This is a genomic window from Mycolicibacterium septicum DSM 44393 (genome assembly GCF_000455325.1).
GTDB classification, from domain to species: Bacteria; Actinomycetota; Actinomycetes; order Mycobacteriales; family Mycobacteriaceae; genus Mycobacterium; species Mycobacterium septicum.
Genome location: NZ_HG322951.1, coordinates 401516 through 459186, shown reverse-complemented (window position 1 = coordinate 459186; position 57671 = coordinate 401516). Strand labels below are relative to the sequence as shown.

Annotated in this window: 55 protein-coding genes and 2 tRNA genes (1 of these 57 cut by a window edge); 18 read left to right on the top strand and 39 right to left on the bottom strand. The window is 67.2% G+C overall.

Annotated elements, in window-relative coordinates:
* A protein-coding gene (locus TX88_RS02250; protein WP_044514350.1) for an aminodeoxychorismate/anthranilate synthase component II crosses the window boundary here: on the bottom strand, window positions 1-608 show its 5' portion. The gene continues 67 nt to the left of window position 1, outside the view; the window shows 608 of its 675 coding nt (coding positions 1-608); its start codon is at window positions 606-608; its stop codon lies off the left edge, out of view.
* 31 nt (window positions 609-639) lie between these two features.
* The gene (locus TX88_RS02245; protein ID WP_044514347.1) at window positions 640-1389 is read right to left on the bottom strand and encodes a DUF881 domain-containing protein; all 750 of its coding nucleotides are present in this window, start codon (window positions 1387-1389) and stop codon (window positions 640-642) included.
* Window positions 1390-1483: 94 nt separating this feature from the next.
* Between TX88_RS02245 and crgA the strand changes: the two genes are divergently transcribed.
* Together crgA and TX88_RS02235 are read left to right on the top strand one after the other, a co-directional pair.
* A complete protein-coding gene (gene crgA, locus TX88_RS02240; protein ID WP_044514345.1) occupies window positions 1484-1768 on the top strand; it encodes a cell division protein CrgA in 285 nt (94 codons plus the stop codon).
* 155 nt (window positions 1769-1923) lie between these two features.
* Window positions 1924-2340, top strand: coding sequence for a PH domain-containing protein (locus TX88_RS02235; RefSeq protein WP_044514343.1), 417 nt, complete (start codon window positions 1924-1926; stop codon window positions 2338-2340).
* Between the two features lie 75 nt (window positions 2341-2415).
* Here the strand turns inward: TX88_RS02235 and TX88_RS02230 are convergent, their stop codons facing one another.
* Complete coding sequence (locus TX88_RS02230) at window positions 2416-2961, bottom strand: peptidylprolyl isomerase (RefSeq protein ID WP_044514340.1); 546 nt, start codon at window positions 2959-2961, stop codon at window positions 2416-2418.
* 125 nt (window positions 2962-3086) lie between these two features.
* Here TX88_RS02230 and cwsA point away from each other — a divergent pair, with 125 nt between their 5' ends.
* Complete coding sequence (cwsA, locus tag TX88_RS02225) at window positions 3087-3485, top strand: cell wall synthesis protein CwsA (RefSeq protein WP_044514339.1); 399 nt, start codon at window positions 3087-3089, stop codon at window positions 3483-3485.
* A gap of 6 nt (window positions 3486-3491) precedes the next feature.
* Here the strand turns inward: cwsA and TX88_RS33055 are convergent, their stop codons facing one another.
* The 12 genes from TX88_RS33055 to dnaA all read right to left on the bottom strand — a co-directional run bounded on the left by TX88_RS33055 (window position 3492) and on the right by dnaA (window position 16383).
* A complete protein-coding gene (locus tag TX88_RS33055) occupies window positions 3492-3788 on the bottom strand; it encodes a hypothetical protein (RefSeq protein WP_084621763.1) in 297 nt (98 codons plus the stop codon).
* 166 nt (window positions 3789-3954) lie between these two features.
* Window positions 3955-4027: transfer RNA gene (locus tag TX88_RS02215), tRNA-Ala, on the bottom strand.
* A 148-nt stretch (window positions 4028-4175) separates the two neighbouring features.
* A tRNA-Ile gene (locus TX88_RS02210) sits at window positions 4176-4249 on the bottom strand.
* Between the two features lie 56 nt (window positions 4250-4305).
* Window positions 4306-5205 (bottom strand): DUF3566 domain-containing protein, encoded by a 900-nt coding sequence (locus TX88_RS02205; RefSeq protein ID WP_044514337.1) that lies wholly within the window; start codon window positions 5203-5205, stop codon window positions 4306-4308.
* Between the two features lie 52 nt (window positions 5206-5257).
* On the bottom strand, window positions 5258-7762 hold the full coding sequence (gene gyrA / locus TX88_RS02200) for a DNA gyrase subunit A (RefSeq protein ID WP_044514334.1): 2505 nt from the start codon (window positions 7760-7762) through the stop codon (window positions 5258-5260).
* 95 nt (window positions 7763-7857) lie between these two features.
* Window positions 7858-8139, bottom strand: coding sequence for a putative quinol monooxygenase (locus TX88_RS02195; RefSeq protein WP_049924818.1), 282 nt, complete (start codon window positions 8137-8139; stop codon window positions 7858-7860).
* An 11-nt stretch (window positions 8140-8150) separates the two neighbouring features.
* Window positions 8151-10163: a DNA topoisomerase (ATP-hydrolyzing) subunit B gene (gyrB, locus tag TX88_RS02190; RefSeq protein ID WP_044514333.1), complete on the bottom strand. Its 2013-nt coding sequence runs from the start codon at window positions 10161-10163 to the stop codon at window positions 8151-8153.
* A 210-nt stretch (window positions 10164-10373) separates the two neighbouring features.
* Window positions 10374-10952, bottom strand: a complete 579-nt coding sequence (locus TX88_RS02185; protein WP_044514330.1) for a DUF721 family protein — start codon at window positions 10950-10952, stop codon at window positions 10374-10376.
* The gene (gene recF / locus TX88_RS02180) at window positions 10949-12103 is read right to left on the bottom strand and encodes a DNA replication/repair protein RecF (protein ID WP_044514328.1); all 1155 of its coding nucleotides are present in this window, start codon (window positions 12101-12103) and stop codon (window positions 10949-10951) included. The genes TX88_RS02185 and recF overlap by 4 nt, the downstream gene beginning before the upstream one ends.
* A gap of 11 nt (window positions 12104-12114) precedes the next feature.
* Window positions 12115-13008, bottom strand: a complete 894-nt coding sequence (gene gnd / locus TX88_RS02175; RefSeq protein WP_044514326.1) for a phosphogluconate dehydrogenase (NAD(+)-dependent, decarboxylating) — start codon at window positions 13006-13008, stop codon at window positions 12115-12117.
* A gap of 25 nt (window positions 13009-13033) precedes the next feature.
* The gene (gene dnaN / locus TX88_RS02170; protein ID WP_044514324.1) at window positions 13034-14227 is read right to left on the bottom strand and encodes a DNA polymerase III subunit beta; all 1194 of its coding nucleotides are present in this window, start codon (window positions 14225-14227) and stop codon (window positions 13034-13036) included.
* Window positions 14228-14850: 623 nt separating this feature from the next.
* Entirely contained in the window at window positions 14851-16383 is a 1533-nt protein-coding gene (gene dnaA, locus TX88_RS02165) for a chromosomal replication initiator protein DnaA (RefSeq protein WP_044514322.1), read from the bottom strand.
* A gap of 512 nt (window positions 16384-16895) precedes the next feature.
* Between dnaA and rpmH the strand changes: the two genes are divergently transcribed.
* The 9 genes from rpmH to TX88_RS02125 all read left to right on the top strand — a co-directional run bounded on the left by rpmH (window position 16896) and on the right by TX88_RS02125 (window position 23310).
* Complete coding sequence (gene rpmH / locus TX88_RS33050; protein ID WP_055119217.1) at window positions 16896-17039, top strand: 50S ribosomal protein L34; 144 nt, start codon at window positions 16896-16898, stop codon at window positions 17037-17039.
* 21 nt (window positions 17040-17060) lie between these two features.
* Window positions 17061-17417, top strand: a complete 357-nt coding sequence (gene rnpA / locus TX88_RS02160; RefSeq protein ID WP_044514320.1) for a ribonuclease P protein component — start codon at window positions 17061-17063, stop codon at window positions 17415-17417.
* Window positions 17414-17767, top strand: coding sequence for a membrane protein insertion efficiency factor YidD (gene yidD / locus TX88_RS02155; RefSeq protein WP_044514318.1), 354 nt, complete (start codon window positions 17414-17416; stop codon window positions 17765-17767). Before rnpA ends, yidD begins: the two co-directional genes overlap by 4 nt.
* Window positions 17760-18839 (top strand): membrane protein insertase YidC, encoded by a 1080-nt coding sequence (yidC, locus tag TX88_RS02150; protein WP_044514315.1) that lies wholly within the window; start codon window positions 17760-17762, stop codon window positions 18837-18839. Before yidD ends, yidC begins: the two co-directional genes overlap by 8 nt.
* A 39-nt stretch (window positions 18840-18878) precedes the next feature.
* Window positions 18879-19427, top strand: coding sequence for a Jag family protein (locus tag TX88_RS02145; RefSeq protein WP_044514313.1), 549 nt, complete (start codon window positions 18879-18881; stop codon window positions 19425-19427).
* 58 nt (window positions 19428-19485) lie between these two features.
* The gene (gene rsmG / locus TX88_RS02140; protein ID WP_044514311.1) at window positions 19486-20202 is read left to right on the top strand and encodes a 16S rRNA (guanine(527)-N(7))-methyltransferase RsmG; all 717 of its coding nucleotides are present in this window, start codon (window positions 19486-19488) and stop codon (window positions 20200-20202) included.
* Complete coding sequence (locus TX88_RS02135) at window positions 20199-21194, top strand: ParA family protein (RefSeq protein ID WP_044514308.1); 996 nt, start codon at window positions 20199-20201, stop codon at window positions 21192-21194. Before rsmG ends, TX88_RS02135 begins: the two co-directional genes overlap by 4 nt.
* Before the next feature lie 61 nt (window positions 21195-21255).
* A complete protein-coding gene (locus TX88_RS02130) occupies window positions 21256-22296 on the top strand; it encodes a ParB/RepB/Spo0J family partition protein (RefSeq protein WP_044514306.1) in 1041 nt (346 codons plus the stop codon).
* A 222-nt stretch (window positions 22297-22518) separates the two neighbouring features.
* The gene (locus tag TX88_RS02125; protein WP_044514303.1) at window positions 22519-23310 is read left to right on the top strand and encodes a hypothetical protein; all 792 of its coding nucleotides are present in this window, start codon (window positions 22519-22521) and stop codon (window positions 23308-23310) included.
* Window positions 23311-23431: 121 nt separating this feature from the next.
* Here TX88_RS02125 and TX88_RS02120 read toward each other — a convergent pair whose 3' ends face one another.
* From TX88_RS02120 to TX88_RS02080, 9 genes are all read right to left on the bottom strand, one after another.
* Entirely contained in the window at window positions 23432-24160 is a 729-nt protein-coding gene (locus TX88_RS02120; RefSeq protein WP_044514301.1) for an alpha/beta fold hydrolase, read from the bottom strand.
* A 44-nt stretch (window positions 24161-24204) separates the two neighbouring features.
* Window positions 24205-25395: an N-acetylmuramoyl-L-alanine amidase gene (locus TX88_RS02115; RefSeq protein ID WP_044514299.1), complete on the bottom strand. Its 1191-nt coding sequence runs from the start codon at window positions 25393-25395 to the stop codon at window positions 24205-24207.
* 111 nt (window positions 25396-25506) lie between these two features.
* On the bottom strand, window positions 25507-25839 hold the full coding sequence (gene trxA / locus TX88_RS02110; protein WP_003883337.1) for a thioredoxin: 333 nt from the start codon (window positions 25837-25839) through the stop codon (window positions 25507-25509).
* 34 nt (window positions 25840-25873) lie between these two features.
* On the bottom strand, window positions 25874-26809 hold the full coding sequence (gene trxB / locus TX88_RS02105; RefSeq protein ID WP_044514295.1) for a thioredoxin-disulfide reductase: 936 nt from the start codon (window positions 26807-26809) through the stop codon (window positions 25874-25876).
* Between the two features lie 81 nt (window positions 26810-26890).
* Complete coding sequence (locus TX88_RS02100; RefSeq protein ID WP_044514294.1) at window positions 26891-27643, bottom strand: RsmA family anti-sigma factor; 753 nt, start codon at window positions 27641-27643, stop codon at window positions 26891-26893.
* Window positions 27594-28247 (bottom strand): RNA polymerase sigma factor SigM, encoded by a 654-nt coding sequence (gene sigM / locus TX88_RS02095; RefSeq protein ID WP_409365842.1) that lies wholly within the window; start codon window positions 28245-28247, stop codon window positions 27594-27596. The genes TX88_RS02100 and sigM overlap by 50 nt, the downstream gene beginning before the upstream one ends.
* Window positions 28248-28346: 99 nt before the next feature.
* A complete protein-coding gene (gene murJ, locus TX88_RS02090; protein WP_044514292.1) occupies window positions 28347-32072 on the bottom strand; it encodes a murein biosynthesis integral membrane protein MurJ in 3726 nt (1241 codons plus the stop codon).
* Window positions 32072-34573 (bottom strand): DUF6049 family protein, encoded by a 2502-nt coding sequence (locus TX88_RS02085; RefSeq protein ID WP_044514290.1) that lies wholly within the window; start codon window positions 34571-34573, stop codon window positions 32072-32074. Before TX88_RS02085 ends, murJ begins: the two co-directional genes overlap by 1 nt.
* Window positions 34570-35385 carry an NUDIX hydrolase gene (locus tag TX88_RS02080; protein ID WP_110917871.1) on the bottom strand — a complete coding sequence of 272 codons (816 nt, stop codon included), beginning with the start codon at window positions 35383-35385 and terminating at the stop codon, window positions 34570-34572. Before TX88_RS02080 ends, TX88_RS02085 begins: the two co-directional genes overlap by 4 nt.
* A gap of 84 nt (window positions 35386-35469) precedes the next feature.
* Here TX88_RS02080 and TX88_RS02075 point away from each other — a divergent pair, with 84 nt between their 5' ends.
* Both TX88_RS02075 and TX88_RS02070 read left to right on the top strand, forming a co-directional pair.
* Window positions 35470-36927, top strand: a complete 1458-nt coding sequence (locus TX88_RS02075; protein ID WP_044514288.1) for a CCA tRNA nucleotidyltransferase — start codon at window positions 35470-35472, stop codon at window positions 36925-36927.
* Between the two features lie 18 nt (window positions 36928-36945).
* Window positions 36946-37437 (top strand): hypothetical protein, encoded by a 492-nt coding sequence (locus tag TX88_RS02070; protein ID WP_044514287.1) that lies wholly within the window; start codon window positions 36946-36948, stop codon window positions 37435-37437.
* 80 nt (window positions 37438-37517) lie between these two features.
* Here the strand turns inward: TX88_RS02070 and TX88_RS02065 are convergent, their stop codons facing one another.
* Both TX88_RS02065 and TX88_RS02060 read right to left on the bottom strand, forming a co-directional pair.
* A complete protein-coding gene (locus TX88_RS02065) occupies window positions 37518-38294 on the bottom strand; it encodes a TIGR03084 family metal-binding protein (RefSeq protein WP_044514285.1) in 777 nt (258 codons plus the stop codon).
* 23 nt (window positions 38295-38317) lie between these two features.
* On the bottom strand, window positions 38318-39601 hold the full coding sequence (locus tag TX88_RS02060) for an MFS transporter (RefSeq protein WP_044514283.1): 1284 nt from the start codon (window positions 39599-39601) through the stop codon (window positions 38318-38320).
* A gap of 89 nt (window positions 39602-39690) precedes the next feature.
* Between TX88_RS02060 and TX88_RS02055 the strand changes: the two genes are divergently transcribed.
* Window positions 39691-40296: a YqgE/AlgH family protein gene (locus tag TX88_RS02055; protein WP_044514282.1), complete on the top strand. Its 606-nt coding sequence runs from the start codon at window positions 39691-39693 to the stop codon at window positions 40294-40296.
* A 34-nt stretch (window positions 40297-40330) separates the two neighbouring features.
* On the opposite strand, the gene TX88_RS02050 is transcribed toward TX88_RS02055, so the two are convergent.
* Both TX88_RS02050 and TX88_RS02045 read right to left on the bottom strand, forming a co-directional pair.
* The gene (locus TX88_RS02050) at window positions 40331-40681 is read right to left on the bottom strand and encodes a hypothetical protein (RefSeq protein WP_044514280.1); all 351 of its coding nucleotides are present in this window, start codon (window positions 40679-40681) and stop codon (window positions 40331-40333) included.
* A gap of 58 nt (window positions 40682-40739) precedes the next feature.
* The gene (locus TX88_RS02045; protein ID WP_044514278.1) at window positions 40740-41651 is read right to left on the bottom strand and encodes an LpqN/LpqT family lipoprotein; all 912 of its coding nucleotides are present in this window, start codon (window positions 41649-41651) and stop codon (window positions 40740-40742) included.
* Window positions 41652-41861: 210 nt separating this feature from the next.
* Between TX88_RS02045 and leuS the strand changes: the two genes are divergently transcribed.
* Entirely contained in the window at window positions 41862-44756 is a 2895-nt protein-coding gene (gene leuS / locus TX88_RS02040) for a leucine--tRNA ligase (RefSeq protein ID WP_409365841.1), read from the top strand.
* A 48-nt stretch (window positions 44757-44804) separates the two neighbouring features.
* Here leuS and TX88_RS02035 read toward each other — a convergent pair whose 3' ends face one another.
* A complete protein-coding gene (locus tag TX88_RS02035; protein ID WP_044514276.1) occupies window positions 44805-45488 on the bottom strand; it encodes an SDR family oxidoreductase in 684 nt (227 codons plus the stop codon).
* Window positions 45489-45565: 77 nt separating this feature from the next.
* Here TX88_RS02035 and ggh point away from each other — a divergent pair, with 77 nt between their 5' ends.
* Window positions 45566-46906 carry a glucosylglycerate hydrolase gene (ggh, locus tag TX88_RS02030; protein WP_044519010.1) on the top strand — a complete coding sequence of 447 codons (1341 nt, stop codon included), beginning with the start codon at window positions 45566-45568 and terminating at the stop codon, window positions 46904-46906.
* Between the two features lie 5 nt (window positions 46907-46911).
* Here ggh and TX88_RS02025 read toward each other — a convergent pair whose 3' ends face one another.
* The 10 genes from TX88_RS02025 to TX88_RS01980 all read right to left on the bottom strand — a co-directional run bounded on the left by TX88_RS02025 (window position 46912) and on the right by TX88_RS01980 (window position 56988).
* Complete coding sequence (locus TX88_RS02025; RefSeq protein ID WP_044514275.1) at window positions 46912-47394, bottom strand: MarR family winged helix-turn-helix transcriptional regulator; 483 nt, start codon at window positions 47392-47394, stop codon at window positions 46912-46914.
* Window positions 47395-47470: 76 nt separating this feature from the next.
* Complete coding sequence (locus tag TX88_RS02020; RefSeq protein ID WP_044514273.1) at window positions 47471-48208, bottom strand: amino acid ABC transporter ATP-binding protein; 738 nt, start codon at window positions 48206-48208, stop codon at window positions 47471-47473.
* Window positions 48208-49980 (bottom strand): ABC transporter substrate-binding protein/permease, encoded by a 1773-nt coding sequence (locus TX88_RS02015; RefSeq protein ID WP_044514271.1) that lies wholly within the window; start codon window positions 49978-49980, stop codon window positions 48208-48210. Before TX88_RS02015 ends, TX88_RS02020 begins: the two co-directional genes overlap by 1 nt.
* Window positions 49981-50025: 45 nt before the next feature.
* Window positions 50026-50691 (bottom strand): GntR family transcriptional regulator, encoded by a 666-nt coding sequence (locus tag TX88_RS02010; RefSeq protein WP_044514270.1) that lies wholly within the window; start codon window positions 50689-50691, stop codon window positions 50026-50028.
* A gap of 103 nt (window positions 50692-50794) precedes the next feature.
* The gene (locus TX88_RS02005) at window positions 50795-51601 is read right to left on the bottom strand and encodes an LLM class F420-dependent oxidoreductase (protein ID WP_084621761.1); all 807 of its coding nucleotides are present in this window, start codon (window positions 51599-51601) and stop codon (window positions 50795-50797) included.
* 14 nt (window positions 51602-51615) lie between these two features.
* Entirely contained in the window at window positions 51616-53184 is a 1569-nt protein-coding gene (locus TX88_RS02000) for a GMC family oxidoreductase (protein ID WP_044514266.1), read from the bottom strand.
* A 23-nt stretch (window positions 53185-53207) separates the two neighbouring features.
* Entirely contained in the window at window positions 53208-54110 is a 903-nt protein-coding gene (locus TX88_RS01995) for an Rv0045c family esterase (protein WP_044514264.1), read from the bottom strand.
* A gap of 90 nt (window positions 54111-54200) precedes the next feature.
* Entirely contained in the window at window positions 54201-55292 is a 1092-nt protein-coding gene (locus TX88_RS01990; protein WP_044514262.1) for an inositol-3-phosphate synthase, read from the bottom strand.
* A gap of 57 nt (window positions 55293-55349) precedes the next feature.
* The gene (locus TX88_RS01985; protein WP_044519009.1) at window positions 55350-55895 is read right to left on the bottom strand and encodes a PadR family transcriptional regulator; all 546 of its coding nucleotides are present in this window, start codon (window positions 55893-55895) and stop codon (window positions 55350-55352) included.
* Window positions 55896-56115: 220 nt separating this feature from the next.
* Window positions 56116-56988, bottom strand: a complete 873-nt coding sequence (locus tag TX88_RS01980; RefSeq protein WP_084621760.1) for a DUF1707 SHOCT-like domain-containing protein — start codon at window positions 56986-56988, stop codon at window positions 56116-56118.
* Between the two features lie 69 nt (window positions 56989-57057).
* Here TX88_RS01980 and TX88_RS01975 point away from each other — a divergent pair, with 69 nt between their 5' ends.
* Window positions 57058-57480, top strand: a complete 423-nt coding sequence (locus tag TX88_RS01975) for a DUF5318 domain-containing protein (RefSeq protein WP_036443617.1) — start codon at window positions 57058-57060, stop codon at window positions 57478-57480.
* The last annotated feature ends 191 nt before the right edge of the window (window positions 57481-57671 follow it).

Genomic DNA, 57671 nt, shown 5'->3' with positions numbered 1-57671 from the left:
AGACGTTCCTCCGGGGCGGCACCGCACACGCCCAGCCAGTTGGCCAGCATGCGGTGTCCGCCCTCGGTGAGGATCGACTCCGGGTGGAACTGCACGCCGTGAATCGGCAACTCGCGGTGCCTTACCGCCATGATCACGCCGCCGTCGGTCTGCCCTATGACCTCGAGCTCGTCGGGAACGGTCTCGGGAAGGATCGTCAGCGAGTGGTAGCGGGTCGCGGTGAACGGATCCGGGAGACCCTTCAGCACCCCGGCATCGGCGTGGTGCACGACGCTCGTCTTACCGTGCAGCAGCTCGGGCGCACGGTCGACGGTGCCGCCGAACGCCACCCCGATGGCCTGATGGCCGAGGCAGACGCCCAGTAGGGGAGTGCCGGCGGCAGCGCAGGCACGCACCAGCGGGATCGTTGCTCCGGCCCGTTCCGGGGTACCCGGGCCCGGGCTCAGCAGGACGCCGTCGAATTCGGCTGCCACCTTGGCCAGGTCGGCCTCGGTGGCCAGGCGTTCGTCGTCGTTGCGCCAGACCTGCGCGTCCACCCCGAGCTGACCCAGATACTGGACCAGGTTGAACACGAAGCTGTCATAGTTGTCGACGACCAGAACCTGCATTGACTTAGGCTACCGGCCCTGAGAAACGGGATTAATAGCCGACAGGACCCGCGGGTTTCGCGTAGCGCATCCGCAGCGGCTCGGTATGGCCGGTCAACTCGACCTCGGCGCGTGGCTCCTCCGTGTAACCCAACCCGAACCGCACCACGTACTGCTTGTAGAGGGTGACGTAGGGGGCGGCGGCCAGGGCGGCCTGCATGGCGGTGGCGTCACCGATCGCGGTGATCACATAGGGCGGGCTGTAGGTCCGGCCGTTGAGCAGCAGGGTGTTGCCGACGCAGCGCGGTGCCGACGTCGCGATGATGCGTTGGTCCTGCATCTGGATACCCTCGGCGCCCGCGCTCCACAGTGCGTTCAGGACGGCCTGGATGTCCTGTTGGTGCACCACCAGGTCGTCGGGGGAGGCGTCGCGGGGAAAGCGGCCCTGGGCGTCACGCTGGGCGTCGTTGAGGGTGACGACCAGTCCGGGTCCCCGCATCGGCACGGTGCCCGCATCGACGGCCAATTCGGCGGAACGCCGGGTGATGGCGGCCAGGGCCGCGTGTGATTCCGGGGATCCACCGTGATGGCTGTCGATCTCGGTGGCCAGCGAATCGCGCTGGACAGTCAGCCGGTCCACCGACTGCTGCGCCTCGCGCACCAGGTCGACCAGGCGCGGAGCATCGCTGCGGCGAATCTCGTCACCACCGGAGACCCCGTGGGTGGCAGCCAGCAGCAGGCCCGCGGCCAGGCAGACGACCGGGACGCCGAAGCGCCACGGGGATCGATCCGGTTGGTCCATCGCAGTCTCTCCTGGACGTGCAGCTACGTTAGGCTCGTGAGGCATCCTGCCTCATCGTCGCACCGTGTGACGCCGACTGTCCGCGAAGGTACCCATGCCCAAGTCCAAAGTCCGTAAGAAGAACGATTTCACCATCAAGTCGGTGAGCCGGACCCCGGTCAAGGTGAAAGCCGGGCCGTCCAGTGTGTGGTTCGTCGCGCTGTTCATCGGCCTCATGCTGTTCGGTCTGATCTGGCTGCTGGTTTTCCAGCTGGCCGCAACCAATCCGGTGGACACCCCGTCGTTCCTCCAGTGGATGGCTGACCTGGGTCCGTGGAACTACGCCGTCGCCTTTGCCTTCATGATCAGTGGGCTGTTGCTCACGATGCGCTGGCGCTGACCCCGGGCGACGTCATAATGAATTCATCTTACGTTTTCAGCGTTACCGACTCAGCAACCTTGGCGATGCTCAATCACATCGTTGTGATTCATCCCCATTGGGGATAGCACCTGTGGATAACTCCATTAGTCGCGGTAAGAGGGTGTGAAGAGCCCGTGCAGCAAACTCATTGGGGCCCACCTGCCGCCGGAGTCGCTGGTTGCGGCATAGCCGGACTTATGATGGCTATCGCAGCTGTGACCCTGATCACAGACCCGCCCGGACGTGTTCTTGCCGGCATAGCTGGGGTGGGATTGCTCACGTTCGCAACATTGTCGTGGCGGGCACGACCCAAACTGGCAATTAACCAAGACGGTCTCACGGTCGCCGGCTGGTGGCGCACCCGGACATATCGCCGTAATGACATCCGCGCGATCCGCATCACCGAGTTCCGCCGGATCGCCCGCAAGGTCCGCCTGCTGGAGATCGACACGATCGACGACCACCTGGTGGTCCTCACGCGGTGGGACCTCGGTACAGACCCGCTCGACGTCTTGGACGTGCTCACCGAGGCTGGTTACGCGCCGCGGTGAGAACAGACCCCACACAACACGCGACGCCCCCGACTACGGGGGCGTCGCGCATTTGTAGGTGCGGGGTTGGGCCCGTTATGACACGGTGACCGATTCGATGACAACCGGCTCGGCCGGACGGTCGGAACGATCGGTGGGGGTGGTCGCGATGGCGTCGACGACCTTCTTCGACTCGGGATCGACAACCTCACCGAAGATGGTGTGGCGCCGGTTCAGGTGCGGCGTCTGGCCGACCGTGATGAAGAACTGGGATCCGTTGGTTCCCGGCCCGGCGTTGGCCATGGCCAGCAGGTAGGGCTTGTCGAACTGCAGCTGGGGGTGGAACTCGTCGGCGAACTGGAAGCCCGGGCCGCCGCGGCCGGTGCCGGTCGGATCGCCGCCCTGGATCATGAAGCCGTCGATCACCCGGTGGAAGACCGCGCCATCGTAGAACGGACCTGACGTGCCACCCGAGGCATTCTCGGTGCTGTAGTCCTTCGTGCCCTGCGCCAAGCCGACGAAGTTGGCCACGGTCTTGGGAGCGTGGTTTCCGAACAGTGCGATCTTGATATCGCCGCGGTTGGTGTGCAGTGTCGCCGTCGCGGTCTGAATGGGGCTCGTCACGGCTACCCAGTCTGCCATCCCGGCCACCGGCAACCGGCAGATACCCCACCAACACCCCGAGACTTGCGCAGAGATGGCAATGTGGATCTCAGCCGAGACCCGGCTTCACTCACCTCCGCCGCCAGTGCCCAGAAAGGTGCCAGATGACCGCGAACGTCGATACCCGGTTGGCCCCCCGTCAGCGTCTAGCCCGCGGTTTGAAATACAGCACCGTCGGTCCGGTCGACGTGACCCGCGGCGTGGTGGGTCTGAGCGCCGACACCGTGTCCGCCGCGGCAGCCGGTCTGCGCAAGCGCTACGAGTCGGGCAAGCTGCGCCGTCAGATTGCCGCGGCCGCGGCGACGGTGGCCGCGCTGCCCGAGGTACTGCAGGAGGCCGCCGCAGCGCCACAGCCCAAGCGGCGCCGGCGCCGTCTGGTGATCGCCGGGGTCGCCGCGGCGGTCCTGGCCGGCGGGGCCGTGACGTTCTCGATCTTGCGGCGGTCCGCCCGGCCCGAGCCCTCACCGCTGCCGCCGAGCGTCGAGGTCAGCCCGAAGCCCTAGCGACGGTCACCCGGCACCGTTGGGGTTCGGCATCACCGCGCCGCCGTTCTCCTCCGGATTGTCACCGGCGCCGTGATTGGGATTGGTACAGATGGTTCCCTCACACGGCACCATCGAGCCGTCTCCGTTCGGATTGGGCATCATCGGGGTCTGTGGAGCCGCCGGGGCCGTGGACGCCTCGCTCGACGAGGTCACCGGGGTCTGGGTGTCGGTCGGGGCCTGCCGGCTGCTATCGGTACCGCACGCCGCACCGCCGAGGACGAGTGCCGCCGCGACAGGAATCATCTTGTGCCAACACTTCATGCAGGCCGACGCTATCAACGGACGTCGGAGTTCTCGGGACATTGCCGAAGTCCTACCGGAACCAACGGTCTCACAACGTGATTCACCGAGATCGCGCCCGGGGTCACGAACAAGAAAAGCGGCCCCGGCATCTGATACCGGAACCGCTCGTGACTGTTTTGACTTGTGGAGCCTAGGAGATTCGAACTCCTGACATCTGCCTTGCAAAGGCAGCGCTCTACCAACTGAGCTAAGGCCCCTCATTTGGCCGCGGGGTCTCCGCGTGGTGCCAAACCTCTTCACCGCGTCGTGATCGCCAGACGATCACCGCGACGGCTGCGACGCCGGCCAGAAGCAGATACCGCATGGGCGCAACCTCTCGGTGATCACCGGTTACACCGGGTGTCGTGGGCCTAGGAGGACTCGAACCTCCGACCTCTTCGTTATCAGCGAAGCGCTCTAACCGCCTGAGCTATAGGCCCGAAAATTGGGATCGACCGAGCGCAGAGATTACCGCACCGAGGCGCAGACTCCCAAATCAATCCCTGTCGGCCAGCGTGACCTCGACCCCGCCGACCAGATCGGTGGTCAGGTTGTAGATGAACGCGCCGATGGTCGCCATCGCACACAGCACCACGATGTTCACCAGGCCGACGAGCGCCGCCCCGCCGAAGATCGTTCCGCTGGACACCAATTCGCCTCCCGAGGAGCCGCTGGCGCTGGTCAGAAGGTCGCCCACGTTGCTGTTGAGCTTGCTCCACACGCCCATGGCGCCGAGCACCAGGTAGAGGAACGCCACCGCGATCATCCACACGAAGAACAACACCACCGACAGCACCAGTGAGACCTTCAGCACAGTCCACGGGTCGACCCGGCGGATCTGCATGCTCGCCCGGACCGGTCCCTGATGCGTGGCGCGGTTACCGACCTGGATCCGGGTGGTCGGGGTGTTGCTCGAGGATCTGGCAGCCGGGCTTTCGGCGGACGCCTTGCGTGGGGCCGGTCGCGGCGACGGACCGGACAAGTCCGGGATCTCACTCGCGTAGGCCTCGGACCGCACCGGCTCGTTGCGCGCGGCAGCCGGGGCCGGCCGCGCCGGCCGAGGCTGCTGCTCGGTCTCCTGGTTCTCCGTACCGGCGACGAAGCGCTGCAGACGGGCTTCCACACCGGGGGAGTGGGAGCCCGGTGTACGGGCGCCTTCGTCGCGCGACTCGGCAGCCGGCGGCGGTGTGCTCATCGCCGTCCCACGCTGCCACGGCGGCACCTCACCGGTCTCGGTGATCTGACCGCCCGCAGGCCGGGCCTGGACCCCGCCGGCCTTGCTCGTGCTCGTGGACGAGGCGCCCTCGGCCCCGGCGGTCGTCCCGGTACCCGAGCCGTTGGAGCTGCCGGGCCGGTCGCCCGCTCGCGGGTACCCCGGCTCGCTCGGTGAACTCACCTAACAGCTCCTTAGCTCGGGCCGAGGTCCGCGGCGGGCCCCGGCGACAGCGTCACGCCTCGTCGGACTCTTCGCCATCCGCATCCGAGTCCTCCTCGGCGTTGCGCGCAATCGCAATCAGTGTGTCGCCCTCACCCAGGTTCATCAAGCGGACACCCTTGGTCTGACGCCCAGCCTTGCGAACCTGACGTGCGGCGGTCCGGATGACGCCGCCACCCGAAGTGATGGCGTACAGCTCCGTCTCGTCATCGACGATCAGCGCTCCGACCAGACTGCCACGTTTGCGGTCGTACTGGATCGTCAGGATGCCCTTGCCGCCGCGGCCCTGAACCGTGTATTCCTCGATCGCGGTGCGCTTGGCGTAGCCGCCGGCGGTCGCGACCAGCAGATATGTGTCCGGTTGGACCACATTGAGGGACAGCAGCCGGTCGTCCTCGTTGAACCGCATGCCCTGCACGCCCGAGGTGGCCCGCCCCATCGGCCGCAGCGCCTCATCGGTCGCCGAGAACCGGATCGACTGACCGTTGGCGCTGACCAGCAGGAGGTCGTCGTCGGCCGAGCACAGCACCGCACCGACCAGTTCGTCACCGTCACGCAAGTTGATCGCGACGATGCCGCCGGAACGGTTCGAATCGAAGTCGACCAGCCTGGACTTCTTCACCAGGCCGTTGCGGGTGGCGAGCACCAGATACGGCGCGTCCTCGTAGCTCTTGATCTGGATGACCTGGGCGATCCGCTCCTCCGGCTGGAAGGCCAGCAGGTTCGCGACATGCTGACCGCGCGCGGTGCGTGAGGTCTCCGGCAGCTCGTAGGCCTTGGCCCGGTAGACGCGGCCCTGCGTGGTGAAGAACAGGATCCAGTCGTGGGTCGAGCAGACGAAGAAGTGGTTGACGATGTCGTCCTGCTTGAGCCCGGCGCCCTGCACGCCCTTGCCGCCGCGTTTCTGGCTGCGGTAGAGGTCGGTCTTGGTGCGCTTGGCATACCCGGTCTCGGTGATCGTGACGACCACATCCTCGCGGGCGATTAGGTCTTCGTCGCTGACCTCGCCGTCGGCCGGCATGATGCGGGTCCGACGGTCGTCACCGTGCTTCTCGACGATCTCGGCCAGCTCATCGCGGACGATCGCGCGCTGCCGTTCCGGCTTGGCCAGAATGTCCTCGAGGTCGGCGATCTCGGCTTCGATCTTGGCCAGATCGTCGACGATCTTCTGCCGTTCCAGGGCAGCCAACCGGCGCAGCTGCATGTCCAGGATGGCCTGGGCCTGGATCTCGTCGATGTCGAGCAGCTCGATCAGGCCGGCCCGGGCGATCTCGACGGTCTGCGACGCCCGGATCAGGGCGATCACCTCGTCGAGCGCGTCGAGGGCCTTGACCAATCCGCGCAGGATGTGGGCCCGCTCGTTCGCCTTGCGCAACCGGTACCGGGTGCGCCGGACGATCACGTCGAGTTGGTGCGCGACGTAATACCGGATCATCTGGTCCAGGCGCAGTGTGCGCGGCACCCCGTCGACGATCGACAGCATGTTGGCGCCGAAACTGGTCTGCAGCTGGGTGTGCTTGTAGAGGTTGTTCAGCACGACCTTCGCGACGGCATCGCGCTTGAGCTCCACCACGATTCGCAGACCGACGCGGTCGCTGGACTGGTCCTCGATGTTGGAGATACCGGCCAGCTTGCCGTCGCGCACCTGCTCGGCGATCGAGGTGATGAAGTTGTCGTGGTTGACCTGGTACGGCAGTTCGGTGATGACGATGCCGGTGCGGCCGCGGCTGTCCTCTTCGATTTCCACCACACCGCGCATCCGGATGGAGCCGCGGCCGGTGGTGTAGGCGTCATGGATGCCCTGGGATCCGACGATCAGGCCCGAGGTGGGGAAGTCCGGGCCCTTGACCCGCTCACACACCGCGGCGAGGGTGGCTTCTTCGTCGGCCTCGTGGTTCTCGAGGCACCAGTACACGGCCTCGGCCAACTCCCGCAGGTTGTGCGGCGGGATGTTGGTGGCCATGCCGACGGCGATACCGCCCGAGCCGTTGGCCAGCAGGTTGGGGAACCGGCTGGGCAGCACCGTAGGTTCTTGCACCCGGCCGTCGTAGTTGGGGATGAATTCGACTGTCTCCTCGTCGATTTCCCGCAACATCTCCATGGCCAGCGGCGTCAGCCGGGCCTCGGTGTAACGCATGGCGGCGGCGGGATCGTTACCCGGCGAGCCGAAGTTGCCCTGGCCGTCGACCAATGGGTAACGCAACGACCAGGGCTGGGCCATCCGGACCAGGGTGTCGTAGATCGACGAGTCACCGTGCGGGTGATAGTTACCCATGGTCTCGGCCACCGACCGCGCTGATTTCGCGTGGCTGCGGTCGGGGCGGAAGCCGGAGTCGTACATGGCATAGAGCACGCGGCGGTGCACGGGCTTGAGACCGTCACGCACCTCGGGGAGGGCGCGGCCGACGATCACGCTCATGGCGTAGTCGATGTAGCTGCGCTGCATCTCGTGCTGGATGTCGACCGGTTCGATGCGGTCAGAGGTTCCGTCGCCGGGTGGCAACGTGGTGTCAGTCATGAGTTCCTCGCTCGTTGGCTCGGCGTAATGCGGTCAAAGGCCATCTGGACACGACGTGAATCACGGTGGCGCGCATGGCAGGTGGGTCCTCTGGTTCACAGCGCCGCCGTGTGGTTGTACTCCCACTTTTCGATCAGCGGTCCCAGCTCCGTCAGGAAGGTTGCGACGTGGGGTGTGGTTCCGTGCGCATCCATCGACTCCCGGGAGTCCCAATGCTCGAAGCACAGGAACAACGACGGGTCCTCGAGATCCCGATAGAACTCGTAGGTGATGCAGCCCGGCTCGGCCATGGTTGGTTCGACCAGAGTGCGCATGGCGTCCGCGGCGCGGTCTGCTGCATCTGGGGCGACCTTGACCCGGATGAATGCTGTGTGCATCGGTTGTCCGCCTAAACGTCCAGGAAACGAACGTCTTTGGCGTTACGCGTGATGAAGCTGCGCCGTGCTTCGACGTCCTCGCCCATCAGGATGGAGAACAGCTCGTCGGCGGCAGCGGCATCGTCAAGCGTCACCTGACGCAATACCCGCACCGACGGATCCATGGTGGTCTCCCACAGTTCCTTGGCGTCCATCTCGCCGAGACCCTTGTAACGCTGGATACCGTCGTCGACATTGATCCGCTTACCCGCCGCCTTGCCTGCCTCGAGCAAGCCGTCCCGCTCACGGTCGGAGTAGGCGAACTCCGGTTCCTGCCGCTGCCATTTGAGCTTGTACAGCGGCGGCTGGGCCAGGAAGATGTGGCCGTGCTCCACCAGCGGTTTCATGAAGCGGAACAGCAGGGTCAGCAGCAGGGTTGAGATGTGCTGGCCGTCGACGTCGGCGTCGGCCATCAGCACGATCTTGTGATAGCGCAGCTTGCTGATGTCGAACTCGTCGTGAATGCCGGTGCCCAGTGCGGTGATGATGGCCTGGACTTCGGTGTTCTTCAAAACCCGGTCGATACGGGCCTTTTCGACGTTGATGATCTTTCCGCGCAGCGGCAGGATGGCCTGGAACATCGAGTCCCGGCCACTCTTGGCCGAGCCGCCGGCCGAATCGCCCTCCACCACATACAGTTCGGACTTCGACGGATCGGTAGAGCGGCAGTCGGCCAGCTTGCCCGGCAGTCCGCCGATGTCGGTCGCGCTCTTGCGCCGGACCAGTTCGCGCGCCTTGCGTGCGGCGATACGCGCCTGCGCCGACGAAACCGCTTTGTTGACCACGGTTTTCGCCTCGGCGGGATTCGCCTCGAACCAGTGGGTCAGCTGCTCGTTGCAGATCTTCTGGACGAACGACTTGACCTCGGTGTTACCGAGCTTGGTCTTGGTCTGGCCTTCGAACTGCGGCTGAGCCACCTTGACCGAGATGACCGCTGCCAACCCCTCGCGAATGTCGTCGCCGGTGAGGTTCGGATCCTTGTCCTTGAGCAGTTTCTTGTCTTTGGCGTACTTGTTCACCACGGTGGTCAGCGCAGAGCGGAAACCCTCTTCGTGGGTGCCGCCCTCGTGGGTGTTGATGGTGTTGGCGAACGTGTGCACCGACTCGGAGTATCCGGCGTTCCACTGCATCGCGATCTCGACCTCGTGGCCGGTGCCCTTGCCGTCGAAATCGATGACGCTGGGCTGGATCGCGGTCTTGGTGCGGTTGATGTGCTTGACGAAGTCGACCAGACCGCCGGGGTAATGGAAGGTCCGGTGCTTCACCTTGTGCGGTGCGGCGGCCTCGGCGGCCGTCTCTTCCGCGGTTTTCGGCGCGGCGGCGGTGTCGGCGACCACCTCGTCGACGATCTCGTCCTTGGTGACCCGCTCATCGGTGAGCTCGATGGTCAGGCCCTTGTTGAGGAAGGCCATCTCCTGCAGACGCCGGGCGATGGTCTCGAAGTCGTACACCGTGGTTTCGAAGACGTTCGGATCGGCCCAGAACCGGATGGTGGTGCCGGTCTCCTTGGTCTTCTCACCCTGTCGCAGGGTGCCGGGGACCGAGTTGTCGTAGGTCTGGAACCACTCGTATCCGTCGGTACGGACATCAGCTTCCAGCCGTGTGGACAGCGCGTTCACCACCGAGACGCCGACGCCGTGCAAACCGCCGGACACCTGGTAGGCACCCTCTTCGAACTTGCCGCCGGCGTGCAGGACGGTCATCACGACATCGATCGTCGGGATCCCGGTGGCGTGCATGGCGACCGGAATACCTCGCCCGTCGTCGGTGACCTGCACGCCGCCGTCCTCGAGAATGCGGACGTCGACCTTTGTCGCGAACCCGGCCATCGCCTCGTCTACCGCGTTGTCGACGACCTCCCACACAAGGTGGTGCAGGCCGCGTTCCCCGGTGGAACCGATATACATGCCGGGGCGTTTACGTACAGCTTCGAGGCCTTCCAGCACTTTGATCGAGTCGGCACCGTACTGATTCTGGGCAGCCACGTCGGACGCGTCTCCTTGGGGTTCGCGGGAGGCGGTTGCGTCACCGCCCTGCAGATCTCGCCACAGTCTACCGGTCGACACGTACAGGGCCGACTCTGTAGCGGCGTTTCCACCTATCTAACTGCGCCGTGCGCGGAATTTCTCGGGTATCGGTGCCTCCGGACGCTTGAGGAGATCCATTTTGCGCGTCTCGGCGTTCTCAGCGCAGTCCTAACCGTAGGTGTCGCGGGGACCGCGGCCGGACACGTGATACCGGCCCTTCCGCCACGACGGGCCGACCGGGCCCACGATCTTCAGCGAGGTCACCACGCCGTCGCCGACCGCGGCGGCGATCTTGGCCAGCAGCTGAGACTGGACCATCCGCAGCTGAGTGGCCCACGCGGTGGACTCCGCCGACACCGTCAACACGCCCTCGTTCAGGCCGGTCGGGTTGGCATGGTCGGCGATCTGGTCGCCGACGACAGTCCGCCACCGGCCGAACACCGAACCCTCGGCAACCCTCGAGGACCACCCCCGCACCTTCGCCAGGTCCTGGGTCGCGGCACCGAGCGGCTGTGGATCACGGACATCCGGCCCGGGGCCCGACCAACTCCGGCGACGACCGGCATTGCCCGCGACGCGGCGAACCGGGGCGCGCCGGCCGCGACCGACATCCTTACCTTGGCTGCGGGCCGCGCCTCGAGCCTCTTCCAGGGTCCGCCGCACCAGGTCCATGCCGCGCATGCGGCTGAGGTCTTCCGGCGACACCGCGGGGGTCGGGTCGGGGGATTCTGCGGGATCGTTCGTCATGACTGCACCACCGATATCCGTCCCTGGTCGCCTTCGGTCATCCTGATCTCGATGCGGTTGACCTCCCAGTCCTGCGGGATGTCCTCACCGACCGCCGCGGTGACCAGAACCTGTTCGGCCTCACCGGCCACCGCGGCCAGAGCCTGCCTCCTCGAGGTGTCCAGTTCGGCGAAGACATCGTCGAGCAACAGCACCGGATCGACGCCGTCCGAACGCAGCAATTCATAGGCCCCCAACCTCAGGGCAAGCGCCATCGACCACGATTCACCATGGCTGGCAAAGCCTTTGGCGGGCTGATCGCCCAGCCACAGCTCGAGATCGTCGCGATGCGGACCCACCAGGCAGACTCCACGATCCAACTCCGCATCGCGGCGCCGGGCCAGCCCGTCCAGCAGCGCCGCCTCGTAGAACTCCACCGATTCCGGCCCCGGGGCGGTCTCGATCGCCTCCACGCTGCTGCGGTACTTGATGGCCGCGGGCCTGCTGGACGGCGCCAACAACTGATAGGCCTTCTGGACCTCCGGATGCAGCTGCTCGACCAGCGCGATGCGCGCGGCGATCAGCGCCGCACCATGCGTGGCGAGGTGCCCGTCCCACACGTCGAGGGTGTCCAGGACACTGCGGTCGCCCCGATAACGTGCTCCGGCAGCGGTTTTCAGCAGCGCGGTGCGCTGGCGCACCACCTTGTCGTAGTCGGCACGGATCCCCGCGATGGTCGGCCGGCGGGTGGTGGCCAGCTCATCGAGGTACCGCCGCCGCTCTCCGGGATCGCCCCGGACCAGCGCGAGGTCCTCCGGACTGAACAACACCGCGCGCAACACCCCGAGGATTTCGCGCGGCGAACGCACCGGCGACCGGTTCAGCCGGGCCTTGTTGGCCCGGCCACTGGTGATCTCGAGATCGACCGCCAGTTCCCGTCCCTCGTTGACCACGATGCTCGAGACAATCGCGCGCGGCGCACCGGCCCGGATCAGGGGTGCATCGGAGGCCACCCGGTGCGAACCCAACGTGGCGCAATACCACAGCGCCTCAACGAGATTCGTCTTGCCGAACCCGTTCGATCCGACGAATACCGTGCGGCCGGGCTCGAGCTCGAGCTCGACATTTGCCCAGGACCGGTAGTCGGTCAGTCCCAGGTGACGGACATACATCGGAATTGCGCCTAACCGGACTCACTGATCCGGTGCACAGCATGTCCACCGAACTGGTTACGCAGGGCCGAGACGGCTTTCATGGTGGGGGAGTCCTCTTGCCTCGAGGCGAACCGCGCGAACAACGACGCCGCGATCACCGGCATCGGAACCCGGTGACTGATGGCCTCCTCCACGGTCCACCGGCCCTCCCCGGAATCCTCGGTGTACCCGCTGATCGCGGAGAAACCGGGATCCTCCTTGAGCGCCTTGGCAAGCAGCTGCTGCAGCCACGACCGCACCACGGTGCCGTTCGTCCAGGCCTGGATCACCGCCTGCGGATCGGTGATCAGTTCCTCGGCCGCCAGCAGTTCGTATCCCTCGGCATAGGCGTGCATCAGGCCGTATTCGATGCCGTTGTGCACCATCTTGGCGTAGTGACCCGCGCCCACCGGACCGGCATGGACGAATCCGTCTGCCACGTCACCCTCGGGACGCAACGTGTCGAAGATCGGCATGGCTCGAGCCACGTCGGCGTCACTGCCGCCGACCATCAGCCCGTAGCCCTCATGCAGGCCCCAGACACCGCCCGACACACCAGCGTCGATGAAGTTGATTCCCTTGTCGCCCAACAACTTTGCATGCGGACCGTCTTCGGTGTAACGCGAGTTGCCACCGTCGATCACCAGGTCACCGGGGCCCAGCACGTCGGCTAGCTCGCCGATGGTCTCGTGCGTCACCGTGCCCGACGGCACCATCACCCAGACGACTCGCGGCGCCTCGAGCGCGCCGGCCAGATCCTCGAGGCTGGCCACGTCACTCACTTCGGGGCGAGGGTCATAGCCCACGACCTCATGGCCTCCGGTGCGCAGGCGCTCGCGCATGTTGAAGCCCATCTTGCCCAGGCCGACTAACCCCAGTTGCATGTGCGCCCTCTCTAGCCCGGGCCGGTCAGCCGGGAAGGCGTACCGGCATCAACAGATAGACGTAATCGGTTTTGGCGGCCGGGAACGGACCCGAACCACCTCCACTACCACCATCCTCGCTCGTGGGCCGCAACACTGCGGGACGACTCGGCGTGGTGAAACCGAAAGTAACGCGGTCGGAATGCAGCGAGCTCAACCCATCGGTCAGGTAGGTCGGGTTGAACGCGATGGTCAACGGGTCGCCGGCGAACTCGACCGGCAGATCTTCCTCGGCCCGGCCCACGTCGTCGGCGCCGGCCGACAGCCGGAGCACGTCATCGCCGAACTCCATGCGGATCTGGGCACCCCGGTCGGCCACCAGCGCCACACGTTTGATCGCCTCGGTGAGCTCGGCGACGCCGATGGTGGCCACCGCGGTGTGCTCGCTCGGCAGCAGCTGACGGAACTTCGGGAACTCCGCATCGAGCAGGCGGGTGGTGCTGCGCTTGCCGTTACTGCGGATACCGAGCAGGCCGTCCTTGCCGACCGACGCGCCGGAGCCCAACGACAGATGCACCTGATTGCCGTCGGTGCCCGCCTTGGCCGCCTCGGCCAGCGTCTTGGCCGGCACCAGGACGGCCGCTTCGATGTCGCTGGCGCTGGTTTCCCAGGTCAGCTCACGCACGGCGAGCCGGAAGCGGTCGGTCGCCGCCAAAACCACTGATTCACCGGAGATCTCGACCCGGATACCGGTCAGCATGGGCAGGGTGTCGTCACGGCCTGCCGCGACCGCGACCTGGCCGATGGCCTCTGCGAACAGATCCGACGACACCACGCCGGTCTCTTCGGGCAGGGTCGGCAGCGCGGGGTAATCCTCGACGGCCAGGGTCGGCAGCGAGAACCGGGCGCTGCCACAGGTCAGCGCCACTCGAGTGCCCTCGACGCTGAGCTCGACCGGCTTGGCGGGCAGCGCCTTGGTGATGTCGGACAGCAGTCGTCCTGACACCAAAACGCTTCCAGGAGAAGCGATTTCGGCACTGACACGCACCTCGGCGGAAACTTCGTAGTCGAAGCCGGAGATGGTCAGGCCGTCGTCGGTGCCGGTCAGCAGGACGCCGGCCAGCACCGGGATGGTGGGCCGGGTCGGCAGATTGCGGGCCACCCAGGCCACCGCATCCGCGAAGTCCTCACGCACCACGCGGAACTTCAAGTCGGTCAGCCCAGCCGTCGTCGTCGCCACGTGCTATGCGCCCCTTCGATGATCCCCATAACGAGCTCTACCAGCGTCTTCCCAAAACCGCACCATGCAGCGTGACGCTGAATGACAAAGCTGGAAACCGCTGTCGATGAACCACCGTAGAGCTTTCCGCATCAACTTGAAAGCTAATCGATCGGGGTGACATCCGGGCTTCTCGAGCCCGATCGGACGGGAGGTCCGCTCGGTGTCCCCAAGCCCCTTCTTCTAGAAAGAACTCTTAGAAGATATTTGAGTAACAGTATTAGGGGCTGTGAAAACTGGGGATGAACGGGTGTTTGCCCTGCACCGTCGGTGTGTCGCAATGTTAGTGCGCTGTGGACACCGGTGGATGGACCGGTGCTCGAGTGTGGACAGAACGGTGAGTGTGGATGACTTTGTCATTCATCCCGTGGTTTGCCCGCAGGTTGTGCACAGCCGTATCCACAGCGGTCGGCTGTGACTTGTGAGGCGCAATGAGGCGGAAGTTGTTACAAGATTTTTCGCCGGACGGGCCTGAAGAGACCACGATGTGAGACGCCGGAGGCATTACGACGGCGATACGGCGGCACGACTGAGCCCCGATCGAGTGTCGTCTCGAGCGGTCAGGGAGAGATACAGCGGGGGATTCAGCGCTTGGCGCGCTGACGAATCCGGGTGGTGAGTTCCTTCACGTGGTCGAAAACCTCGCGTCGCTCGGCCATCTCGCCACGGATCTTCTTCTCCGCGTACATGACCGTGGTGTGATCGCGCCCGAAGGCCTGGCCGATCTTGGGCAGCGACAGGTCGGTGAGCTCACGGCACAGATACATGGCGATCTGCCGGGACTGAGCCAACGCCCGGGTCTTGCCGGGGCCGCGCAGTTCCTCGACGGTGGTCTCGAAGTACTCGGCGGTGGCCGCCATGATCGCCGCCGTACTGATCTGCATGGTCGTGGCGTCGGCGATGAGATCGCGCAACACGACTTCGGCCAGTGACTTGTCGATCCGGGTCTTGTTCAGCGAGGCGAAGGCGGTGACACGGATCAGCGCACCTTCGAGCTCGCGGATGTTGCGCTCGATGCTGCTGGCGATGAGCTCGAGCACGTCATCGGGCACGTCCAGACGATCCATCTGCGCCTTCTTGCGCAGGATCGCGATGCGCGTCTCGAGCTCGGGCGGCTGAACATCGGTGATCAGGCCCCACTCGAAGCGGGTCCGGAGCCGGTCCTCGAGCGTGGCCAGCTGCTTGGGCGGCCGGTCCGAGGAGATGACGATCTGCTTGTTGGCGTTGTGCAGGGTGTTGAAGGTATGGAAGAACTCTTCCTGGATACCTTCCTTCCCCTCGATGAACTGGATGTCATCGACGAGCAGGATGTCGATGTCGCGGTAACTGCGCTTGAACGAGGCCTTGCGGTCGTCACGGAGCGAGTTGATGAAGTCGTTCGTGAATTCCTCTGTGGAGACGTACTTCACGCGCATGCCGGGGAAGAGACGTTGCGCATAGTTTCCGGCGGCGTGCAGCAGATGCGTCTTGCCGAGGCCGGATTCACCCCAGATGAACAACGGGTTGTAGGCCCGGGCCGGCGCCTCGGCGATGGCGAGGGTCGCGGCGTGGGCGAAGCGGTTGGACGCACCGATGACGAAGGTGTCGAAGGTGTAGCGCCGGTTGAGATTGACCGCGTTGTCATCGCTGACCGTCGAGTCGCGCTGCGGGCTGCTGAAGTAGGTCGGCCAGCTTTCCTCGGCGCTGACCTTGGCGGCCCGGTCGTCGTCGATCTCGTCGGCGTCGGTGGCCGGCTCCGCCGAGGCGCTCTCCGGCGCGACATCACCGGCCGAGTCACCCGTCTCGGCGGGGGAGTCCGCGGATTCCTCGGAAGGTGTGGCGATGCGCACACCGAGTTCGACGCGTTGGCCCAGTTTGCGACTGAGCGCGTTGATGATGGGCTCGCGGAGGTGTCGTTCGATCTCGTTCTGGACGAACGTGGTGGGAACCGAGAGCAGAGCAAACCCCTCGGCGATCACGAGCGGTTCCACCAGCTTGAGCCAGGCTCTTTGCTGCGGGGTCAGCTGGGGTGCGGCTGGATCACCTGCGGGACCGGACTCTGCACCGCGGTCACCGTTGAGCTCGGCGACGACGCTGTTCCAGACGGCGACGAATGGTGGGTCGGGGTCCGCTGTCAACGACCGTTTCCCCCTTTGAGGTGCATCGAGGTCGACCCGGTGACGACCAAAAAGAACGATGACGAACTGTCCACATATTTATCCACAGCTTGTGGAGAAAGGACAGTCGTCGTCGCTCTGTGTCTGTTGTGAGAGCGTCGGGGCCGGGTTCGTCACGTGCTGTGAAGCTGCACCGCGGAGCGACGTCCTCATTTTATTGTCCGGAGCCGGTCCAGGCTCGGAACGGCATTGCCAGAAGCTAACAGTTTTCTCTCGATGTGCCAACAGTTCTGCAACATCGGAAGCAGTCCAGGTAAGCGGGTCCGCGCAGGTTTGACCGAGGGAAATCTCATCAGTACCCTCGAGCAGTCGCCCGCACGTGGCGGTACGGCTGCGCCCGGGAGGTTCCGGAGAATGCGCCGGTTAGTAAAGCACGACGGACGAGCTTAAATCGAGCTTGCACGGTAACCGCGTTTCGGCGGCACTTCGGTGTCGTCGGGTGCGGGTGCCAAATGGAACAAGGAGAGATTGCCGTGGCCAAGGGCAAGCGGACTTACCAGCCCAACAACCGCCGCCGTGCGCGCGTGCATGGGTTCCGGCTGCGGATGCGCACGCGCGCCGGCCGCGCCATCGTCGCCAACCGTCGTGGCAAGGGCCGTCGCGCACTTACTGCGTGATACGACGCAGGATCTAGCGCGGTGCTTCCGGCTCGATACCGGATGAGGCGGTCCGCGGAGTTCAGTGCCACCGTCAGTCGTGGCGCGCGTGCAGTCCAACCTGACGTTGTCGTACACGCGCTACACGAGGGAACGGACGCTACCGGCCCGCGGGTCGGTCTGATCGTGTCCAAAGCCGTCGGTAACGCCGTGGAACGTCATCGGGTGTCGCGGCGGCTGCGTCATGTCGCCCGCACCGTCATACCGCAACTGGATGCCACCGACCTGGTGGTGATCCGGGCTCGCGCGGGCAGTAGTGAAGCGCCGTCGTTGCGGCTGGAGCAGCAGTTGCAGCGCGCTCTCGAGCGCCTGGAGGCGCGGCGCAGGACGACCCCATGATTCGCAGGGCGGGTGCCGGTGCTGCCCGCGGTGCGATCTTCCTGATTCAGCTCTACCGTCACACCATCTCTCCGCTTCGACTGCCGTCGTGCCGGTTCATGCCGACCTGCAGTCAGTACGCGGTCGACGCCCTCACCGAATACGGCTTGTTCCGCGGCGGGTGGCTGACATTGATCCGACTGCTGAAATGCGGACCGTGGCATCCCGGGGGATGGGACCCCATCCCGGACCGGTGCCCACACGATCACGAGTCCTTCACGTCTGATGAGACCGTGTCTGGCGAGATAGCCGCCGAAAACCTTGTCTGGGAGACCCCAGCGAAGCGAGGGGAGAGCAAGTCGCGTGTTTAATTGGTTCAGCCTGGACATCATCTATTACCCGGTGTCGGCGATCATGTGGGTTTGGTACAAGGCGTTCGCCTTCCTGCTCGGCCCCGAGAATTTCTTCGCCTGGGCGCTGTCGGTGATGTTCCTGGTGTTCACCCTGCGCGCGATCCTCTACAAGCCCTTCGTCAAGCAGATCCGCACCACGCGGCAGATGCAGGAACTGCAGCCACAGATCAAGGCCCTGCAGAAGAAGTACGGCAAGGACCGCCAGCGGATGGCGCTGGAGATGCAGAAGCTGCAGCGCGAGCACGGGTTCAACCCGATCCTCGGCTGTCTGCCGATGCTGGCGCAGGTGCCGGTGTTCCTGGGTCTGTACCACGTGCTGATGTCCTTCAACCGGACGCAGACCGGCATCGGCCGGCTGGGGTTGTCGGTGGAGGAGAACCGCAGCCTGGCCAACTACGTCTTCAGCGCGACCGACGTCAGCCACTTCCTCGACGCGAACCTGTTCGGCGCACCGCTCGGCGCGACGATGGTGCAGCAGCACGGGCTCGAGGCATTCACCGAATTCAATCGGCTCTCCGTGGTCCTGGTCGGTGTGCCGATCATGATCCTGGCCGGCATCGCCACGCACTTCAACAGCCGCGCCTCGGTGGCCCGCCAGAGTGTGGAGGCCGCCGCCAACCCGCAGACCGCGATGATGAACAAGCTCGCGCTCTACGTCTTCCCGCTCGGTGTGGTGGTCGGTGGACCGTTCCTGCCGCTGGCCGTGATCATCTACTGGCTGTCCAACAACATCTGGACCTACGGTCAGCAGCACTACGTGTTCGGGATGATCGAGAAGGAAGAAGAGGCCAAGAAGGCCGAGGCGCAGGAACGCCGCTCTGCGAATGCACCCGCCCCCGGAGCCAAGCCCAACAAGGCCCGTAAGACCGACGCTACGAGCGCGGCGGTGACCGGTGATGTGGCGGGCGCCGAGGCAGACGCGAAGGCGACGCAGAGCGAGGATCAGAGCGACACGGCAGGTGGATCGGCAGGGCAGAGCGTGAGCCGCACGCCCAAGCCCGGTGCACGCCCCAAGAAGCGGAAACGGTGACCAGTTCTCACACTGGCTACAAGTAGGGAGAAGACGGATATGACGGACGCACAGACGACCGAGACCGAGCCCGGCGCAGAGCTGGAGGAGGACACCCAGTCCGCGCCGAAGAGCGAGGACGACCTGGAGGAGCGACTGGTCGCGGAAGGCGAGATCGCCGGCGACTACCTCGAGGAGCTGCTCGACCTGCTGGACTTCGACGGCGACATCGACCTCGATGTCGAGGGGGACCGGGCGGTAGTGAGCATCGACGGCGGCGGCGATCTGAGCAAGCTGGTCGGTCGCAAGGGAGAGGTGCTGGATGCTCTCCAGGAACTGACCCGGCTGGCCGTGCATCAGAAGACCGGCGAGCGCAGCCGGCTGATGCTGGACATCGCGCGGTGGCGTCGCCGTCGCCGCGATGAGCTCGCTGCGTTGGGTGACAAGGTGGCCCGGCGCGTGCTGGAGTCGGGTGAGCGCGAGGAGTTGGCTCCCATGACTCCGTTCGAGCGGAAGATCGTTCACGACGCGGTGGCTGCGGTCGAGGGTGTCCGCAGCGAGAGCGAAGGCGTGGAGCCGTCGCGACGCGTCGTCGTTCTGCTTGGCTGAGGTTTAGTTACAAAGGTGTAGTTCGTTTGCGGCGACGGTGCCGTAGGGAGTGCGGAGGATGTTTCACGTGAAACATGGACCGGTCCCCGCGGCACCGGACGCCGCGGCGGGGGTCTTCGGAGATCGTCTGGAGACCGCCGAACGGTACGCGGCGATTCTGGCCGGTGCCGGTGTCGAGTGGGGTCTGATCGGTCCGCGGGAAGTGGACCGGCTCTGGGATCGACACATTCTCAATAGCTCCGCTCTCGGTGAGCTCCTTGCTCCCGATGAGCGCATCGGTGATATCGGCAGCGGCGCCGGCCTCCCGGGTGTTCCCGTGGCCCTGGCGCGCCCCGATGTACATGTCACGTTGATCGAGCCGCTGCTGCGTCGCAGCGAGTTCCTGCGCGAAGTGGTCGATGAATTGGGGCTCGATGTGACGGTGGTCCGTGGTCGGGCCGAAGATGCCGAGGTTCGCAAATCGGTGGGCGAGTTGGATGTGGTGACGTCGCGTGCGGTCGCCTCGCTCGACAAGTTGACGCGCTGGAGCATGCCGCTGCTTCGCGTCGACGGAAGGATGCTCGCCCTCAAAGGCGAGCGCGCGGAGGCTGAGATCGAAGAGCATCGGCGTGTGATGGCTTCCCTGGGTGCAGTCGATGCCAGGGTGGTGAAATGTGGCGTGAACTATTTGAACCCGCCCGTAACCGTCGTCGCCGTGCGGCGCGAAGCGGTGAGACCGGGCAACCGGTCAACGGGCAGAGCCTCCGGTTCGCGGGGGAGATCGGGCAGGAGATGAGGATGGGTTCTGATCGGCAGGCAGCCGTTGGTGCGGCTGCTACGCCCGCCGTTTCACGTGAAACGGTTTCACGTGAAACATGGAACAACAATGGCGGCGGTACCCCGTGGTCCACGGACGCCAGCATGGACACCCCGATCGCAGCGGAGGCGGAGCAGGCGACACGCGTGCTCCACACCTCGCACGGCCAGCTCCCGCGGCCGTCGCGTCAGCGCGTGTTCACGATCGCGAATCAGAAGGGCGGCGTCGGCAAGACGACCACGGCGGTGAATGTCGCCGCGGCCCTTGCGCTGCAGGGGTTGCGGACGCTGGTGATCGACCTCGATCCGCAGGGCAATGCCAGCACGGCTCTCGGCATCGAGCATCGTCCCGGGACGCCGTCCTCGTACGAGGTCCTCATCGGCGACATCCCGGTGGAGGAAGCTCTCCAGCAGAGTCCGCACAGCGACCGGCTGTTCTGCATTCCCGCGACGATCGATCTGGCCGGCGCCGAGATCGAATTGGTCAGCATGGTGGCGCGCGAAGGCCGGCTGCGGGGAGCGCTTGCGGCCTTGGCCAACCACAACTTCGACTACGTGTTCATCGACTGCCCGCCGTCTCTCGGGTTGCTGACCATCAACGCTCTGGTGGCCGCGCCCGAGGTGCTGATCCCGATCCAGTGCGAGTACTACGCGCTGGAAGGTGTGGGGCAGCTGCTGCGCAACATCGAGATGGTGAAGGCGCATCTGAACCCGGAGCTGTCGGTGTCGACCGTGATACTGACGATGTACGACGGGCGCACCAAGCTGGCGGATCAGGTGGCCGAAGACGTGCGAGAGCACTTCGGCGACAAGGTGTTGCGCACGGTCATCCCGCGGAGTGTGAAGGTATCGGAAGCGCCCGGATATGGGATGACGATCCTCGATTACGATCCGGGTTCCCGTGGCGCGTTGAGCTATCTCGACGCGAGCCGGGAGATCGCGGAGCGCGGGGCACCGCCCCGCGGGCAGTAGACGCTAGTAACCGACAGCCAGCAGACAGACAGCGGACGGCAGCAATGAGCAGGAGACGACCATGAATCAGCCGGTACGGAAGCGGAGTGGCCTCGGCAGGGGACTGGCAGCCCTCATTCCTACCGGTCCTGCTGAGGACGGCACCGACGCCCTGAGCCCCAGGATCGGTGCGACCGCAGCTGACGTTCTGCTCGGTGGCCCGCCGTCCGTGCCGGGGGATTCGGGGACGCCGCCCACGGCCACGTCCGCCGGACCCGATGGTGCTGACCCGGTCCTCAGCAGCGATGTCGGCGCGACCTACCGCGAGATCGACCCGAGCCTGATTCAGCCGAACCCGCGTCAGCCCCGCCAGGTGTTCGACGAAGAGGCGCTGAACGAGCTGGTGCATTCCATCCGTGAGTTCGGATTGATGCAGCCGATCGTGGTCCGCGCGGTCGAGGAGAACGGCCAGTCCCACTACCAGCTGGTGATGGGGGAACGGCGCTGGCGGGCCGCCCAGCAGGCCGGCCTGGAGACGATCCCGGCGATCGTCCGCGAGACCGGTGACGACAACATGCTGCGCGACGCCCTGCTGGAGAACATCCACCGGGTCCAGCTCAACCCGCTGGAAGAGGCCGCCGCCTACCAACAGCTACTCGATGAGTTCGAAGTCACCCACGATGAACTTGCCGCCCGGATCGGCCGGTCGCGGCCGCTCATCTCCAACATGATCCGTCTGCTGCGTCTGCCCATCCCCGTGCAGCGCCGAGTCGCAGCCGGGGTGCTCTCCGCGGGCCACGCGCGAGCACTGCTCGCCCTGGAGGGGGGAGCGGAGAAGCAGGAAGAGCTCGCCGCCCGGATCGTGGCCGAAGGGATGTCGGTGCGGGCCACCGAGGAGGCCGTCACGCTGGCCAACCGCGACGGGAACACCGCTCCACCGGCTCCGCGACGCAAGCCGATTCAGATGCCGGGACTGCAGGACGTTGCTGAGCGGCTCTCGTCAGCCTTCGATACCCGCGTCACGGTCAGTCTCGGCAAACGAAAAGGCAAGATCGTGGTGGAGTTCGGGTCCGTGGACGACCTTCAGCGCATTGTCGACATTATGAGCGCCGAAGAGCACTGAGAGCCCACGACCAACGACACCAGGTTGTTCCGTCACTGTGACACATCAGTGATCAGCACATGCAGTCGCGAGCGCCACATAGCGCAAAGCGTCTGTGCGGCATAGCATTTCACTTCGGAGGCGGAACTCGATGAGATTTGCAGGGTGCAGTGAGCCGGCTCCGGCGGACTCTCCTATCCTTGAGGGGCAGCCACGCACACAGTGTGAAAGCCAGGGACCTCAGTGACAGCACGAATCACGCCGCTTCGGCTCGAGGGCTTCGAGCAGCTGCCCAAGCATGCGCGGCGCTGCGTGTTCTGGGAAGTCGATCCGTCCACCGTCGGAGACGACCACCTGACGGACCCCGAATTCGAAAAAGAAGCCTGGCTCTCCATGGTCATGCTCGAGTGGGGATCGTGTGGTCAGCTCGCGGTGACGGTACGTCCGGATGCAATCCCGGATCTCGGTCCCGACATCGAGGACGCAGGCGAGGTCGCGTTGGATGAACCCTGCCTGGGCTTCGCGTTCTATGCGCCCCCGGGCGCGGTGCCCCGGGCACGGCTCTTTCCCACCGCCCCGGTGAGTGCGGATGCGATCCTGTTGACGGCGGTCGGCGTCGAATGCGCCGACGACACCGAGCGGTTGTCGCAGAGTCTGCTCGCGGCCGTGGTGAACGATCTGGTGCGCCGAGGAGTGCGTGCACTGGAAGCCTTCGGCTACACCTCGGCACTCACAGAGCTCGCGGACGGCGGCAAGCTGCCCGCGGAGCTGGCCCCGGTCGTCGAGGTGCTGGGGGACTGCGCCGTCGACCAGTGCATGCTCGGTTCAGATTTTCTCGAGGACGTCGGCTTCACCGTGGTGGCGCCGCACCCGTACTTCCCGCGGCTGCGCCTGGAACTCGACAAGGGACTCGGTTGGAAGGCCGAAGTGGAAGCGGCGCTCGAGCGCCTGCTGGAGAGTGCCCGGATCGAGCTGCCGATCGGGGCCGGGATGTCCGGGGCCGGTGTTGGGGCCAAATCCGTTGCGCCTCAGTAGGAATTGACCCGGGACTGAGCACGTCTATGTGACCGGCTACCGTCGGGATCCGGCGATCGATACCGAAACCCGCTGCGGGACAACATATCTAGGTCTTGATGGGCGCTGACGGCACGATTTCTCACGCGTCGGTGTCTGACACCGCCACCTCATCAGCGATCCGCGAGAGCACCTCGGCGAGGATGCGCGGTCGGGAGAGGAACGGCGAGTGTCCGCCCGGCAGCTCGAGGACCTCGGCGCCGACCCTCTCGTGTGAAACGCGCCGCGACCAGTCGGGCCGCACCAGCTGATCGCCCGCACAAATGATGGACGTCGCGGCGACAGCGGGGAACTGCTCCAGCGGGAATCGTTCACGGTACGGTGTCCACGCTTGACGGCGAAGCCGCGAAACCGATTCCTCGGCAACGCGATCGGGGCAGTCTTGGTAGAAGGCGCGTCGCGCGAGACCGGGATCGGTCCAGGATCGGCACCCCTCGGAATCCAAGCCGCTGAGCCCGGACTGGTAGGTGCCGTCCACCATGTCACCGCCCTGGATCTGCTCGGTGAGGCTGTGCCCGGGTTCCGGAATCAACGCACACAGGTAGACCAGTCGACGAACAGGGATGTGGTCGGCCACGAGTGGAATCGTGCTGCCGCCCAGGGAATGACCGACCAGAATGACATCGTCACCACCGACTCCCTCGAGGGCCGTGCCGACGATCGCGGCATAGGTTTCGAGGGTGGCGGCCGGCTGATCGACCGGCAGATCCGGTGCGACGACCCGATGGCCACGCCGGATCAGCTCAGGAGTGAGAAGCCCCCAGCACCATGCTCCGTGCCAGGCCCCGTGCACCAGAGCGAAGGTCGCCACGAATTGAGAGTAGAACCAGCGGGGCTGAATTGGCGCTCACGCGCTTACGCGCCGCGGCTGGCCTGTTCGACCGAAAGTTCATGCGCCAACAACTCCGCGAACGTGAAAGTCCCCGTCGGCCGGTCGTTCTTGCCCAGCAGGTACAACCGCTTGACGGCGGCCAGGATGCCCTCGGCGATCGCGTCACGGGTGTGGGTGGACAGCAGCAGGCCCCGATCGTGGGGATTGGTGATGTAGCCGATGTCGACCTGAACGGTGGGCATCCGGGTCAGCCGCAGCAGATCCCAGGTCCGGCCGTGGGACCGGCAGTCGCGTAACCCGGTGCGGGCCACCACTTCCCGCTGGATGAAGTCGGCAAGATTGCGGCCGATGGTCGACACCGAACCGTGTGAATTCCCGAAGTGGAACGAGGCCACCCCGTTGGCGGAGGGGGAGCGCTGGCTCTCACACCGCAGGCTGATCATCAGATCGGCGCCGACCCGGTTGGCGGTGGCGGCACGTTCGGGATCCAGCGGGCTGCGATTGGCCGGCCTCGAGATGAACGTCTCCATGCCGATCGCTGTCATCCGGCCTTCCAGCCGACTTGCCAAGTCCCACAGGATGTCTGCTTCGCTGATCGGGCCGTCGGGCCCGTGCATGATCATGCCGTGGTCTGCTCCGCCGCGGCCCGGATCGATGATGACGTGCTTACCCGACAGCTGCGGGCCGGAGCGGCGTACCAGCTCCTCTTCCCGGATCGCGTGCGGCGACCCGCCGGTCACCCGCGAACCCAGGAAGTACAACGAGCGCAACGTTTCCGGTCCACAGATACCGTCGGGGTACAGCCCGTACTCCCGCTGGTACGAGGACAGCGCATTGTGGGTCTGCAGACCGAAATGCCCGTCGACCATGCCGGTATAGAAACCGAGGTCCTGCAGACGGGCCTGCAGGGTGGCGACGTCGTCTCCGTACATGGGCGCACCGAACTGATGGGTCAGCGTGCGTGCACCGAGCCGGTAGGAGGCCTCGCGTAGGGCGCGATACGTGGCCTCCCCGACGATTCCGTCCACCAGCAGGCCACGATGCTGCTGAAACGCCCGGACGGCGCTGTCGAGCTCGTCGTCGAACGCGTCGAGAGCAACATGCCTACCGGTGCTCAGGTCGGCGTCAGGGTTGTCCATCAGACCTAACGCCGCCAACGCTGCCCGGATCTCGGTGACTGCTCCGCCACGGTCACCGCGACGCAGACTCGACATTCGGCCCCTCCATGCTGGTTTCCGGCCGTCTGCCGGACTAGCTGCCCAGCATTGTCTCAGATTTCGGCCACATACCGGAAAACGCCAGGCGTATCCGGGGTGTGCGTGATGTCAGAGTGCGTCGGCGAGTTCCCGCAGCAGCGCGGCCTTGCCCTTGGCGCCGACGATGCGCTTGACCGGTGCGCCGTCCTTGAAAAGGATCAGCGTCGGGATCGACACCACCTGGAAATCACGGGCGGTGGCCGGGTTGGCGTCGACGTCGATCTTGGCGACACGCAACTCGCCCGCCTTCTCGCCGGCGATCTCCTCGAGCACCGGGGCCACCATCTTGCACGGCCCGCACCAGGTGGCCCAGAAATCCACCAGCACCGGTGTGCTGCTGGTCAGGACGTCGTCGGAGAACGAATCGTCTGTCACCGTTACTGTTGCGCTGTCCGCACTCATGGAGCTCTCCTGTCAGGTCGAAATCTATTGGGGGTCAGTCGTTCTCGGCGAGCCAACGCTCGGTGTCGATGGCCGCCGAACAGCCGCTGCCCGCAGCGGTGATGGCCTGGCGGTAGGTGTGGTCGACGAGGTCGCCCGCGGCGAACACGCCGTCGAGGGTGGTGGCGGTGGTACGGCCGACGACCTCCACGTAGCCCTCGTCGTCGAGATCGATCTGGCCGCGCACCAGTTCCGAACGGGGATCGTGGCCGATCGCCACGAACACACCGGTGACGTCGAGCTTGGACTCTTCGCCGGTGACCGTGTCACGCAGTCGCACGCCCGTCACCTTCGGATCGCCCTCGATCTGGGTGATCTCGGTGTTGGTCAGGAAGGTGATCTTCTCGTTGGCGCGGGCCCGCTCCAGCATGATCTTGGAGGCGCGGAACTCGTCGCGGCGGTGGATCAGGGTGACCGAGCGGGCGAACCGGGTGAGGAACGTCGCTTCCTCCATCGCCGAATCGCCACCGCCGACCACGATGATGTCCTCGTCGCGGAAGAAGAAGCCGTCGCAGGTGGCGCAGGTGCTCACACCCATACCGGTCAACGCTTCCTCGCCGGGCACGCCCAGATGGCGCGCAGCGGCACCCATCGCCAGGATCACCGACCGGGCCTGGTGGGTCTCGTCGCCGACGGTGACCGATTTCACCGGGCCGGTCAGGTCGACGGCGTCGACGTCCTCCATGCGCAGATCCGCACCGAAGCGCAGGGCCTGCTCGCGCATCTCGTCCATCAATTCGGGGCCGGTGATGCCTTCGCGGAATCCCGGGTAGTTCTCCACTTCGGTGGTGGTCATCAACGCGCCGCCGAACTGCGTGCCCTCGAACACCAGCGGCTTGAGCTGGGCGCGGGCAGCGTAGATGGCTGCGGTGTATCCGGCGGGGCCGGAACCGATGATGATGACGTCGTGAACCGTCGCTGAGGTGGACATGTAGGCCTTTCTGCCGTACTCGGCACGGGTTGCAACGTCAGCCTAGGCCGGATGTGTTCCCAGGTGAGTTCGTAGGACAGACTACGGACGTTTCACCGGGCGTTTCACCACGGTCTGGGCCAATGTCCCGGCGTGTTCAGCGTCGCAGTTCGCCGGGAGCACCAGGGCCACGACGGAGTCGGTCGTGTCGGGTGGTCTGGGCGGCACCAGGACCAGCACGCCGGGCTGAGCGGCCACCTCCAGGGGCCGGGCACCGAGCACCGTCACGCCGGAGGGATAGCCCAGCGCGGTCAGGCAGGCGGTCCGGCGTTGCGGGTCGGTCAGCGGTCCCAGATCGGGCGGGACCGACAACAGCCCCTGGATCTGGGGTTCGGACAGACCGATCTCGCTGCGCGGCGGTGACACGGTGATCTTGCCCAGGCTGGTCATGGTCGAGCGGGCCTGACCGCCCGGGTGTGTCAGTACGGCTCCGCCCACCACGGCGGCCAGCACGGCCGCACCCGCTCCGGTCACGGCGGCGATCAGCTTCCAGCGTCTCGCGGACGGCTTCGGCGGGGCGGGCTCGGTCCGCAGCGCCTCGGACAGCCGGGCACTGACCTCTGCGGGCACCGGGGCAGCGGAGTCGGAATCCGCACCGAGTTCGCGTAGGTCGCGGCGCACCCGATCGAGGGCGGCCAGGGTGTGCCTGGCCTCGGGGCCGGCCAGGGGGTCGCTGCGCACGCGCCTGCGGACGTCCGCGGCGGTGGCGTCGTCGAGCAGCCCGGCCTGCAGATCAGCCAGCAGCTCAGCAGGAATCGGGCCGTCCGACGGCACTCGGGGCGTGCTGCCGTTCATCGGCTTCAAAATACTGGAGTAGGCGGGCCAGCTTGTGTCTGGCGCGGGCGCACCGGCTCTTCACGGTGCCCTCCGCCACCCCGAGCAGCAGCGCCGTCTCGGCCACCGAGTAGCCCTGCATGTCGACCGCGACCACCGCGGCGCGCTGCTCGAGCGGCAGCTGCATCAGGGCCCGCTCCACCACGATCGCGGTGGCCACCCGGGGAGCCGGGTCGCCCGCGGGGTCGCGGAGGTGAACCAGGTGGCCGAGTTCGTACTGGGACGCGGTGGGCTGGTTGCGCGACCGGCGCACGCGGTCCAGGCAGGCGTTGACCACGATCCGGTACAGCCAGCTGCTGACCGCCGAGTCGTGGCGGAACGAAGCGGCGGTGCGATGTGCCGACAACAGCGCGTCCTGCACGGCGTCGTCGGCGTCCTCGTGGTGACGGCTGGTCAGGAAGGCCAAGCGGCGCAACTGGCGGTGGTGCCGGTGGACCAGTTCCTCGAACGCGTAGCGGTCCCCGGCGACATGGGCGGCCAGCAGTTCGGCGTCCGAGCGCACGGCCGCGTCGTGCCCCCGCGGCTGCTCTGTGCCCGGCTTGCCGGTCCCCCCGAACCTTCCCACACGCTGAACTTAAACGCTGTCCGGTGCTGCCCCGGACACTTGTTTGCCTGGCTGGTTATAACGCCAGGTCAACGTCCTATCCGGGCTGGGGATGACGGTTCAGGAAGCCGCTTTGACGGTGACTTCGGAGATGTCGGTGCGGCTCTTGCCGTCCACGGTGCCCAGCGTCGAGATCCACACCAGAACGTAGGAGGTGGACGACGCCTTGTTCACCGAGATGGTGTTGGAGCCGGGCTTCAGCGGTGTCGCCGGGCTCAGTTCGGTGGTGTCCGACAGTGACGACGGCGTGGCGGACTGGGCCGAGCGGATCTGCACCGAGGTGCCGGTGCTCGTCACGTTGAGGGTGACCGAACCGACGACGGTCGGCTGCGGCAACTGCAGCATCAGGCCGACGCCGTTCTTGAACCCGGGGAACGGGGCGGGATCGGAATACGTGTCGGTGGACCACGCCGTGCTGGTGTTGCCGTCGATGGCCTGCCCGGCCGTAGCCGGTGAATCGGCCTCGCCTTCGGGCGAGAACACGGTGGCCCGAACGGGTTTCACCGTGCTGCCGGTGGCCGCCGATGAGTTGTCCTGGGTGTCCTCGCTGTTCGACGACGGGGCGTTGAGGCCGAGCTCGTCCCGGTTGAGGCCCCCGCCGACGTCGCCGAAGATGCTGTTGAGGACGGACGCCATCACGATCAGGGCGACCAGGATGATGCCGGCGGCCACGCTGATCCCGATGATCAGGCCCTTGCGGCGCCGGGCTTCGGAGGCTTCGTGTTCCTCGGGCGTCTCGTGAGCGCGGACCGGAGCGGCGACCGGAGCGGGGGTCTCCTCGACCGACCCCAACAGCTCTGTCCGATCGGCGATCGCGGTGGCCTGCTGTAACAGGTTCAAAAGGGTTGGAGCACTGCGGATCCCACCACCGGGCTGGACGGCACGAGCGGCCGCCGCGGAGATCTGGAACGGGATGTCGCGGTCGATGGCGCGCGGTTCGACCGGCTGTCCGGCCTGGTCCAGTGCGGCGGGTTCCAGGCTGCTGCGGGCCCCGGACTCCGGCAGCGGCCAGCGGTTGACCAGCAGCGCGTAGAGCGCGGCCCCGATGCCACGGATGTCGTCGTCGGGGGTGGCGTCGGGCATGGTGGCCGGGAAGGCCAGCGCCACATCGCCTTCGATGCTGACGCGCACCCGGCTCGGGTGATCGATCGACAGGGCGACCCCGGCACGGTGGGCGGCCTCGGCGGCAGCGGCCAGCGACTGGATGGCCCGGGCCCCGCCGATCGGCGACGGCGAGGTGTCGGCCACCTCGGCCAGCGAACCACCGCGAATCCACTCGGAGACGATCAGGCCGCCTGATCCGCTGTGGGCCACGTCGAGCACCCGGGCGATACCGGGAACGTCGATGCGGCTGAGTTTGAGTGTGCGCGAAAGGATTTCCTGCACCTGAGCGTCGGACATGGTGGCGTCCGGGTCGACGAAGGTCAGCGCGACCTGGCGGTCCAGCGCGGTGTCCAGAGCCTGCCAGAACTGCAGGTGCGGCGGTCCGCCGTGGAACACGAGAAGTCGGTAGCGACCTTCGGCGATGGTCGCGCCGGGGATGAGGTGCACATCGTCGTCCGCCGATTCCAGCGCGGCGTCGTGCGGCGGGGCGAACGAGATCGGTTCACGGGTCGGGTCACCGCCGTAGTCGGTGATGGGCCGCGTCGTCCCGTTGGTCCGGCTGCCGGCGGAGTCGCCGGATCCGGTGCCTTCTGCCGACGCAGTGGCTGCTGCCGGCGCCTCCGGGGGGACGTCCGGCTGGAACTCGTCGGCGGCCGGACGCGGCAACTTCGTCGTATCGGTGGTCATCCCAGAACTCGACGCGGAGTTCGGTGCCGGGCCGTCCGCAGATTCGTCGGTCACCGGTGATCCTTTCCACATCCCCACCCCGGCAACACCTGCCGGAGTCCCGCCTCCGGCGGCTGCCGGGCTCGACGGCCACCCGCTGGGAGAAGAATTCCTCTGATCAGGGTACGTGACGGGCGCTGCAGGATGAGGCCCGACGGGCGGCGCAATTGTTTGCACGGCTACCTGTCCGGCCTTGGGCAGCGACGCGACATGCCCTCGCCCGAGCCGTCGGCGGACCATGTTCAGCGCCGCATGGGCCTCGGGCACCCGGGCCGCGAGCATCACGCCGGCGATGATCGGGACCATGATCACACCGAGTGCGACCAGGCGCAGCAACGAACCCGCGGCACCGGCATGCTCGGTCAGCGAGTCCAGCCCCAGCAGCCGGTCGGCGGCGTGGGCCACCAGGCTCGCGACCAACGACGCCGCGATGGTCACCAGAATCGTGCGGATCACCGCGTCGCGCAGCAGCCGTCCGCCCCGCGGTCGCAGGTTGGCCTTCAGCAGTACATAGCCGACCAGGGCCCCGGCCACGTAGCCGAGGCCGTTGGCCAGGCCCAGGTAGCCGGCCACCATGTTGGGGTTGTCGGTCAGGTGGGGCGTGGCGATCGAAGCGACGATCTTGACGGTCGTGATCACCACGACGATGACGATCGGTGTCCAAGGCCGCTCCCGCGCGTAGAACACCCGCAGCTGCAGCAGGACCAGCGCGTAGGGGATCAGGGTGAAGGCCGACAGCGTGATCGCCATGCCGAGATAGCCGGCGTCGCTGGCGCTGAAGTTGCCGTAGGAGAACAGTGCGCTGCCGATGGCGGGTCCGCCGACCGTCATCATCGCCACGATCGGGATGAGCGTCACCATCGTCAGCCGGGTGGCCAGGGACAGATCGTCGAGGACGGCGGGGACGTCGTCGGCCGCCGCGTTGCGGCTCAGGCGCGGCATCACCACCGTCAGCACCGTGACGCCGATCATGCCGAACGGCAGCATCAGCACCAGCCACGTGTAGTTGTAGATGGCCGGGCCCGAGGCGGCCGCGGTGCTGGCGATCTGGTTCCCGACGATCAAGCCGATCTGGCTGATCAGGACGTAGAGGACCATCGCGGCGGCCATGGTGCCGAACTTCTTGAGCCGGTCGTCGATGCCCCACAGCGGCCGCAGGCTGACCCGTTCGGCGCGGATCGCCGCGAACAACACCGCGGCCTGCGCCACCACGCCCAGCGTGGTCCCGATGCCCAGCACCAGCAGCTTGGCCGTGCCCATCTCGACCGGGTCGATGGAGAGCTCACCGGGCACCAGGACGAAGACGCCCAGGGTCACGATCGCCACCATGTTGTTGACCACGGGAGCCCACGCCGGGGGACCGAACACGTTGCGGGTGTTGAGGATTGCCATGAACACCGACGACAGGCCGTAGAACAGCACCTGAGGCAACAGCAGGTAGGCGAAGGCTGTGGTCAGCGGGTTGTTCACCTGGGGATCGCTGCCGAGCATGAGCCGCACCAGCAGGGGCGCGCACAGCACCGAGAGCACGGTGGTGACCAGCAGCAGCGTGGTGGCCAGGGTCACCAGCCGCCGGACGAAGTCGGTGCCGCCGTCGGCGTCGTCGCGTTCGGCCCGGGCCAGTACCGGCACGAAGATCGCGGTGAAGGTGGCTTCGAGCACCAGCGCGGCGACCATGTTGGGCAGCTGGTTGGCGACCGAGAACGCACTCGTCAGGGGTCCGCCGAGCAGCGCCATCAGCAGGACGAACCGGAGGAACCCGGTGATGCGCGAGATCAGCGTGGCGAAGGCCATGCCCCACGACCGGGACACCACCGCGGCGTCGGACAGCTCGGCGCGCCCGGCCGGCCGGGACGGGCCCGTCGCATGCGGAATCCTCGGCGGGCCCGGCGGGCGGGCCGTGTGCTGGATGGGCGGGGCCGGCGGCCGGGTCCCGGGTTGGTCGGGCGGGATCATCAGGGTCGATCCGGACTGGGTTCGGGCGCCGGTGGGGAAGCCGGTGTCGAGGAAGTGTGCGCAGGGGGCGCTGCGGCGTCGGCGTCGTTGTTGAACGCCATCGCGACGTCGAGCGGGTCGGGATGTTCGCCCGGCGGGATGAGGTCCGCGCGGTCGGGCTGGCCGCGGAAGCGGTGCCACAACCGGCGACCGGCCAGTGCCACGAGTACCGCCCCGGCCGACAGCGTGATGAAGAACAGCACCTTGCCGTAGGCGTTGGAATGCACCGACAACCGCACGGGCTCACCGAGGGTCAGGCCGTCCGTGGTCTGCAAGCTCACGTCGACGGCCACCCGCTGGGTGAAGTGCACTTCGATCGGCACCCGCAGCGGCAGGTAACCGGGCGGCAGCTCGATCTCGCCCATGTCGGTGACGGTCATGCCGGGCGGTGCATCGACGTGCAGCCGCACCCGCACCGGCACCGGGAGGTCGTTACGCAGGGCCAGCGGCAGCGGGCTGCGCTCGGTGGCCAGCGTGTACGCGCCACCGGGGTTGACGATTCTCACCGCGCCGAACATGTCGTTCACGCTGCGGCTGACGGTCTGCAACCGCTGTTCGGCCAGCCCCTCGCGGGCCTCCGGCGGCACGGACTGGCTCAGCGCCCGCAGCATGTCCTCCCGCAGCGGCGCGGTGTACTGCAGGCCCGTCAGCCCGGTGCGCTCGTCGGTGGTCAGCGCGGCGGTGAGCCCCCACAGCCGGCTGATCACCGCCGCGATGCCGGCGTCGATGTTCTCGTCGATGTTGCTGCGCGGGTTGCCGACAGAATCCGGAGGTGCGGGCGCGACGGGTTCGGGTGGCAGGGCATTGCTCTCGGCGATCACCGCGGGCAGCGGGCGCGGGACGGCCAGCCCGGCGTGGATCGTGGTGGCCACCGTCGTCAGGATGGCCTGCGCGTCGTCGGCGTCCAGCGACCACACCAGCGGCGGCATCAGGATCTGGGTCCGGGGCTGCTCGCCCGGGGTGAGCCCGCGCCACAGGAGGGCACCCAGCGCGTCCTGGCGCCGTGCGGTCTGCGAGTCGTGCCGCACCGGGATCTCCAGTGACGGGTCCAGGTAGGACGGCACGACGGGATCGGTCCCGGCACCCGCCAGCGCGGCACCGACGGCCGGATCGAATCCCGCGGCCACGACCTCCGGCCGATAGCGCAGCGGCGTGACGTCGGCGGTCTCGGGAGCGCCGGTCTCGGAATCCTGGGCGGTGATGTGCGCGGCCGAGATGGCGACGGTCTGGCCCTGGGCGGCCAGCAGGTCCAGCGCCGGACGGGTGAGCGGACCGTCGCCCATGAGGCTGGCACCCCGGATCGAGGCGACGCCCAGAATCTGGTCGACGATGTCACCGGCACCGTTGGTGGCGATTCCGCTCAATCCGGGATCGCCGACCCGCTGCAGTGCGGTCAGATCGGCCTGCGCGTAGTTGGTGGGCGCCACGCAGAGCCGCCCGGCCAGGCCGCGCAGTCGATTCAGCCAGCCGACGGCGGCCTCCTGGCCGGCTCCGGGGCGCGTCGGGGTGCCGGGACCGGCGTCGGGTCCGTCGTTGACGACGTAGCCGCCGGTCATCGCGTTGACGGTGACCAGCAGATCGGGGTCGACGGCAAGGCACAGGGTAGCCCGCATCTGGCCGCCCGAATCGACGGTCGGTCCGGTGGCGAAGTCGGCGGCCGACAGCAACGTGTCGAGCCGTCCGCCGGGGGCCAGCGAGGCGGCGAGGCTGTCGTCGACCAACCGCACCGGTGTGGTGCCACCCGGGGCGCCGGGGGCCAGCCGTGGCCGGTCGGCCAGGGGCCAGAGCATGGTCATGCGCACCGGCTGGGACGTGTCCGGCGGCACCACCGAATTGAGGGTGTCGGCGGCCGACATCGACTCGGAGCCGTTGTCCGCGGGCCCGTCCGGGGGCACGCCGAGGACCGGCAGCAGGAAGCGCGCGTCGTCGAGTTTCGCGGGGGCGCCGTAATCGGGCGTGCCGTTGACGTTGATCAGTACGGGGTAGACGCCGGGTTCGGTGATGTGCAGCGACCCGGCACCTTCGGAGCGCAGGGGATAGGACAGTGTGAACGGCACCGACTGGCCGCGCTGCATCTCCGGTGCCAATGTGACGAAGTCGGCCACCGGCTCGAACCGGTCGACGTCCCCGGTGAGGTCGGTGCGCAGCTGACTGGAGGAGGTGACCGCCTGCGCGTGCTCCATGCGGATGTCGACGTCGCGGACCGGCCGGTCACCGACGTTGAGCACGGCCCCGCTGACCGTCATCACCGATTCACTCGTGGTGGTGACGACGTTGGGGGTGACCCGGTCGATCCGGATCTGCAGGAACGGCAGGGCGCCGGGTTCGCTTGCGCCCGCCCGGGGCAGGAGCACGGGCAACGCGGCGGTGGACCACACCGAGAACAACAACACCACCGCCACAAGCACCACTGTGTGCGCCAGGAGGGAGACCCCTCGGCGCACCGCCGGGGCGGCGGTCACGGTCCCTGTCCGCATCCGTTCGTGCGCCGGCGGGGCTGGGGTTGCGCAGGGTCGTCGCGGCGGTGATTGCGGGCGTGCGAATGGGTCTGGGGGCGTCGCCGGGGCGCGCTGCGGGGCAGTGGCGGCAAGGAGCCGGGGCCGTCGGTGTGCAGCTTGTCGATGAGCTCCCCGGCCACCTCGGCGAGCTTGCGCTCGTCGGCGTAGGCCAGCCGGGCCGGCAGATCGCGCAGCGGGACCCAGGCGACCTCGGTCACCTCGACGTCGTCGTCGGACAGCTCGCCGCCCTGGAAGCGCAGGAGATAGTGGTGCACGGTCTTGTGAACCCGGCGCCCTTCGGTGACGAACCAGTAGTCGATGCTGCCGAGCGCGGCCAGCACGTCGCCGCGGATCCCGGTCTCTTCGGCGACCTCGCGGATCGCGGTCTGCTCGGCCGTCTCACCGAGTTCGATGTGGCCCTTGGGCAGTGACCACAGCATCCGGCCGCGCCGATCGACCCGGCCGATCAGTGCTGCCACCTGGGTGTCCTTGGGGCCGTCGATGCCGTCGATGACGAGGCCGCCGGCCGAGGTCTCGTGAACGGTGCGTAGCCGTTCGGTCGGACGGCGTGGCCTCGACTTGTGCTGCTTGGACTGGTCACGCGGGGTCGGGGCGGGATTTGCGGTGCCGACGGGAGCTTCGGCGGGACCATCGGTGTGACGAGCGTCATCATTACCCTGGTCGCCGGCGGGCGGGCCTGCCGCCCTTTGTGCACGACGACGACCACGACGCCGGCTGCGGCGCCGTCGTGGTTTGGCCTGTTCGCCGTCCGACACCCAAGCGATAGTAGCTGCCATGGGGTTGGCCTCCTGCCGCACTCGCCGGTTGTGACCACACCGCGAGCATTAGGCTCATCGAACGTGTCCGACGCTGTTGTTACTGATGCCGAATTGCTGGCCGGCGCGCTGGTCTCGTTGAACCACCGCGCCGAGGTGCTGCGTGGGCTCGGTGCGGTGTTCGCTGCGGCGGGTCATGAGCTGTATCTCGTCGGTGGCAGTGTGCGCGACGCGCTGCTGGGCCGCCTGACCGAGGACAGCGATCTCGATTTCACCACGGACGCCCGCCCCGAGCAGATGTTGAAGTTCCTCCGTCCGTGGGCCGACGCGCTGTGGGATACCGGAATCGATTTCGGCACCGTCGGTATCGGCAAGGGTGAGCACCGGTTGGAGATCACCACGTTCCGGGCGGACAGCTATGACCAGGTGTCGCGGAATCCGACCGTCGAGTTCGGCGACAACCTCGATGACGATCTGGTGCGCCGCGACTTCACCGCGAACGCCATGGCGGTACGCATCACGGCCGACGGCCCAGCCGAATTCCATGATCCCCTGGGCGGTTTGGCGGCCATCCAGGCCAAGGTGCTCGATACCCCGTCGGCCCCGCAGGTGTCGTTCGGGGACGATCCACTGCGGATGCTGCGGGCGGCCCGGTTCGTGTCGCAGCTCGGCTTCGGGGTGGCGCCTCGCGTCCTCGAGGCACTGCTGGAGATGGCCCCGCAGTTGGCGCGCATCACCGTCGAGCGAGTCGCCGCGGAGCTGGACAAGCTGCTGCTGGGCAAGGATCCCGTGGCCGGTGTCGACCTGATGGTGCAGACCGGGCTCGGTGACGTGGTGCTGCCCGAGGTGGGCGAGATGCGGATGGCCATCGACGAACACCACCAGCACAAGGACGTCTACTGGCATTCGTTGACGGTGCTGCGCCAGGCGGTGGATCTCGAGGACGAGGGTCCGGACCTGGTGTTGCGCTGGGCGGCGCTGCTGCACGACATCGGCAAGCCCGCGACCCGCAAGCACGAATCCGACGGCGGGGTGAGCTTCCACCACCACGAGGTGGTCGGCGCCAAGATGACCCGCAAGCGGATGCGTGCGCTCAAGTACTCCAAGCAGATGGTCGACGACGTGTCGCAGCTGGTGTACCTGCATCTGCGGTTCCACGGGTACGCCGACGACAAGGGCACCGGCAAGTGGACCGACTCGGCGGTGCGCCGCTACGTCACCGACGCCGGCCCGCTGCTCGGCCGGCTGCACAAGCTCGTTCGCGCCGACTGCACCACCCGCAACAAGCGTCGTGCCGCGCGGCTGCAGGCCAATTACGACGATCTCGAGAACCGGATCACCGAGCTGGCGGCCAAGGAAGATCTGCAGCGGGTCCGGCCGGACCTCGACGGCAACGAGATCATGGAGATCCTCGGTATCCCGGCGGGCCCGGAGATCGGCGAGGCCTGGCGGTACCTCAAGGAGCTGCGGCTCGACCACGGGCCGCTGTCCCGCGAGCAGGCCATCGACGAATTGTTGAAATGGTGGAACGCCAGGGGCTGACCGTGCGTCTGATCAGTCATGGACTACTGCCTGGGTGATCCCGACGGGACCGCGACCATCGTCACCGGTGTGCCCGATGTGGATGTGGACGGCAACGGCAGCCCCGACGGTATCGGCCTGGATTTCGACGGGGACGGCCGTATCGATGACGTGATGGCCGATTTCGACGGCGACGGTATCGCCGAGCGGGCGGTGCTCGACGCCGACGACGACGGGCAGGCCGAAAGCTATTTCTCCGACGACGGTTCGGGCACCTGGGCGGTGCGCGTGGACCGGTCCGGGCAGGTGCGCTGGTTCGGCTTGGACGGGACCGAGGCGACCGGGGGACCGACGGTCGATTTCGACGGTGACGGTGCCACCGACGATCGGTTGATCGACGCTGACGGCGACGGTCTGGCCGACCGGGTGCTGGCCGGTGGCCTGGCGTACGTCGACACCGACGGCGACGGGCGGTGGGACATGAAGCTGGCCGACACCGACGGGGACGGCCGCGCCGACGCCGTCTCCTGATCCCATCTCCCAGCACCGCGAGCGACCGTGTCTGTACGCGACACGCCGCCCAATTCCGTACGGGAGGGGTCGCTCGCGCTTCAGCCCCGCCCGGCGCCCGGCGGACCGGCGAAGGCCTGCGCGATAGTCAGCCACTTGGCGGCGTCGTCACCGACCGCGGTCACGTCCAGTTCGGCAGGTGCCCGGCGCTGGGTCACCAGCATGCAGAAGCCCTCGGCCGAACCCGTCACGCGCTGCTGTGCATCCTCGGGTCCCCACTCCCACAGCGTGCCGTCGGGCGCGCGCAGCTCGACCCGGAACGGCTCGGCGGGTGGCGTCAGTCCGTGCACGGTGAACGCGAAATCCCTTGTGCGCACACCGATGTGGGCAATCGAGCGGAGCCGGGCGGTGGCAGGCCGGTGGACTCCGAGGGCGTCGGCCACATCGAGGCCGTGGGCCCAGGTCTCCATCATGCGGGCGGTGGCCATGGACGTCGCGCTCATCGGCGGGCCGAACCACGGCAGCTTGCGGCCATCGGCCACGTTCACGAGTTCGGTGTGCAGCCGCGCACGCGTCTCACGCCAGTCCGCCAGCAGTCGCTCCGGTGGCGTCAGCGCGAGTTCCTCGGCCGCGGCGTCGACGAACCCGGTCGGGTTCTGCATCGCCTCGGCAAGCACGGCGTCGAAGCCGGACTGGTCGGTGATCGCGATGACCGACACCCGATCGGTCCACAGCAGGTGGGCGATCTGATGGGCGATGGTCCAGCCCTCGGACGGGGTGGCCGTGGCCCAGCGCTCGGGCGGAAGGTCGGCCACCAGGGCATCGAGTTCGTCGCTCTCGGCGGACAGGTCGGCCACGATCGGCTCGGCGCTCACCATGGCGATCAGCCTAGACCGGAGGGTCACACCCGCTTCGGGGATGCCACCGCGGCGTGCAGACCGAGTCCGACGAGGTAGGCGACGGCGCCGGCGGCCACCAGCGCCGGGGAGTGCCCGTCGGCCGGGATCACCGCGGCCGCCGCTGAGATCGCCGCGACGAACGAGATCCAGAACAACGCGTCCTGCACCGTGAAGACGTGGCCGCGCAGCGCGTCGTCGACGTCGATCTGCATCGCCGAATCCGCGCACAGCTTCACCAACTGTCCCGCGGCCCCGAGCAACAGGCCGCAGGTCACCATCACCGGCACGTGCAGTCCGATCGCCGCCAGCTGAATCACCACCGCGAAACCGAGGGCGCCGTTGGCGGTGGCGTAGCGCCCGAACCGGCCGATCACCGCCGGAGCGGCGACCGTCGCCGTGAACTGCCCGATGCCGCCGGCGGCCATGAACAGCACCGCGGTGCCCAGACCCAGTCCGGTCACATCGGGGTTGTCGCTGTGCCGGACGATCACCAGCACCAGCAGCGAGTTGATCCCGAACGCCATCCGGTGCGCGGCCAGCCCGGCCAGGGTGCTGGCGACGGGCGGCACCGCCCACACCGTGCGGGCACCGTGCACCCAGCCGGTGGCCACCGCATACGCCACCGAGCCGTGGATGGTGCGCTTGCTCTCGTGCGGGCCCAGCACATGCGGACCGAAGCGCACCGACAACCACAGCGCCAACGCCACCGGGACCGCCACGATCAGCATGACCACCGAGGCACCGGTGTCGTCGGCGCCGAACACCTTGCGCGGCACGAGCATGAAGTCGGCTCCGAGGAACGCGGCCAGTGCGCCGACCGCGGTGGCCACCGAGTTCATCGTGATCACACGGTCGGCCGGCACCACATCGGGCAGCGAGGCCGAAAGGCCCGACGAGACGAACCGGGTCAACCCGTTGACGATCAGCGCGCAGCACAGGATCGGCAGATCGCCGGTGCCGAAGGCCAGCAGAGCAGCCACGAGCAGCACCACCACCAGCCGGCCCAGGTTGGCCCCGATCAGCACCAGGCGCCGGTCCCAGCGGTCCAGCAGGGCCCCGGCGAACGGGCCCAGCACCGAGTACGGCAGGAACATCACCGCGAACGCGGCGGCGATCTGCCACGGCTCGGCCTGGCGCTCCGGGTTGAACAGGATCGCGCCGGCCAGACCGGCCTGGAAGAGCCCGTCGCCGAACTGGCTGACCGCGCGTAACTCCAGCAGCCTGCGGAATTCGGTCATGCCGCGCAACGAGTGCCAGAGGGCACGGGGAGCACGCGCATGAATCACCCGATCAACAGTACAAAGCTGAGCCGAAATCCGACCGCGCCCGGGCTTGTTCGCCACCTCTGGGCAGTTGCGGTGCCATGATGTAGGGCGTGGCGCACTCAGAAGATCCGGAGGATTTCATCGCGCCTGCGGCGCACCGGGTACGACCGGGCACGCTGCTGCTGGCCAATACCGATCTGCTGGAGCCGACGTTCCGGCGCAGCGTCATCTACATCGTCGAGCACAACGCCGGCGGAACCCTCGGTGTCGTGCTGAACCGGCCCAGTGAGACAGCGGTCTACAACGTGCTGCCGCAGTGGGCGAAGCTCACCCACAAACCCAAGACCATGTTCATCGGCGGTCCGGTCAAGCGGGACTCGGCGCTGTGCCTGGCGACGCTGCGGGTCGGCATGCAGGCCGAGGGTGTTCCCGGGCTGCGGCACGTGCAGGGCCGGGTGGTGATGGTCGACCTCGACGCCGACCCGGACACGCTGGCCCCGGTCATCGAAGGTGTGCGGATATTCGCCGGGTACTCCGGCTGGACCATCGGTCAGCTGGACGGCGAGATCGAACGCGACGACTGGATCGTGCTCTCGGCGCTGCCGTCGGACGTGCTGATCGAGCCGCGGATCGACCTGTGGGGCCGGGTACTGCGTCGTCAGCCGCTGCCGATGTCGCTACTGGCGACCCATCCGATCGACGTGAGCCGCAACTAGCGGGACTCGTCGCGGTCCGCGTACTTGCAGTCCGTCACTTGCAGGACAACGTGCAGCTGGCACACGAGCCGGCACAGCCCGCACCGGAAGCCGAACCGGCCTCCGCTGCCGCGACGGCCTTGGCGCTCTGCCAGCAGCCGGCGGCCACGGTCGCGACGGCCCCGATGATGCACACCATGACGACCATCAGGCCGGTGTGGGGCGCGGCGGCCAGGGCGGCGGCTCCACCGGCGGCGAGCATCACCGCGGCGGCCAGTTGGGTCGGGGCAACAGCCCTCAAGACCGAGCGCACGGGATCACCGGTACGAGGCCTGGTCAACAACCACAGCCCGAACACACCGACGATGACGGCGGCGCTCAGGCACAGCAGCGCGGCGATCAGCATGCGCCACACAATACGAGGCGCCGGTCGGGAAAGCGAGGTCGGGGAGGGCCCTGGTGATTCAGCCCTGCAGGCCCAGGAGCTGGGGCAAACCCGGCGCCGGGGCCGCTGCGGGAGCGGCCGGGGTAGCTGGCGGCGCGGGGGCCGCCGGGGCCGGAGCGCTGACCTTGAAGCCGGAAACGATCGCGTCGGCGGCGTCGGCAGCCGCGGAAACACCCTGGTTGGCGGCCGAGGAGTTCACCGACAGCGACACCAGGTAGTGGTCCGGTCCCGCGGTGGCCAGGATGTGCCTGCGTGAGGTGTTGAGCATCTGGCTGCCCGACAGATAGCTACCTTCGATGAAAGCTGACGGGAAGCCGTTGAAGTCGCCCATGGCCATGTCGGTCGGACGCCAGTTCTGCAACTGCTGGGTGTCGACGAAGCCGTGGCTCGCCGCTTCGGCCGGATCGAAACTGCCGACGAGCTTGTAGACCACAACCTGTGCGTTGGGGGTGTACAGGTCGGTGCTGGCGCGGTCGGCGATCACCGCGAAGGCGTCGGGCACGTTGGGGTCGGGCACCTTGGTCCAGCCCGCCGGCAGCGGCAGGACGATGCTGAGCGCCTTGAAGTCGTGGCTGGCCTGCGGCTCCATCTTCACGCCCTTGCTCTTGAAGAACTCGGCGAAGGTGCCGGACGTGGCGGGGGTGATGGTCTGCGCCGGCGGGGCCGGTGCCGCGACGGCGGGTACGGCATTGGCTGCCGCACCCGGGGCGACGGCCCCACCCGGGACGCCTGGGGCCGCCGGCGCGGGAGCAACCGGAGCGGCGGCGGGGGCGACCGTGACGGTTTGGGTCACCGTCACCGGGCCGGGAACGACAGGCGCCGGAACAAGGGGTTCGGCTGCCGCGGGCTGACCGGCAAGGCCGACGACCCCGGCCACTCCGACGGCCGTGCCTGCTGCCAGCAACCGCCACCGGCGGGCCAACTCCATCATCACTCGTTCCCTCCGCAAACCGTGCCCTTACCAGGGCAACCTGCACCAGAGGCCGAGACTATCCACGGGTCACCGCCCGCCACCAGCAACTCAACCGACCTGGAATCAACCCCTGACAGAGCCGCGACGCAACCGATACCAAGCCGTGGCCAACGGAAGCGTCAGACGGGCGGTGAGCTGCTCAAACCGTGGCCTTATACCCTGAACGTCGTGATCGAACCCGCCACCACGTCCCAGCCAGGGCCTTCAGAAGGTGATTTGTCCTCCTCGCGTGCGGGGGAAGACACCCCGCAGCACCGCTACACCGCGGAACTGGCGGGCCAGATCGAACGCACCTGGCAGCAGACCTGGTCGGACCTCGGCACGTTCAACGTGGCCAATCCGGTGGGCTCGCTGGCACCGCAGGACGGCTCGGCGGTGCCCGCCGACAAGATGTTCGTCCAGGACATGTTCCCGTACCCGTCCGGTGACGGCCTGCACGTCGGGCACCCGCTGGGTTACATCGCCACCGACGTCTACGCCCGGTACTACCGGATGACCGGACGCAACGTGCTGCACGCGCTGGGCTTCGACGCGTTCGGCCTGCCCGCCGAGCAGTACGCCGTGCAGACCGGAACGCACCCGCGCACCCGGACCGAGGCCAACATCGTCAACTTCCGCAGGCAGTTGGGCCGTCTCGGGCTGGGCCACGACTCGCGGCGCAGCTTCGCCACCACCGATGTCGACTTCTACAAGTGGACGCAGTGGATCTTCCTGCAGATCTACAACGCCTGGTTCGATACCGCAGCCAAGAAGGCCAGGCCCATCGCCGAGCTCGTCGCCGAATTCGATTCCGGGGCAAGGACCCTGGATGACGGCAGGGCATGGGCCGAGCTGTCGGCGACCGAGCGCGCCGATGTGGTCGACGGCTACCGGCTGGTGTACCGCGCCGACTCGATGGTGAACTGGTGCCCGGGCCTGGGCACCGTGCTGGCCAACGAGGAAGTCACCGCCGACGGCCGCAGCGACCGCGGCAACTTCCCGGTCTTCCGGAAGCGCCTGCGGCAGTGGATGATGCGTATCACCGCCTACTCGGACCGGCTGCTCGACGACCTGGAAGTGCTGGACTGGCCCGACAAGGTCAAGAGCATGCAGCGCAACTGGATCGGCCGGTCCACCGGCGCGTCAGTCGAATTCGGTACCGCGGCAGGTGATGTCGAGGTGTTCACCACCCGCCCGGACACCCTGTTCGGCGCCACCTACCTGGTGCTGGCTCCTGAACACGATCTGGTGGATGCGCTGGTCGGCGACGCCTGGCCCGAGGGCACCGATTCGCGGTGGACCTTCGGTGCGGCGACGCCCGCCGAGGCCGTCGCCTCCTACCGGGCCGGGATCGCTGCCAAGTCGGATCTGGAGCGTCAGGAGAACAAGACCAAGACTGGTGTGTTCCTCGGCGCCTATGCCACCAATCCCGTGAACGGACAGCAGGTTCCGGTGTTCATCGCCGATTACGTGCTGGCCGGTTACGGAACCGGCGCCATCATGGCGGTGCCCGGTGGCGACCAGCGGGACTGGGACTTCGCAGGAGAGTTCGGCCTGCCCATCATCGAGGTGGTCGCCGGTGGCGACATCACCGAGGCGGCCTACAACGGTGACGGCACCATGGTCAACTCCGACTACCTGAACGGGCTGTCGGTGGCCGAGGCCAAGGACGTCGTCATCAAACACCTGGAGGCCGACGGCCGCGGCCGCGCCCGGATCGAGTACCGGCTGCGGGACTGGCTGTTCGCCCGGCAGCGGTACTGGGGCGAGCCGTTCCCGATCGTCTACGACGCCCAGGGCCGCGCCCACGCACTGCCGGAATCGGCTCTGCCGGTCGAACTTCCGGACATCCCGGACTACTCGCCGGTGTCGTTCGACCCCGATGACGCCGACAGTGAACCGTCGCCGCCGCTGGGCAAGGCCACCGAGTGGGTGCATGTCGAGCTGGATCTCGGTGACGGGCTGCAGACTTACACCCGTGACACCAACGTGATGCCGCAGTGGGCGGGCAGCTCCTGGTACGAGCTGCGCTACACCGACCCGCTCAATTCGGAAGAGCTGTGCGCCAAGGAGAACGAGGCCTACTGGATGGGCCCGCGCCCGGCCGAGCACGGGCCGAATGATCCCGGCGGCGTCGACTTGTACGTCGGCGGAGTCGAGCATGCGGTGCTGCACCTGCTGTACTCGCGGTTCTGGCACAAGGTGCTCTTCGACCTCGGCTTCGTCAGCTCGAGCGAGCCGTTCCGGCGCCTGGTCAACCAGGGCTACATCCAGGCCTTCGCCTACACCGACGCCCGCGGGAGCTATGTACCTGCGGCCGAAGTCGTTGAGCGCGAAGGGAAGTTCTTCTGGCCCGGCCCCGACGGGGAAATAGAGGTCAATCAGGAGTTCGGCAAGATCGGCAAGAGCCTGAAGAACTCCGTCTCACCCGACGAGATCTGCGACGAGTACGGTGCGGACACCCTGCGGGTCTACGAGATGTCGATGGGCCCGATCGAGGCATCGCGTCCTTGGGCGCCCAAGGACGTCGTCGGTGCGTACCGGTTCCTGCAGCGGGTGTGGCGCGCGGTCGTCGACGAGGAAACCGGTACCGAGCGCGTCGGCGCCCATGAGGCACTCGACACCGACACCTTGAAGATCCTGCACCGCACGATTGCCGGGGTGACCGAAGACTTTGCGGCGCTTCGCAACAACACCGCGGCAGCCAAGCTGATCGAGTACACCAACCACCTGACCAAGGCGGGGGTGGCGGCCCGCGCCGCGATCGAACCGCTGGTGCTGATGGTGGCCCCGTTGGCCCCGCACCTGGCCGAGGAGCTGTGGAAGCGGTTGGGCCACGACACTCCGCTGGCACACGGGCCGTTCCCGGTGGCCGATCCGCAGTACCTGGTGGACGACACCATCGAGTTCCCGGTTCAGGTCAACGGCAAGGTGCGCGGCAAGATCACCGTCGCCGCCGATGCAGACAAGGCGGCGCTGGAGGCCGCGGCGCTGGCCGACGAGAAGGTGCAGGCCTTCCTGGACGGCGCCACACCCAAGAAGGTGATCGTGGTGCCCGGCCGGCTGGTCAACCTCGTCGTCTAGTGATTTGTGCACCTCCGGTAACGGTGAGCGTTACGCGAGGTGCACAAATCACCCTGGGCGGACCACGATTTCGTGTACGTGACCGTCGGGCGGGGTGGTGACAGCCGTCGCCACCAGCCCGGCGACCGTCTCGGGCTTGAGGAATTTCGCCGGGTCGTATTCCCCGGACCCGTCGGTCACAGCGCTTTCATAAGCCACCAGGTCGCGTTGCATCTCGGTGTCGGTTCGTCCGGGGAAGATCGAGGTGACCCGCAACGACGGTTCGTCGGCGCGCAGCGAGTCGGCGAACGCCCGCAACGCGAACTTGCTTGCCGAGTAGGACGCCATCCCCGGTGAAACCTTCTGCCCGGCACCGGAGTTGATGAAAACGACATGGCCGCGGGCGGCCCGCAGTGCCGGCAGCAGGGCCAGGGTGAGCGCCACCGCGCCGGTGACGTTGACCTCGAAGGATGCCCGCCACTGTTCGGCGATGGATTCTGAGACCCGGCCCGGGTAGAGGACGCCTGCGTTGTGCACCAGCACATCGAGCTCGGCGAGCACCTCGGTGGCCGATTCGATCGAATCGGCATCGGTCAGGTCCAGCGGCCAGGTGGGCGCGCCGAGACGTTCGGCGAGCGCATCGAGGCGGGCCGACGGACGCCCGGCCAGAAACAGCGTGTGGGTGGGGGCAAGGGCGGCGGCGATGGCCGAACCGATGCCGCCAGCGGCTCCGGTGATCAATGCAGACGGCACGACTGCAACGTTACTGTGACGCTCGACAGCACGGGGCCGACCTGCGGACCGGGGCGCGGCGACGCATCATGGTAGGGATGCCACCGGACCCCAGCTTCGCTCCCACCCAGCTCGCCGCGCGAGCCGCGTACCTGTTACGCGGCAACGACCTGGGTGTGATGACCACTGCCGCGCCGTTGCTGTATCCGCACATGTGGAGCTGGGACGCGGCGTTCGTCTCGATCGGGCTCGCCCCGCTCAGCGTCGAGCGCGCTGTGGTGGAGCTCGACACCCTGCTCTCGGCGCAGTGGCGCAACGGGATGATCCCGCACATCGTGTTCGCGAACGGCGTCGACGGCTACTTTCCCGGCCCGGCCAGATGGGCCACGTCGGCCCTGGCGGCCAATGCGCCGCGGGTCCGCCACACCTCCGGCATCACGCAGCCGCCGGTGCACGCGATCGCGGTGCAGCGCATCCTCGACCATGCGCGCAGCCGCGGCCGGTCCACCCGGGCGGTGGCGGCGAGCTTCCTGGATCGGCGGTGGGCGGACCTGGTGCGCTGGCACCGCTGGCTGGCCGAGACGCGGGATCAGGATGGCCGCGGCCGCATCACGCTGTATCACGGGTGGGAGTCCGGGATGGACAACTCGCCGCGCTGGGACAGCGCCTACGCCAACGTGGTTCCCGGCAGCGTGCCGGAGTATCAGCGTGAGGACAACGCGATCATCACCGACGCCACGCAGCGGCCCAGCGACCTCGAGTACGACCGGTATCTGTGGCTGCTCGAGGAGATGAAATCCGTTCGCTACGACGATGATCTGCTCCCCAAGGTGATGAGCTTCGCGGTCGAGGACGTGTTCGTCTCCGCGATCTTCTCGGTGGCCTGCCAGGTGCTCGCCGAGATCGGGGAGGATTACAAGCGCCCGAATGCCGATGTCCGCGATCTGTACTCCTGGGCGGAGCGCTTCCGGGTCGGGGTGGTCGAGACCACCGATGAACGTAGCGGTGCGGCAAGGGATTACGACGTCCGCGCGAAGAAGTGGGTGGCCACCGAGACGGTCGCGCAGTTCGCCCCGCTGCTGTGCGGCGGGCTGCCGCACGAGCGGGAACGCGCACTGCTGCGGCTGCTGGAAGGTCCGCGCTTCTGTGGACATCCGGACCTGCGGTATGGGCTCATCCCGTCGACCTCGCCGGTGTCGCGGGATTTCCGCTCGCGTGAGTACTGGCGTGGCCCGGTGTGGCCGGTGATGACCTGGCTGTTCTCGTGGTGCTTCGCCCGGCGCGGCTGGGCCGAGCGCGCCTCGACGCTACGTCGGGAGGGCTTGCGCCAGGCCAGCGACGGGACTTTCGCTGAGTACTACGAACCGTTCACCGGCGAGCCGCTCGGCAGCATGCAGCAGTCGTGGACCGCCGCGGCGGTGCTGGACTGGTTGGGATAGCCGGGTTACTCCGACTTGGCGTGAGCGGGCTGGGTCTGCTCGCTCTGGCTGGCCAGCCGCTCCAGCGGGGCCAGTGCGGTGGCGAGGGTGGTGAGGTCCTCCGGGCTCAGGTTGGCCAACCGGGCGGCCAGGTCGGCCCGACGCGCGGCCAGCGATTCGCGGTGCTGCACCAGTCCGCGCGGGGTGACCTCGACGAGGACGGCACGCAGGTCGGAGGGGTCGCGGGACCGCTTGACCAGGCCCAGCTTCTCCAGCCGGCGGATTGCCACGGTGGTGGTCGGGGTGCGGACGCGCTCGCGGGCGGCCAGTTCGGTCATCCGGATCGGGCCCTGGTCGAGCAGGGTGAGCAGGATCGAGAGCTGGGCCAGCGTGAGCTCTCCGGCCGTGCCCTTGTTGGTATCGCCGCGGCGCAGCACCGAGAACACCTTGGAGAGAACGCGTTGCAGCTCCCCGGCCAGCTCTGTGACCTGTGAATCGGGCTCCACCATAATTCGCTAGTCTAACCTGTCTGAGGCTGCCAGGTCGGCAGCTTGTGGGGTTTGGCGCTGGGCTTTCCCGTTGCCCTCACAGGACCTGCGACAGGAAGCGGCGCAGGCGATCTGTCTCGGCGGCTTCGAAGATCTGGTCGGGGGCACCCGACTCGACCACTCTGCCGTGATCCATGAAGACCACCGCGTCGGCGGTGGAACGGGCGAATCCCATCTCGTGGGTGACTGCCAGGATCGTCATCCCCTCGGCGGCCAGCTCGGCGATCAACTCCAGGATTCCCTTGACGAGCTCGGGGTCCAACGCCGAGGTGGCCTCGTCGAAGAACATCACCTCCGGCGCCATGGCGAGCGCCCGCGCGATCGCCACGCGTTGCTGCTGACCGCCCGACAGCGTGATCGGACGCACATCGGCCTTGTGCCGCAGACCAACCCGCTCCAGTTGCTCCAGCCCCAACGTGCGGGCGTGATCGGGGCTGAGCCCCTTGAGCTTGCGCGGGCCAAGGGTGACGTTGTCGAGAACGGTCTTGTGCGGGAACAGGTTGAACTGCTGGAAGACCATGCCGATGCGCTGGCGCAAGCGGTCCGGGTTGTCGGCCAGCACCGAGCGGCCGTCGAGCAGAATGTCGCCGCTGTCGGGTTCGTACAGGCGGTTGAGGGTGCGCAGCAGTGTCGATTTCCCGGAGCCGGACGGGCCGATGATGGCCGTCGTGGTGCCGGCGGGCACATCCAGATCCACCCCGCGCAGCACCGCGTTGGGCCCGAACGACAGGTGGATGTCCTTGGCGGCCAGCGCGACTGGCTGTGGTGCCGGCATCAGATCATCTCCTGGTTGGTCGCCGCGGGCAGGGGATCTTCCTCGGCCGGCGGGCGACCTCTGCGCAGCCGGTTGTCGACGAAGTTCACCAGATGGGTCAGCGGGATGGTCAGCAACAGATAGAACAGTCCGGCCGCCACCAGCGGTGACAGATTCCCGGTCTGCGCGTTGAGATCTCGGCCCACCTGGAACAGTTCCCGCTGGCTGGCCACCAACCCGAGGAAGTACACCAGCGACGAGGCCTTGAGCAGCGAGATGAACTGGTTCATCAGCGCAGGCAGCACGCGCCGGATGCCCTGTGGCACGACGACCAGGCGCATCGACGAGGCGTAGCTGAAGCCCAGGGCGCGTGAGGCTTCCAGCTGCCCGGGCTCGACGCTCTGGATACCGGAGCGGAAGATCTCCCCGACGTAGGCCGCTGCCATCAGCCCGAGCGCCGCGATGCCCAGGGGGTAGGGGCTGTTGCCGGTGAGCGATCCGACCACGGGGCCGATGCCCAGCCCGATCAGCAGGATGATCACCACTTCGGGCAGCCCGCGGAAGATGTCGGTGTAGACCCGCGCCGGCCAGCGCAGCCACCGGGACCGCGAGATACCCGCCACCGCCAGGACCATCCCGAGCACCAGCCCGATGACGCTGGCGCACACGGTCAGGATGAGCGTGTTGGGTAGGCCCGTGCGGAGCAGGTCGGGGACGGCCTGCTTGTAGAGATCCCAGTCCAGGAAGGAGTCCGCCAGTTGTGCCAGTGTCGATTTGGCTGCGACCGGGCCTCCGGCGGCGGGTTTCTCCTTGGCTGCGGCGATCGCGGCGAAATCGGGCAGTTGGGGAAGGGGTGCGGCCTTGGAGCCGGGTTTCCAGCCGGGCGGCAGTGCCCGCGGCACCCAGTCGGAGTACAGCCGGGCCCAGGTGCCGTCGGCGATCACGGCGTCCAGTCCGGAGTTGAGCGCGTCGATCAGCGGCAGGTTCTCCTTGGCCACCGCCCACGCCACGAAATTGTCCAGGCTGAAGGTGTTTTCGATGATCTGCGCCGGGTCACCGGGCTGCACCGTGCCCGAGGCCTGCTGCGACGGCGCCACCCAGGCGTCGATCTGGCGGGTCTTGAGGCTGGCGTAGACGGTGTTGTAGTCGGGGAACTTCACCGGCTGCAGGTGCAGCGTGTCGATGACGTAGGCCTCCTGGACCGTGCCCTGCACCACCCCGATGCGTTGGCCTGGGGCGAGCTGGCCGAATCCGGTGATCGGTGAGCCGGTCGGGACCACGAGCGAGAAGTAACCGAAGTCGTAGCCGTTGGTGAAGCCGACGGTGCGTCTGCGGGCGTCGGTGGTGGTGATCGACGAGGACGCCACGTCGAAGCGCCGGGAGGCGGTCTGGGCCAGCAGTCCGGAGAAGTCGGTGCCGACGAAGTTGACCCGCAGGCCAAGCTTGTCGGCGATGGCCCGTAGGAGCTCGTTGTCGAACCCGGTGAACTGTCCGGCCGAGTTGATACAGATGCTGGGCGGTGCGTCCGACAGCGTGCCGACGGTGAGCACACCGGGTGTCCCCAGGCCGAGGTTCTCGGCCCGGATCGTGTTCAGCGGGGCGACGTTGGCGGTGGTGTATTTGTCGGCGCCGGGCCCGGTGGCCGCGGCCGCCAGGTTGGTGGGCAGCGCGCTGGCGCTGTCCACTCCGGGAGGAGCGCACTGGTCGACGTCCGCGCCGGCCGGTGCTGCCCACACCAGCCCGAGCAGGATCAGGACCGTGGTCAGCAGCGCGGCCGATCGTCTGGCGTACATCTGTTGCAACCTAGTGGGCGTACGCCAGGTGATGAGGGATTCCGATCAAGGGGACCGCAAGTCGCCGAGCACTCCGCGTCGGGTGAGCTCGGCGATCATGATCTCCGCCATTCGGTCGGCGCGCTCGGTGCAGGCCTTCCGGGCGGTCTCGGGATCACGGCCGCGAATGGCGGCGGTCTCCTCTTCGTAGCCGGCGAGAAAGTCGGCCTTGGCCTTCGGGTAACTGATCCAGAACTCCGAGGGCGCGAAGCTCTTGCCGGCACGGATGGTGGCGTGCAGGCGGGGTCCGGCATACTCGTCGTTGATCGAGTCGCGGAACACCCAGCAGGCTTCCTGGAAGGTCTTGGTGTCCTTTGCTGAACGCATCACGCGCAACGCGTCTTCGAGATCGCCGATGATGCGTGGTGTGGGGTTTGTGGCGCAGCGAGCCGAGGCGATGCCGTTGAGGATCCCGTACAGCTCGTGGTGCTCGGCCACGGTCGCCTCGTCGAATCGGGAGACGAAGGCGCCGCGGTGGTACCGCGTGGAGAGAATTCCGTCGTGCTCGAGCTGGACCACCGCTTCCTGGATCGGAACGCGGCTGAGCCCGAGGTCACGGACGATCTCGTTGCGGTCGATGCGGTCGCCGGAGCGCAGCTTGCCCGTCATCACCAGATTGATGATGTGCGTGACTACCTGGTCCTTCTCCTTGACGCCGTAGTTTTTCGGCACCCTTGTTTACTCCCCCTTTGAGTCGGGACGCACACCCCCCGTGCGTTGTTGTTGCGCCAGTTTCTCACGGGTGGCTTCAAAGGGTGATGCGAGTGGCCTCAGCTCACCCGCTGAACTTTGCGCGACGTCCGTCGCGCCAGCGGCACAGCGCCTCGGCAGCGGTGAGGTCGTAGTCCGGTCCGTTGACGCCGACGGTGACGATGCTGACCCCCAGGTCGGCCAGCGCGTCGGCCTCGGCGAGCATGGCGTCGATCCCGCCGGTCTCCTGGACTCCGGCCGAGCGCTGCACGGTGGACGGATCGCGGCCGGTGGCGGAGCAGTGCTCGGCGAGTACCGCTGCCTTACCGGGGTAGGTGTTGCGGTCGACGAAGGCATGCCAGATGTGGGCATGTTCGGCCACCAGGCGCAGGGTCTTGCGTTCGCCCTGGCCGCCGATCAGGATCGGGATCTCCCGGGTGGGCGCCGGGTTGAGCTTGGCCAAGCGGGCCTCGATGCGCGGCAGTGCTTGGGCCAGGTCGTCCAGCCGGCTGCCCGCGGTGCCGAATTCGTACCCGTACTCGTCGTAATCCTTTTGTTTCCAACCGCTTCCGATGCCAAGGATGAGCCGGCCGTCGGAGATGTGGTCGACGGTGCGGGCCATGTCGGCCAGCAGTTCGGGGTTGCGGTAGGAGTTGCAACTGACCAGTGCGCCGATCTCGATCCGCGAGGTCTGCTCGGCCCAGGCGCCCAGCATCGTCCAACATTCGTAGTGCGCGCCGTCGGGATCGCCGTACAGCGGGAAGAAGTGGTCCCAGTTGAAGGCGATGTCGACGCCGATGTCCTCACAGCGGCGCACCGCGTCGCGGATATGGCTGTACGTGGGGGAGTGCTGCGGTTGCAGTTGCACACCGATGCGTATGGGATGGCTCACATTTCCGAGCCTACTCACGCGGTCTGCTCGATGAACTCGGCACAGCGGTCGCCGATCATGATGGCCGGAGCGTTGGTGTTGGCCCGCGGTATGCGGGGCAGCGCGGACGCGTCGGCCACCCGCAGTCCTGAAACCCCACGTACTCGCAGCTTCTCGTCCAGCACGCTGTCGTCGCCGGACCCCATGGCCGCCGTGCCCGCCGGGTGCCCTGTCACGCAGACATTCCCGCGGATCCAGCGACGCAATTCGTCGTTGCTGTGAACCCGGGGGCCGGGGTTGATCTCGGCGGTGACGGCCTCGGCGAGCGGTGCCGTCGCGACGATCTCGCGGGTGCGGCGCACCGCGCGTACGAACGCCTCGAGATCGGCGTCATCGTCGAAGGTGTTGAGCCGGATGGCCGGAGCGGTACCGGGATCGGCGGAGCGGACCAGCACGCTGCCGCGGCTGGCCGGTGTCCACAGGGACTGCAGGATGCTGATCGCGGGCCGCGGGTAGCGGTCGACGTCGAATCCGCTCGCGTACATGGGCGCGAAGATGAGCTGGAAGTCCGGGGCGCCGAGTTCCGGTGCGGTGCGGATGTGGGCGACCGCCTCCATCAGATTGCTGGCCAGGATGCCGGTGCGACGGAACAGCCACTGCAGCAGCCAACGGGGATTCGTTGCGTCGGCCAGGCCGCGGAACCCGGGCGCCAACTCCCAGTTCATGAAGGTCGCCGGATGATCGGTGAGGTTGCTGCCGACATTCGGGCTGTCGATCAGCGGGTTGATCCCCACCGTGCGCAGGTGCTCGGCGGGCCCGATACCCGACAGCTGTAGTAGCTGCGGGGTACCGAATGCCCCTGCGCTGAGCACGATCTCGCGTCTGGCCCGGACGATCTTGTCAGCGCCGCGGCGGGTGTACTGGACGGCCACGGCCCGTCCGCCCTCGAGGACGATCCGCTGCACGAGCGTGCCGGTGAGCACCGTTAGGTTGGACTGGTGCCGGGCCGGTTTCAGGTAGGCGCGGGCGGTGTTGAACCGCCGGCCCTGCCATACCGTCACCGGTGAGATCGCGGCGCCGTCTAGATCGGGGCCGCCGACGTCCTCGTTGGCGGCCACTCCGGTGGCCCGGGCCGCGGCCACGAACCGGGTCGAGGTGTCGTCGGGGTTGGCGGCGCGGGTGACGCGCACCGGGCCGTCGGTGCCGTGGTCGGGGCCGCCGAGATAGTGGGATTCGATACGGCGGAACACCGGGGCGACGTCATCCCAGGACCATCCGGGCAGCTGCCAATCGTCGTAGTCGGACCGGGTGCCACGGACCCACACCATGGCGTTCATGGAACTGGTGCCGCCGAGGACGCGGCCACGCGGCTGGGGGATGGCCCGGCCCATGAGGTTCGGTTCCGGCTCGGCGACGTAACCCCAGTCGGTGGAACCACCGATCTGAGATCCGTAGGCCAGCGGCGCCTGCACGGCCAGCTTGCGGTCGGATCCGCCTGCCTCCAGCAGCAGTACCGTGCGCTCCGGGAGGCGTTCGGCGAGGCGCGCTGCCACAGCGCAACCCGCCGAACCGGCTCCGATCACGATGAAGTCGTATTCCGTCATGCTGTTGTCCGCGCGGCTTCGGGTCAGCCCAGAAGACCGCGCAGTATCTCGACCAGCTTGGCCGGCTGATCGCCCTGGACGGAGTGCCCTGAGTCGGCCACGACGTGGGTGCGCCGGAAGCCGGGCGCAGAGCGGGCGAAGGTGTCGGCATCCTCGTCGTTGACGAAGAACGAGTTGGCGCCGCGGATCAGGGTGGTGGGCATGGTGATCGAGGGCACGTCGTCCCACAGGCCCTCGAACCCGTCTCCCTTGCGGAACGAGTCGTAACGCCAGGTCCAGGTGCCGTCCTCGAGTTGTTTGGAATTGTGGAAGACGCCGCGCCGCAACGACTTCGGATCCCGGTTGGGGGCTGCGGCGACAGTCAGGTCGAGCATGGCCTGGAACGTCGGGAAGGTGCGGTGCTCCTGAACCAGGGCGACGGTGCCCATCTGGGCTTTGGTCATCTCGTTGTGCCGTTCGGGTGCCGACGGGGTGACGTCGACGAGTGCGAGTTCGGGGACCAGCCGGGGTTCGGTGGCCGCGATCCGCAGCGCGGTCAGGCCGCCCAGTGACATGCCGACCACCAGTCGTGGCGTGCCCGCATACTTCTCGAGGACCGGAATCAGGCTGACCGCATTGAGTTTCGGCCCGTAGTCGCCGTCCTCGCGCCAGTCCGAACGGCCGTGGCCGGGCAGGTCGACGGCCAGTGCGGGTTCGCCGAGGCCGAGGATCACGGTGTCCCAGGTGTGGGCGTTCTGCCCGCCGCCGTGCAGGAACACGATCCGCGGGGCGTCGGTGCCGAACTTCAGCGCGCTGACCGGCCCGTGCTCGATGCGCTCGACCGCAGGCAACGGGCCACTCGCGCCGATCTGTTCGGCGTTCTCGTGCAGCAGGCCGAACTCGTCAAGCCCGAGTAGTTCGTCATCGGAGATCTGGGGGTTGGCCACACCGGGACCCTAACCCGTAAACGACTCTGCGCCCAGGGCGTAATTGTGCGAGAAGCACACGCCCTGAGCGCAGAGTGAAAGAGAAGAGAACTAGCCCTCGATGAAGGTCTCCAGCTCGACGCGCGCGACATCGTCGGCGATCTGCTTGGGCGGGCTCTTCATCAGGTAGGCCGAGGCCGCCTCGATGGGGCCGCCGATGCCGCGGTCCTTGGCGATCTTGGCGGCGCGCACCGCGTCGATGATGACGCCGGCCGAGTTCGGCGAGTCCCACACCTCGAGCTTGTACTCCAGGTTCAGCGGCACGTCACCGAAGGCGCGGCCTTCCAGGCGCACGTAGGCCCACTTGCGGTCGTCGAGCCACGCGACGTGGTCGGACGGGCCGATGTGGACGTTCTTGTCCTCGACCTTGCCGGCCAGCGAGCCGGTCAGGTTGGAGGTGACGGCCTGGGTCTTGGAGACCTTCTTGGACTCCAGGCGCGAGCGCTCCAGCATGTTCAGGAAGTCCATGTTGCCGCCGACGTTGAGCTGGTAGGTGCGGTCCAGCGTGACGCCGCGATCCTCGAACAGCTTGGCCATGACGCGGTGGGTGATGGTGGCGCCGACCTGGCTCTTGATGTCGTCGCCGACGATCGGGACACCGGCGTCCTCGAACTTCTTGGCCCACACCGGATCGGAGGCGATGAACACCGGAAGCGCGTTGACGAAGGCCACGCCGGCGTCGATGGCGCACTGGGCGTAGAACTTGTCGGCCTCTTCGGAGCCGACCGGCAGGTACGAGACCAGCACGTCGACCTTGGCGTCCTTGAGCGCCTTGACCACGTCGACGGGCTCGAAGTCGGAGATCTCGATGGTGTCGGCGTAGTACTTGCCGATGCCGTCGAGGGTCGGGCCGCGCTGCACCGTCACGTTGGTCGGCGGCACGTCGGCGATCTTGATGGTGTTGTTCTCGGAGGCGAAGATGGCCTCGGAGAGGTCGAAGCCGACCTTCTTGGCGTCCACGTCGAACGCGGCCACGAACTTCACGTCACGAACGTGGTACGGGCCGAACTTCACGTGCATCAGGCCCGGCACGGTCGTGTTCTCGTCGGCGTTGTGGTAGTACTGCACGCCCTGGACCAGGGACGATGCGCAGTTACCGACGCCGACAATGGCGACCCGGATTTCTCCTGCGTGCTCAGACATGGACGATCTCCTTACTCGTTCTGTGTGCTCGGCCTTGGGCCATGTGCGGGGCAGTGCTCATGTGTTTTCCGAGCGTCCCTGCGCCGAACGTTCGGCCGCGATCAACTCGTTGAGCCATTTGACTTCTCGTTCGCTGGACTCCAGGCCCAGCTGGTGCAGCTGACGGGTGTACCGGTCGAACGAACTGCTGGCCCGCGCCACGGCTTCGCGCAGACCTTCCCGGCGTTCCTCCACCTGACGCCGCCGCCCCTCCAGGATTCGCATCCTGGCCTCGGCCGGGGTGCGGTTGAAGAAGGCGAGGTGGACACCGAACCCGTCGTCGGAGAAGTTCTGTGGCCCCGTGTCGGCGACCAACTCGGTGAATCGCTGCTTGCCGGCATCGGTCAGTTGGTAGACACGCCGAGCCCTTCGCACCTTGGTCGGTCCCAGGGGTGCGGCGTCCTCGACGATCAGGCCGTCAGCCTGCATGCGACGTAATGCCGGGTAGAGCGAGCCGTACGAGAACGCTCTGAACGCCCCCAACAGACCCGTCAATCGCTTGCGCAGCTCATAGCCGTGCATGGGTGACTCGAGCAAGAGGCCAAGAACTGCGAGCTCAAGCATCAAGATCACCCCTTTCGACAGATCAGATGGAATTGATCGCTACGACGGATCAACACCTCGCCAAACTGTATCGCGCCGATATATTTGGCGCCAAGTGAATGGCGATATTCACGCAGGGGTGGCTGCCGGGCTCGAGCGTCACGCCGGCGTGACGAAGGCAGCCTGAACAGCGCTGATGCCGGTCCGGAAGGGGCGACGGCAGCTCAGCGGCCGGGTCGGCTCACCCGTTGTTGCGGTACATCCCCTTGACGGTGCCGTCGGGGTAGAGGTTGATGGTCCCGCCGCCGAAATCGCTGCTGACGATGACGTCGATGTTGATGGCCTCAGGCGTCGACGGATCTTCGGACGGCGTGAGGCGCAACCACGTGCTCTTCACGTCGGCACGTTTGGTGTTGAGCGTGTCGGGGGCGCCCCGCATGATCCCGAGGACCTTCTCGTAATCGAATGCCGCGAGGTCGACGAGGCGATCGTCCTTCTCGACATTGCGCGGATCGGTGCTGGGATCACCCCAGCCGCCGGTGTAGCGGTAGTAGACCTTCTTGCGGCTGTCCTGTGGGTCCGCGCGGTAGAGCAGGGCCGAGTCCGGATCGATGTGCAGCTCGAAACCCATTGTGTTGCCGAACTTCTGGCGCATCTGCTCGAGCAGTCCCTTGACCCCGTTGAGCGATTGCAGCTGCGTCGGCGGGGTCAGCACCACCGGGTCGATGCCGTCGGGCACGGCGCCCGGGTCGGGGTTGAAGCTCAGCGGCGAGGAGGTGTTTCCGTACACACCCCAGCCGATCCCCATGCCGAGCAGGACCAGCACCACGGCCGAGGCGATCCGCAGCCCCCAGCCGGAGCCGGCGGGCTTGCCGACACGGGGCACGCGGGGCTTGACCAGCGTCGGCAACTGCACAGGCGCGTCCGCGTTCTGCAGATCTTCGACCAGGCGGGCGAGATCCCCCAGGGTCGTGGCGTTGGTGGCCGCCGACACCCGCTGACGGTGCTCTTCCATGGACAACTGGCCCTCACCGAGCGCGTTGTCGAGCACTTTGCAGGTGTCGTTGCGATCGCTGTCTTTGGCCCGGGTCGTCGAGGTCTGCCGAGTTGCCACGCCGATGATCGTAAGAGCTGTGACGCGGTCGCGCCTCGGTGTGTAGGGGGTCGACGTACTCTGGTCATCGTGCGATTGCAGAGACAGGTGGTGGACTACGCGCTTCGGCGGCGGTCCCTGCTGGCTGAGGTCTATTCGGGACGCACCGGCGTCTCGGAGGTCTGTGACGCCAACCCGTACCTGCTGCGCGCGGCAAAGTTTCACGGCAAGCAGAGTTCGGTGATGTGTCCGATCTGCCGTAAAGAGCAGCTCACGCTGGTGTCGTGGGTATTCGGTGATCATCTGGGCCCGGTGTCGGGTTCAGCGCGCACCGCGGAGGAGCTGGTGATGTTGGCAACTCGTTACGACGAGTTCGCAGTCCATGTGGTTGAGGTATGCCGCACCTGCAGTTGGAATCATTTGGTCAAGTCATATGTCCTGGGCGCGCCTCGGCCGCCGAAGGCACGTGGCACTCGAGGCACGCGCAAGTCGGCGCGTACGGCCAGTGAATAGCGAAGGGCGCCACAGCCGGTCAGCCAACGACATCCGTAATGCGGCTGACCGCCTCGGTGCGCGCGAAAATCGGCCGCCTGCACGGGAGAAGCCTCCGGTGCGGGAGAACCCGCCCGCGCGGGAGAAGCCCCCGATGTTGGACAAGCCGCCGGTGCGGGAGAACCGCCCCCCGGCCCGCGAGAACGGTCCCA

Excerpts from the sequence above, each read along its gene's own strand:
- TX88_RS02245 (WP_044514347.1), bottom strand. The coding sequence starts at position 1,389 with ATGGACCAACCGGATCGATCCCCGTGGCGCTTCGGCGTCCCGGTCGTC.
- crgA (WP_044514345.1), top strand. The coding sequence starts at position 1,484 with ATGCCCAAGTCCAAAGTCCGTAAGAAGAACGATTTCACCATCAAGTCG.
- TX88_RS02230 (WP_044514340.1), bottom strand. The coding sequence starts at position 2,961 with ATGGCAGACTGGGTAGCCGTGACGAGCCCCATTCAGACCGCGACGGCG.
- cwsA (WP_044514339.1), top strand. The coding sequence starts at position 3,087 with ATGACCGCGAACGTCGATACCCGGTTGGCCCCCCGTCAGCGTCTAGCC.
- TX88_RS33055 (WP_084621763.1), bottom strand. The coding sequence starts at position 3,788 with ATGAAGTGTTGGCACAAGATGATTCCTGTCGCGGCGGCACTCGTCCTC.
- gyrA (WP_044514334.1), bottom strand. The coding sequence starts at position 7,762 with ATGACTGACACCACGTTGCCACCCGGCGACGGAACCTCTGACCGCATC.
- TX88_RS02195 (WP_049924818.1), bottom strand. The coding sequence starts at position 8,139 with ATGCACACAGCATTCATCCGGGTCAAGGTCGCCCCAGATGCAGCAGAC.
- TX88_RS02185 (WP_044514330.1), bottom strand. The coding sequence starts at position 10,952 with ATGACGAACGATCCCGCAGAATCCCCCGACCCGACCCCCGCGGTGTCG.
- recF (WP_044514328.1), bottom strand. The coding sequence starts at position 12,103 with ATGTATGTCCGTCACCTGGGACTGACCGACTACCGGTCCTGGGCAAAT.
- gnd (WP_044514326.1), bottom strand. The coding sequence starts at position 13,008 with ATGCAACTGGGGTTAGTCGGCCTGGGCAAGATGGGCTTCAACATGCGC.
- yidD (WP_044514318.1), top strand. The coding sequence starts at position 17,414 with ATGATTCGCAGGGCGGGTGCCGGTGCTGCCCGCGGTGCGATCTTCCTG.
- TX88_RS02145 (WP_044514313.1), top strand. The coding sequence starts at position 18,879 with ATGACGGACGCACAGACGACCGAGACCGAGCCCGGCGCAGAGCTGGAG.
- rsmG (WP_044514311.1), top strand. The coding sequence starts at position 19,486 with ATGTTTCACGTGAAACATGGACCGGTCCCCGCGGCACCGGACGCCGCG.
- TX88_RS02135 (WP_044514308.1), top strand. The coding sequence starts at position 20,199 with ATGAGGATGGGTTCTGATCGGCAGGCAGCCGTTGGTGCGGCTGCTACG.
- TX88_RS02130 (WP_044514306.1), top strand. The coding sequence starts at position 21,256 with ATGAATCAGCCGGTACGGAAGCGGAGTGGCCTCGGCAGGGGACTGGCA.
- TX88_RS02115 (WP_044514299.1), bottom strand. The coding sequence starts at position 25,395 with ATGTCGAGTCTGCGTCGCGGTGACCGTGGCGGAGCAGTCACCGAGATC.
- trxA (WP_003883337.1), bottom strand. The coding sequence starts at position 25,839 with ATGAGTGCGGACAGCGCAACAGTAACGGTGACAGACGATTCGTTCTCC.
- trxB (WP_044514295.1), bottom strand. The coding sequence starts at position 26,809 with ATGTCCACCTCAGCGACGGTTCACGACGTCATCATCATCGGTTCCGGC.
- TX88_RS02100 (WP_044514294.1), bottom strand. The coding sequence starts at position 27,643 with ATGAACGGCAGCACGCCCCGAGTGCCGTCGGACGGCCCGATTCCTGCT.
- murJ (WP_044514292.1), bottom strand. The coding sequence starts at position 32,072 with ATGATCCCGCCCGACCAACCCGGGACCCGGCCGCCGGCCCCGCCCATC.
- TX88_RS02070 (WP_044514287.1), top strand. The coding sequence starts at position 36,946 with ATGGACTACTGCCTGGGTGATCCCGACGGGACCGCGACCATCGTCACC.
- TX88_RS02065 (WP_044514285.1), bottom strand. The coding sequence starts at position 38,294 with ATGGTGAGCGCCGAGCCGATCGTGGCCGACCTGTCCGCCGAGAGCGAC.
- TX88_RS02050 (WP_044514280.1), bottom strand. The coding sequence starts at position 40,681 with ATGCTGATCGCCGCGCTGCTGTGCCTGAGCGCCGCCGTCATCGTCGGT.
- TX88_RS02045 (WP_044514278.1), bottom strand. The coding sequence starts at position 41,651 with ATGATGGAGTTGGCCCGCCGGTGGCGGTTGCTGGCAGCAGGCACGGCC.
- ggh (WP_044519010.1), top strand. The coding sequence starts at position 45,566 with ATGCCACCGGACCCCAGCTTCGCTCCCACCCAGCTCGCCGCGCGAGCC.
- TX88_RS02025 (WP_044514275.1), bottom strand. The coding sequence starts at position 47,394 with ATGGTGGAGCCCGATTCACAGGTCACAGAGCTGGCCGGGGAGCTGCAA.
- TX88_RS02020 (WP_044514273.1), bottom strand. The coding sequence starts at position 48,208 with ATGCCGGCACCACAGCCAGTCGCGCTGGCCGCCAAGGACATCCACCTG.
- TX88_RS02015 (WP_044514271.1), bottom strand. The coding sequence starts at position 49,980 with ATGTACGCCAGACGATCGGCCGCGCTGCTGACCACGGTCCTGATCCTG.
- TX88_RS02000 (WP_044514266.1), bottom strand. The coding sequence starts at position 53,184 with ATGACGGAATACGACTTCATCGTGATCGGAGCCGGTTCGGCGGGTTGC.
- TX88_RS01990 (WP_044514262.1), bottom strand. The coding sequence starts at position 55,292 with ATGTCTGAGCACGCAGGAGAAATCCGGGTCGCCATTGTCGGCGTCGGT.
- TX88_RS01985 (WP_044519009.1), bottom strand. The coding sequence starts at position 55,895 with ATGCTTGAGCTCGCAGTTCTTGGCCTCTTGCTCGAGTCACCCATGCAC.